The sequence below is a fragment of the Erythrobacter neustonensis genome (assembly GCF_001663175.1).
GTDB lineage: Bacteria > Pseudomonadota > Alphaproteobacteria > Sphingomonadales > Sphingomonadaceae > Erythrobacter > Erythrobacter neustonensis.
Genome location: NZ_CP016033.1, coordinates 1470117 through 1526790, shown reverse-complemented (window position 1 = coordinate 1526790; position 56674 = coordinate 1470117). Strand labels below are relative to the sequence as shown.

Sequence of the window (56674 nt, the reverse complement as noted above, 5' to 3'; positions counted from 1 at the left end):
ACAGCGCAAAATCGATGATCCGCGATTTGCCGCCGAAATAGACCGCGGGCTTGGCTCGCCGGTCGGTCAGCTCCATCAAACGGCTGCCGCGCCCGCCTGCCAGCACATAGGCCATGGCATCGCGCGCCAGCGGCCTGCCCGTCGTCCTCTTGTCCATCCCGCTCTCTCCCGGATCGATATCTTGGTATTCAGCCTGTGAATTGCAGCATGATCGTGGCGAGCGGGGGCAGCAAGACATGCGCCGCTCCGCCGCTTGCACTCACTTTCCCGAGATTGCCCTTCGCGCTGCCACCATAAGTCTCTGCATCCGAATTGATTATCTCGGCCCATGTTCCGTCATGCGGCAGAGGAATACGGTAGCCGGTGTGATAGTTGGGCGTCATGTTGGCGATCACTGCAACCGGCGCCGCGCCGGGTGCCCGCCGCAGCCAGGCGAACACCGAATTGTCGGCATCGTCCGCGATCAGCCATTCGAACCCTTCCGCCTCGCAATCCCGCGCGTGGAGCGCCGGCGTTTCGCGGTAGACGCGGTTGAGATCGCGGATCAGATCGGCAACCCCACGATGCGCCGGCGCGTCGAGCAGTTCCCAGTCGAGCGCGCGGCTTTCACTCCATTCACGGCGCTGGGCGAATTCCTGGCCCATGAAGAGCAGCTTTTTGCCCGGGTATCCCCACATCATCGCGTAATAAGCGCGCAGATTGGCGAATTGCTGCCAGTCATCGCCGCTCATCTTGCCGAGGATCGTGCCCTTCCCGTGCACCACCTCGTCATGGCTCAAAGGCAGGACGAAGTTTTCGGTGAAGGCATAGACCAGCCCGAAGGTGATCTCGTGGTGGTGGTATTTGCGGTGGACCGGATCGCGCGCCATGTATTGCAGCGTGTCGTGCATGAAGCCCATGTTCCACTTGAACCCGAAGCCCAGCGCGGCGCGCGGGCCTTCGGCATAGGCGGGCTGGGAGACGCCGGGCCATGAGGTCGATTCCTCGGCGATCGTCATCACGCCCGCATGCGTGCCATACAGCGCGCGGTTGGTGGCCTGCATGAATTCGACCGCCTCCCAATTCTCGCGCCCGCCTTCGGCATTGGGGATCCATTCGTCGGGCTGCCGCGAGTAATCGCGGTAAAGCATCGAGGCGACCGCATCGACGCGAAGGCCATCGACATGATATTTCTCGGCCCAGAACAGCGCGTTGTTGACGAGGAATGCGCGCACTTCCTGCCGCCCGAAATTGTAGATCGCGGTGTTCCAGTCGGGGTGAAAGCCGAGCCGCGGGTCTTCGTGTTCGTAAAGCGCGGTGCCATCGAACCGGGCAAGCCCGTGATCATCGACCGGAAAGTGCGCGGGCACCCAGTCGATCAGCACGCCGATCCCGGCGCGGTGCGCGCCGTCGACGAAACGCGCGAAACCCTCCACATCGCCAAAGCGCGCCGAGGGAGCGTAGAGCCCGGTGGTCTGGTAGCCCCAGCTGGGATCATAGGGGTGTTCGCTGACCGGCATGAATTCGATATGGGTAAAGCCCATGTCGAGCACATAGGGGATCAGCCGCGCGGCCAATTCATCCCAGCCGAGAAACCAGCCATTGTCGTCGCGCTGCCACGAGCCGGGGTGGACTTCATAGATCGATATCGCCTCGCGCCGGGGATCGACGCTAGCCCAGTGCGCGCGGTGCGCATCATCGCCCCACTCGCGCTTGACGGGGCAGGCGACGATGCTGGCGGTTTTTGGGCGCAGTTCGCTGGCGAAGGCAAAGGGATCGGCCTTCAATGGCTGTACCGTGCCATCCGGCCCGACGATCCGGTATTTGTAGATCGCGCCTTCGCCGATGCCGGGGACGAAGATTTCCCATACCCCGATATCCGCGCGGCGGCGCATCATGTGGGCGGCGCCGTTCCAGCCGTTGAAGTCGCCCACCAGTGTCACGGATCGTGCATTGGGCGCCCACACCGCAAAGTGAACGCCGCTCGCGCCTTCATGGTCGATCACATGCGCGCCGAGCTTGTCGAACAGGCGGTAATGCGTGCCTTCGGCGATCAAGAAATCGTCCATCGGGCCCAGCACGGGGCCAAAGGAATAGGGATCGGTCACCCACCACTGGCTGTCACCGGCGCGGCAGGAATAGCGGATCGGCTGCGGCGGACCGCGCAAAGTGCCTTCGAACAGTGGCCCGTCGATCCGGGTCATCGCGCCGAGGTGCTCGCCTTCGAGCGAAAATGCCTCGGCCTGTTCGGCGCCGTGGAGGATCGCACGGGCAAAGGTGCCCTCCGGCCCTGCATGCGTGCCCAGCAGCGCGAAAGGATCCGCGTGCGAACCATCGAGCAACGCGGCGATGGCTTCGGGCGGCGGCCTCACTTCACGCCCCAGATCTCGCGGGCGTATTCGGAAATCGTGCGATCGGAGGAGAACCATCCGACATTGGCAATGTTCATGATTGCCGACTTGCGCCAGCCGGCGCGGTTTTGCCAGCGTGCATCGACATCGCGCTGGGCGGCGGCATAGGCGTCAAAATCGGCAGCGACCATAAACCAATCCGATTGCATCAGCGCGTCCATCAGCCCGCGGTAGCGATCGGGCTCGTCCGGGCTGAACACGCCATCGGCGATGCATTTGACCGCCTGCGCCAGTTCATGGCTGCTTTCGATCACCTCGCGCGGATTGTAACCCTTGGCGCGGGTCGCGGCGACTTCTTCCGCCGTCAGCCCGAAGATCACGATATTGTCGCGCCCGACACGGTCCATGATCTCGATATTCGCCCCGTCGAGCGTGCCGATGGTCAGCGCGCCGTTGAAGGCGAACTTCATGTTGCCCGTGCCCGACGCTTCCATGCCTGCGGTCGAGATCTGTTCGCTGAGGTCTGCTGCCGGGATGATCTTCTCGGCAAGGCTGACGTTGTAATTGGGAACGAACACCACCTTCAACACCTCGCCCACGCTGGGGTCGGAATTGATCCGCCGGGCGATATCATTGGCGAGTTTGATGATCAGCTTGGCGTTGTGATAGGTCGGCGCCGCCTTGCCGCCGAAGATCTTCACCCGCGGCACCCAGTCGCGTTCGGGATGACTTCGGATTTGGTCATAGAGCGCGACCGTCTCGATCAGGTTGAGAAGCTGCCGCTTGTATTCGTGGATGCGCTTGATCTGCACATCGAACAGGGCGTCGGGATCGAGGCGCAGGCCCGTCAACTCGCGCAAGTGGTTCGACAGATCGACCTTGTTGGCGCGCTTGACCTCGTCCACCCGCTCGCCCAGCGCTGCGTCGCCCGCCATCGCCGCAAGATCAGACAGTCTCTCGGCATCGGCGATGAAACCATCGCCGATCGCTTCGCGGACAAGTCCGGTCAGGCGTGGATTCGACTGATGCAGCCAGCGGCGCGGGGTGACACCATTGGTCTTGTTGTTGATGCGCGTGGGATAGAGTTTGTGGAGATCGGCAAACACCGTCTCCTTCATCAGCCCGGTGTGCAGCGCCGCCACCCCGTTCACCGAATGCGCGCCGACAAAGGCAAGGTTCGCCATCCGCACGCGGCGCTCGCCATGTTCGTCGATCAGCGAGATCGCAGCGATCGCGGCATCGTCGAGCCCTGCACGGCGCGCTTCGCGCAGCACGTTGGCATTGATCGCGTAGATGATCTGCATGTGCCGCGGCAGCATCCGCTCGAACAATGGCAGCGGCCAGCTTTCGAGCGCTTCGGGCAGCAACGTGTGGTTGGTGTAACCGATCGTGGCGCGGGTGATATCCCAGCTTTCCGCGAAGGTGAGGTGATGCTCGTCCATCAGCAAGCGCATCAGCTCGGCGACAGCAACCGAAGGGTGCGTGTCGTTAAGCTGGATCGCCGCCTTGTCGGGCAGCGTGCGGATGTCGCCGTGATATTGCACGTGGCGGCGCACGATGTCCTGAATGCTGGCCGAGGAGAAGAAGAACTCCTGCCGCAGCCGCAACTCCTGCCCCGCCGCGGTCGAATCCGCCGGATAGAGCACGCGCACCAGCGTATCGGCGCGCACCTGCCCTGCCAGCGCGCCCGCGTGATCGCCTGCGTTGAAGGCTGCCAGTTGGATTGGATCGAGCGCGTTGGCGGTCCACAGCCTGAGCGTGTTGACCCGCTTGCCCTGCCAGCCGACCACCGGAGTATCGACCGCGGTTGCTTCGATCTGTTCTGCCGGGGCCCAGCGGATCGCGCCTTGATCACTGGTCACTTCGCCGCCGAACCCGATCAGATAGGCGCTTTCGCGGCGCTCGAACTCCCACGGGTTGCCATGCGCGAGCCAAGTTTCGGGCAGTTCCACCTGCCAGCCTTCGTCGATCCGCTGCCGGAACATACCGTTGATGTAACGGATGCCATAACCAAAGGCGGGAATGTCGAGGCTGGCGAGGCTTTCCATGAAACACGCCGCGAGCCGCCCGAGCCCGCCATTGCCGAGCGCGGCGTCAGGCTCAAGCTCCTCCAGCCGCGCAAGATCGAGCCCGTGCCGTTCGAGCGCCTGCTCCATCACCCGGTTGCACCCGAGGTTCGACAGCGCATCGCGCAGCAGCCGCCCGATCAGGAATTCGAGGCTGAGGTAATAGACCCGTTTGCCCGCCGCTTCATGGGTGCGCGCGGTCGATGCGAACCACTTGTCGATGATATCGTCACGCAGCGCGAGCACGGCGGCGTTGTACCAGTCGTGCGGTTTGGCCGCGCGTTCGTTCTTGCCGACGCGGTGGTGCAGCGCGTCCAGAATCCGCGTCTCGAATTCCTGCACCTTGCCTTGGGGGCTGTTGGTCACGCGCGCCGCACTCCTTGATGATCCGGAAGCGGCATCATGCCGGGCGGCGTTCTCCGCCAGCATGCCTCGCCCCACCGGCAATGGTTTGCATCCTAATCAGGTGCGCCGCATTGCAGCAATCGCAGAAGTGCCGCCACAATCGTATTCATGCGACTATTTTGCTCCCGGAGCGCCGGCGGTGCTTGCCAGACGCGGCGAAGCGCCCGATGCGCATCGGTGACAAGGAGGCGGCGATGGAGCAATTGCACGCGCTGGCGCAGGCCGCAGGGTTGCAGCGCGACTGGATCGATGTCGAAGGCCGTCACCAGCAGGTGAGCGATGAGGCCTTGGCGGCTGCGCTTCACGCGCTGGGCCATGAGGCCTCCGACGAGCGCCAGATCGCGCGCAGCCGCGTGGCGATCGACGATGCCCGGCGTGCCCTTCCCGCGATGCTGGTTGCCGATTGCGGGACGGTGATCGAATTGCCCTTCGCCCCGGCGCGCGCCGAGGTGACCGGAGAGGATGGCGTGACCCGCGCGCTGCAACTCAGCGGCACTCGCATTACCGCGCCCGATGTCCCGGGCTATTACGACCTTGTGCTCGACGACAATGTCACGCGTCTGGCCGCAGCGCCGCACAATTGCCCGCTGCCCGACCAAAGCCGCCGGCGCCCGTGGGGCGTGGGGGTGCAGATCCCGGCGCTGCGCGGCGAACGCCCCTCGCCCTACGGCACCTTCGGCGAACTTGCCGAAGCCGCCCGCGCCTTCGGCGCTGCGGGGGCCGATGCATTGGCGATCAATCCGGTCCACGCCCTGTTTCCCGGGCATGGCAGGCATCACAGCCCCTATTCGCCGTCGAGCCGCCTGTTCCTGAACGGCGCGCTGGCCGATCCTGCGCTGGCGGGGCTTGCGCCGCTGCCAACTGAACCCGGAGGCCCGCTGATCGATTGGGGCGACGCTTTGCCGCGCCGCCAGGCACAACTGCGCGCGATATTCGACGCGCTCGACCCTGCCCGCCGCGCAGCGATGGTCGTGGCCGATGATGAAATGCTGCGCCGCCATGCCTTGTTCGACGCGCTCGATTGCCATTTCCGTGCTGCCACAGGCGCGCATGGCTGGCGCGGCTGGCCGTCCGAATTCCGGGACCCCGAAAGCGAGGATGCGGCGCGCTTTGCCGCGCAGAACGCCGACGAAATCGTCTTCCACCTGTTCGTGCAGAACGTCGCGCGCACCGGGCTGGAGGCCGCCCAATCTTCTGCCAAGGGCGCGGGGATGCAAATCGGGCTGATCGGCGATCTGGCGGTCGGGGTCGATCCTTCGGGCAGCGATGCCTGGTCGCTGCGCCACGCGATGCTCGATGGATTGATGATCGGCGCCCCGCCCGATCCGCTGGGCCCGCTGGGGCAGAACTGGGGTATTACCGGATTTTCGCCGCAGGGGTTGGCCGCGAGCGGTTATGCGCCGTGGATCGCGATGATCCGCGCCGGGCTGGCAGCGGGTGGCGGCCTGAGGATCGATCACGCCTTCGGCCTCGCCCGGCTATGGGTGATCCCCGAAGGCGCAGAGACACAGGACGGGGCGTACCTGACCTATCCGTTCGAGGACCTGATCCGGCTTGCAACCCTCGAAGCGCACCGCGCGGGCGCAGTGATGATCGCCGAGGATCTGGGCACCGCGCCTTATGGCTTTACCGAAGCGGTGACCGACCGGCGGATGCTCGGCATGCGCGTGCTGTGGTTCGAACGCGCCGCCGATCAGGGCTTTATCGGCGCGGGCGATTACGAACCGCTGAGCGCGGCCATGACCGGAACGCATGACACCGTCACCGTCGCCGGGTGGTGGCGCGGGCGCGATCTGTACTGGGCGGATTACCTCGCCCGGCTGCCCGAAGGCATGACCCGCGACGAGGCCGACAGCGTCCGCGACTGGGACCGCGGGCTGTTGTGGTCGACGCTGTCGCACGATCCCGAACGGCCTGCGCCAGACAATCCCGAACCCGTGGTCGATGCCGCAATCGCGCACATCGCCCGCGCGCCTTCGGCGATCGCGCTGGTTTCGCTCGAGGATATGCTGGGGCTGGAGGAACAGCCCAATCTGCCCGGCACGATCGATACCCACCCCAACTGGCGGCGGCGCTGCGATGCGCCGATCGCCGAACTGCTTGCAACCGCCCACGTCGAACGGCGCTGCGGCATATTGTCGGACCTGCGCAAGACGTAACGCGCGGGCGGTTATGCGCGTCAGACGTCGTCGAATTGCGGTTTGCGCCGCTCCATTTCGGCCATCACCGCTTCGACCTGGTTGCGGCTGCGCATGATTGCATGCTGTTCGATGCTTTCCTCCATCAGGATTTCATCGGCGGGGCGCTCCCACATCGCGGCCTGAAGCCGCTTGGCGGCGCGGATCGCGTGCGGGTTCTTGAGCGCGATCTGCCGCGCAATGGCAAAGGCCCGTTCGCGCGGATCGGCATCGAGATAGGTGGCAAGCCCCAGCGCCTGTGCCTCTTGTCCGGAAAATTCGCGGTTGGTGTAGATCAGTTCGCGCAACACATCGTCGCGCACCAGCCCGCGCCACAGGGCATAACCGCCCATGTCGGGAACCAGCCCCCACTTCATCTCCATGATCGCCATCCGCGTTTCGGGATGGACAATGCGGATATCCGCGCCGCTGGCAATCTGCAGCCCGCCGCCGAAACACACGCCGTGGATCGCCGCAATCACCGGCACGGGCAACTTGCGCCATTGCATCGCCACCTGCTGCGGGCGGTTGGCATTGCCATAGGTGCGTTCGGTCAAGGGGGGTTCGTCCTCGGCGGGCTTGCGCGAGAAATTGGACAGGTCGAGCCCGGCGCAGAATGCGCGCCCTTCGCCCGAGAGCACTACCGCGCGCAGGCCCTTCATCCGCTGGAGCGCATGGCCCGCCTCGATCAAGCGTTCGAACATGTCATGGTCGAGCGCGTTCATCTTGTCGCCGCGCACGAAACGGACATCCGCGACCCCGTCGTCGCCGAGCTCGATCACGATCCGGTCATTGGCAAGCGTGGTGGCGGCGGCTGTGGCGGTAGCGGACATGGTGCGGCAATCCTTCGTGATCTGTGCTTGCCGCCAAGATTGGCGGAACGCCTGCGCGCTGTCCAGAGTGACGCTAGCCCCGCATCCAGGCCCGCGCCACGCCGGCAGAGGACTGCGCATCGAGGAACACTCGCCGTTCTCCGTCGGTGCAGATCAGATAGGCCATTCCCACTGTGGCCAGTCGTGCCTTCAACCCGGCAAGACCGCGCACCGCGCTGTCCGGTTCGCGGTCGTCCCCGTTTTGCCTCGTCTCGGCCGACAGTTCATCCGGCGTCAGGCGCTCCCCCGGCACGGCGGCAAGTTGCCACAGCATCGCGAACGCCTCCCGTTCCAGCCCAAGCCAGCAATCATCGACCCGCGCGTCGCAGTGGACGAGATCGAGCGTCAGGTCGCCCGCCGTGCGGAACCGTGCGCCCGGGGCAAGGTTGGCGGCGAAATGGTGGGATGGCGACAGCGCGCTCACAACAGGCCGCCCGCACGCATCGAATAGACCGCATCGTCGGTGAAGATCAGGTGATCCACCAGCCGGATCTCGAGTGCCTGCGCGATTTCGTGCAAGCGCCGGGTGGCGGCGATATCGCAATCGCTCGGACGGCAATGGCCCGACGGGTGGCTATGCGCCAGAATGATGCCGGCCGCATCGCGGCGCAACGCCTCGCCCAGCAGCGTGCGCATGCGGATTGCGAGAGTGGTCATCGTGCCGATCCCGCACGCGGCCTCTCCCAGAAAGCCGCTTTCACGGTTCAGAAAGATTGCATGACCGCGTTCGAAACGGGTCGGCGGGGCAAGCACGATATCGCGCAGATAGGCGATCATCGCACCGGCCCGCTGTTCGCTTGCCTGCGCGCCCCCGCCAAACAGGCGCGGCGGTTCGGACCGTGCAGCTGGTAAAGCGGGCGCGGAAACAGGGAAGGTGGGCTGCAACCGGGCCTGCGTCAGCATGGCGCATGGCCTGCGGCGAAACCGCGATCAGCGGCTGCTTTTGTCATAAGGCATATCCGCCTGAGACAGGCGCCGTCATGCGCCATTCGCGATATCGCCCGTAACGGCGTTCGCGAAAAGCATGGCGCACGAACCCTGCGTTCAGCAGGAGCAGCTGGCAATAGGACGGACCGGTGATCAGGATCACCAGGGCAAGCGGCGAGGCCCCGTCCCAGACGATCGTCATCAGCTGCGTTCCCAGCGCGACCAGTTGGAAACCTGCAACCCACAGCGGGTAATTGCGGTTGGCCCTGAGCGCGATGGCAAGGAACAGCACAAAGGCAATCACGTCCAGCACCAGATGCGCCATCATGAATGGAGCCGCTCCGGAACGGTCGGGCAACAGCCAGCGAATGGCATAGACCGGCACCACCATCGTGGCCAGAAATACGCCGATCAACCATTTCTCCGGCCCCCTGCCCCAGCGCCAGATCGCGCCTGCAAGCAGGACGGCGATCAGATGCTGGGCAGGGACCCGGTAGGCATTGAGGAAATTTATCAGGTCTTCCATGTGATCAGGCAGGAAGCCGTTCCGTCTGTCGCAGCAGATTTGCCGGCAGTGCGTTAAGATCGCTGGGCGGAAGTTTGGTGGGGTCGCCCATGTCGCCAGCGGCATGGACAAGTGCAACCTTGCTCAGTTCGTCATGCACCCGCAAAAGGTTGGTCGACATCGCCAGCGCCTGGCTTTCGGCTTCGGTGAGGCGCAGCAAGGCCCGCTGCCCCGTGTTGACTTCGATCATCGGGTTCTGCCGGGCCGACAGCATCGCCTGCTTCAGCCGCGCCATTGCGATGATCGCTTCGTCTGCAAGGCCTTCGGCTTCGCGGATCAGTTTCTTCAGATTGCGTGCATCGGCAACAATTCGGTTTTCCATCGCGCATCTCCAGCGCAACCGGCGCTCAACCGGTCGCCCCCTTTGACTGAACGGAGAGATAAGCCTTGCCTTCCGTTGCTTCACTGAGGGTAGAGGCGGCGGTAAACACGAGGATCACCGAAGCCAGAATACCTGCGGCGATCCCCACAATCGCGCCCAGTCGCATCAGAACGGCATGCTCACCGTCGAGCACTCCGGGAACCACCCTGGGCTCTCCCGGTCTCAGCCACGGTGCCTGTTCGAAAAGGGGCATCGCATCGCCGAGAACCAGTTGGCCCGGATCGTTCCGGGGCCCCAATTCGGCCAGATGCGGCGCGGGATTAAGCTGCGAATTTGTGTATGCAGATTCGCTGTAGGGCTGCAGCAAGGCTGTATCCGCAAAAGCCCCGAGGTCATCTGAAGGGTTACCTTCCGAAGGATCAGCGATGATCGTGGCGCGGTAATTCTCGACCAGCTCGCCAAGACTGGCTGCGGCGTACACATCCTTGAGCGCGCGGATGTGCTGATTGATGCGGGTTTCGGACACGCCGAGCTCCGCCGCAATCACCTTGATCGGGACGCGGCGGTCGATCCGCTCCATCACGGCGCGTTGCCTGTCGGTTATCCGCCGCTCGGCGCCGGAACCCATTGCAATCTCCATTGGTCGCTTATGCCACGCGTTTGCAAACAAAGGCAATTACGGGCAATAACCCTTGTTAAAGCCTCCGATGCAAGGACACCTAGGGGTGAACCCCTAAGCGGCCGAACTGTTAACTCCCACCGATTGCAAATAGCGCTTGATGTTGCGAGCCGCCTGTCGCAGCCGCTGTTCGTTTTCCACCATCGCGATGCGGACAAAGCCTTCGCCGTTTTCGCCGTAACCCACGCCCGGAGCAACCGCGACCTGCGCCTGGGTGAGCAGCTGCTTGGAAAATTCGAGGCTGCCCATCGATTTCAGCGCCGGCGGCAGGGGAGCCCAGGCGAACATCGAGGCGGGCGGCGGCGGAATGTCCCAGCCAGCCCGGCCAAACGCCTCGACCATCACGTCGCGGCGCTTGTGGTAAAGCTGACGGTTGCTTTCGATAATGTCCTGCGGCCCGTTCAGCGCGGCGCAGGCCGCTGCCTGAATCGGCGTGAAGGCACCGTAATCGAGATAGGACTTCACGCGCGTCAACGCCGCGATCAGCTTGGGATTGCCGACCGCAAACCCCATCCGCCAGCCGGCCATCGAATAGGTCTTGGACATCGAGGTGAACTCGATGGCGACATCCTTGGCACCCGGCACCTCCATGATCGAACGCGTCGGCTTGCCGTCGAAATAGAGTTCGGAATAGGCCAGATCGCTGACGATCCAGACCTGATTTTCCTTCGCCCAAGCCACCAGCCGCTCGTAGAACGGCAGGTCGACGGTTTCCGCGGTGGGGTTGGACGGATAGCTGACCACGAGCACGCTGGGGCGCGGAACGGTGTAGTTCATCGCCCGCTCGAGCGATTCCCAGTAATGCTCGTCCGGCGTGGTCGGCACCGACCGGATCGTTGCGCCGGCAATGATGAAGCCGAAGGTATGGATCGGGTAGCTGGGATTGGGAGCCAGCACCACATCGCCCGGCGCGATGATCGCAGTCGCGAGGCTCGACAGCCCTTCCTTCGATCCCATCGTCACCACCACTTCGGTATCGGGATCAAGTTCGACCCCGAACCGGCGCGCGTAATAGCCCGCCTTGGCGCGGCGCAGGCCCGGAATGCCCTTGGACTGCGAATAGCCGTGCGCATCGGGCTTCGCCGCCACTTCGCACAGCTTGTCGATGACATGGCTCGGCGGCGGCTGGTCGGGGTTGCCCATACCCAGATCGATGATATCGCGCCCTTCAAGCCGCGCTGCATGACGCATGGCATTGACCTCCGCGATCACATACGGGGGCATCCGCTTCATGCGATAGAACTGGTCATTCATGGTATGTCATACCCTTGTCTTGCGGGCGGTTGATGCGTTTGCGCGACACTTCCCTTGGCGAATATTGCGCTGACTGGGAAGCGGGTTTCGGTGAGTTGCAGCACAAGCCGATTGACGGCACTATCACGCCCCACGCGGCGATAAAGGGACGAATCTGGCGGCTATGGCACACGACAACGACCCGCTGGAGGCGGCGGGCGAGAGCCTCAAAGGGTTCTTCGACATGCAGAACGCGGCGATCCGGCAAATGATGGGGGCCGCATCGCCCGATGCCGCGCCCGCGCCTTTTGCCGGACCCGCAGACATGGCTGAATGGGCGGCAAGCGCATCGTCGTTGCAGGCGCTCTGGCTAGATTACGCCGCGCACCAGACCGAAGCGGCCGCCGCCAAGGCTGCCAAGGGGGCGACCGGCGCGATGGTGCCCGACCCTGCGCAGTGGCTGGTGATGTCGCAGGCGATGCTGGGGCAATGGCCCAAAGCGATGTTCGAAACCTCGGCCAAGCTCGCGCAGGACCAGATGCAGCTGTGGGCCGGGATGATGCAGAGTTTCAGCGGCACGGCGGGCGCGGGCGCACCGCCCGAGGCTGCGAGCCTGCCGCGTTCCGACCGGCGGTTTGCCGATCCTGCGTGGCGGGAGCATCCCGCCTTCGTGCTGCTGCACCAGACCTATCTGATGCTGACCGAGCATATGCGGCAGATGGTAAGGAGCATGGACGGGATCGACCGCGCCAAGCGCCAGCAGCTTGAATTTGCCATGACCGCACTGGCCGAGGCGATGAGCCCGGACAATTTCATCGCGCTCAATCCGGTGGTGCTCAAACGCACGATGGACACCAAGGGCGCCAATCTGGTGCGCGGGATGCAGCACCTGATCAACGATCTCAAACGCGGCCAGTTGACGCATACCGATCCGAACGCCTTCCGGTTGGGTGACAACCTTGCCGCCAGCCCTGGCAAGGTGGTGCACGAAACGCCGCTGTATCAGTTGATCCAGTATGCGCCCTCGACGCCGGACGTGCTCGCGGTGCCGCTGGTGATCTTCCCGCCGTGGATCAACCGCTTCTACATCCTCGACCTGACGCCGAAGAAAAGCTTCATCAAATGGGCGGTCGATCAGGGCATTTCGGTGTTCGTGGTCAGCTGGAAATCGGCCGACGAAAGCATGGCCGACGTCGTGTGGGACGATTACATCCGCGCGCAGATCGATGCGATCGATCACGTCCGCGCGCGGCTCGATGTGCCTGCGGTCCACACCATCGGCTATTGCGTTGCCGGAACGACGCTCGCAGCGACGCTGGCGGTGCTGCACCGCCGGAATGAGGCGGACAAGGTCAAAAGCGCAACCTTCTTCACCGCGCAGGTCGATTTCGAGAAGAGCGGCGATCTCAAGAATTTCATCGACGACGGCCAGCTCGAGATGATCGGCAAGCTGTCGCCCAACGGCTATCTCGACGGGCGTTACCTTGCCGCCGCGTTCAATGCGCTGCGCGGGCGCGATCTGATCTGGAATTACGTCGTCAACAACTACCTGCTGGGCGAGGATTACCCCGCCTTCGACCTGCTCCACTGGAACGGCGACGTCACCAATCTGCCGTCCAAATGGCACGATTCCTACCTGCGCGATCTCTATCGCGACAACAAGCTGGTGGTGCCCGATGCGCTCAAGGCGGATGGCACCCCGATCGATCTGACCCGCGTTGGCACACCGACTTTCGTGCAGGCCGGGCGCGAGGATCACATTGCGCCGGCCGAAAGCGTCTGGCGGATCACCCGCCATTTCAGCGGCCCGATGGAGTTTCTGCTAGCCGGATCGGGGCATATCGCGGGCGTGGTCAACCCGCCTTCTGCGGGCAAATACCAATATTGGGTCGGCGACAGCGCCGCGCCCAGCCTCAAGGAATTCGTCGCCGGTGCGACCGAGCATCCGGGCAGCTGGTGGCCGCACTGGCTCGAATGGCTGCACCGCCAATCCGACGCCCGCGTAGCCGCGGATGGCAAGCGCACACCCGGCGGCAAGGATGACCCCGTGATCGAGGACGCCCCGGGCCGCTATGTGAAGACGCGCTAGCCCGGAGACGCACTTCATCCTGTTTTTGTGCACTGCACAAAAATGCTTGACTTCGGTTGCACGCAGCCTATTTTGTGCAGTGCAACATGAAGCGAGGCCGCAATGTCCGACGTTGAAAAAAGTGCCGAAACGAAGTCGCAGGTCGCCAAGATCGATGCGGCAGCGCAAAAGGCGAAGGGTGACGCGGCTGCGAAGGCCGATGACGCGACAAGCATCAACCTTGATGCGATCGCCGAGGCTGTTGCGGCGCCGGATGCTGCCGCTCCTCAGCCCGCCAAGAAGGCCTCGACCAAGACTGTGCCTGCCCGCAAGCCGGCGCCCGTCAAGATCGCCAAGACTGAAACCAGCGAGCCCGCGACCGAGGCGACAGCGCCCGCCGCGACCAACCCCGCTACCAAGATCAAGGACACCATCATGGCCACCGTCAACACCGCAAACATCACCGAAACCGCCAAGGAAGTCTTCTCGGACGTCCATACCCGCGCCAAGACCGCAGCGGCCAAGGGCACCGTGCTCGCCAGCGAAGCGACCGAGTTCACCAAGGCGAACGTCGAAGCCGTCGTCGAAAGCGGCAAGATCTTCTTTGCCGGCGCGCAGGAACTGCTCAAGGACAACGTCGAAACCGGCAAGACCGTGATCGAAACCGTCACGCAGGACGTCAAGAAGGTCGCCGCGGTCAAGTCGCCGACCGAACTGTTCCAGCTGCAGGGCGAAATCGCCCGCCGCAACTTCGATGCGATGGTTTCCTACGGCTCGAAGCGCACCGAAGCCTGGGTCAAGCTCTACAACGACGCATTCGCCCCGATTTCGAACCGCGTCAGCGTCGCGGTCGAAAAGGTGAAGACCGCCGCATAAGGCAAACGAATTTCTCCGGCCGGGCCTCTCTCCTCTCTCCCAACCCGGTCAATGAGAACGCGCCGCAAGGCGCTGGCCGGCCAGACCCTCGCGTCTGGCCGGCCTTAATTTTGGCAAAAGCCGCCCGAAGCGCGCCAAAACAATTCCTACCTATCGCTTGCACCCGGGCACGCGAATCCCATAATGGAGGCTCATGTCGATCCGCGCCCTTCCCGCCCTTGCCGATCTGGCCTCGCTGCCGCTCGTGCAGCGTGCCGCCATCCGCTCCGAGGATGATGATGGCGACAAGAACGGTGACGGGCAAAACCACGTCGGCATCGCCACCAAGACCCGCGCCAAGCCCAAAAAGCCGAGCCAGTACAAGGTGCTGATGCTCAACGACGATTACACGCCGATGGAATTCGTCGTGCTCGTGCTCAAACGCTTTTTCAGCATGGATCTGGAACAGGCGACCCGCGTTATGCTTCACGTCCACCAGCGCGGCGTCGGCGTGTGCGGCATCTTCACCTATGAAGTAGCCGAAACCAAGGTCAATCAGGTGATGGATTTTGCCAAGCAGAACCAGCACCCGCTGCAATGCACGCTCGAAAAAGCATGAGCGGCGCGGCGCTGTGAAGCAGCCGCACTACCCCCAGCCCGATCCGCCGCGCGCTGGGCAGGAAAGCGTCTGGGACTATCCCCGCCCCGCGATTGCCGAGCCCACTGCGCGTCATATCCGCATCGTGCACAGGAGCGTGATCCTCGCCGACACGCGCGAAGCCTGGCGCACGCTCGAAACCTCCCACCCGCCCACCTATTATATCCCGCAGGCCGACATCGCGATGGCGCATCTGGCGCCGAACCCGGCGCGCTCGATCTGCGAATGGAAGGGGCAGGCAGTCTACTGGGACGTGCTGATCGCAGGCGAACGCTTCGCCGGGGCCGGCTGGTCCTACCCGGCGCCGACGCCTGCCTTTGCGGGGATTGCCGGACATATCGCGTTTTACGCTGCGCCGTTCGATGAAGTGACGGTTGATGGCGAGCAGGTTACACCCCAACCCGGCGGCTTTTACGGCGGCTGGATCACCAGCCGCGAGGCGGGGCCGTTCAAGGGCATTCCGGGAAGCCGCTTCTGGTAGTGCTGCGGCGCTGCCTGATGGAACCCGTTCGGTCGCGACGCAATTGGGGGCATGACGCGCGCGCGCGAAGGCGCTAGGGCTTTGCTGCACGCGCGAATACCGACGGACGGACCGGAACAGCCTTTTGCTCAACTTCTTTCCCAGCATCGATCGCTACATCCTGCGACTGACCATCGTGCCGATGCTGGGCGTCTTCGCGCTTGCCGCGTCCTTGCTGATGCTCGACAAGATGCTGCGCCTGTTCGATTTCGTCGCGGTCGAAGGCGGGCCGGTGGGCGTCGTGTTCAAGATGCTGGGCGCGCTGATCCCCGAATATGCCAGCCTCGCCATTCCGCTCGGACTGCTGCTCGGCGTGCTGCTCGCGTTCCGCAAGCTCGCGACATCTTCCGAACTCGACACGATGCGCGCCGTGGGCCTGTCGTATAACCGCCTGCTGCGGATGCCCTATCTGATCACGCTCATACTGACCGCGATCAACATCGCGCTGGTGTTCTATGTCCAGCCGGTAAGCCGCTACTATTACGAACAGCTCAATTACGATCTGCGGTCGGGCGCGCTGGGCGCATCGATCAAGGTGGGCGAGTTTACCACGCTGGCCGACCGCATGGCCCTCAGGATCGAAGAAAGCGAGGATGACGGGCGCCGCCTGATCGGCATCTTCGCTCGCGTCGCCAACCAGAAGGGGCAGGTGCTCTCGATCAGCGCGCGCGAGGGCGCATTCCTTGCCACGCGCGACAATCCCGATACGATCATCCTGCGTCTGACCGAAGGCACGATCATCCAGGACACCGGGATGCGCGGCCAGACACCCCGCGTGCTCAGCTTCAGCCGCCACGATCTGCCGATCGACTTGCCAGCGATCGAGAAATTCCGTTCGCGCGGGGACGATACGCGCGAGTTTATTTTGCCCGAACTGCTCAAGATCGGCTGGAACCGCGATGTAGCATCCGATCAGCGCGATGCCAGCGTGGCGAGCTTCAACTTCCGCCTCGTCGAAATCGTGATGATGCTGCTGATGCCGCTCCTCGCAGTCGCGCTCGCGATCCCGCCCAAGCGGTCGACCAGTGCGCTGGGCGTGTTCGTGTCGATCGTGATGGTGGTGGCCTATCACAAGATCAACCAATACGGCGAAGATGTCGCCTCGATCGGGCTGCTCGATCCGGTGCTCGCCTTCTGGGTGCCCTTCGTGCTGTTCGCGGGATTGATCCTGTGGATGTATTACCGCGTCGCCTATGTGCCGGGCGGTCAGGCCATCGGTGCGCTGGAGATGGCGTTTGCCAAGGCGGGCAAGCGGATCGGCAAGTTGTTCCGGCGGCGCCGGCCAAAAGGCTATCCGGCCGACCCCGACGATACCGAAGCGCAGCAGGCGTAATCATGCAGATGGATTTCTTCCCCTCGCGCACGCTGACGGTCTATCTGGCGAAGCTGTTCGTTGTCCGCATCCTTGCGGTGCTGGTGATGCTGGTGCTGGTGCTGCTCGCGCTCGACCTGCTGTCGCAGACGGGCGACATTCTGGCGGTGCCGGGCAACGGACAGGCCGAGGTGCTGCAATATGCCTCGCTGCGCGCGCCGCAGCTTGTCAGCCGCTTCCTGCCCTATTCGGTATTGCTGGCGACGCTGATCACGCTGGTGACATTGAACCAGAATTCCGAGGTGGTGGCGATGAAGGCCGCAGGGCTCTCGGCGCATCAGGTGCTTGCGCCGCTGCTGCTGACGGCCGCGATCATCGCCGCTGCCTCATTCGCCTTCAACGAACGCATCGTCACCCGCGCCAATGCCACGCTGTCGGCGTGGGAGGCGGCGGAATATGGCCCGATCCCGCAAAGCGATGAAAGCGGCAACGCGCCGCGGGCGAATATCTACCTCACCGATGGCGACAATATCCTCGCTGCGGCCGGACTGACCGGGTCGGGCGAGAATATCGTGCTGACCGGCGTGACCTGGTATGTACGCGCGCCGGGCGGGATCATCCGCGAACAGATCCGCAGCCCGCGCGCCACCTTTGCCGCGCCCGGCTGGCGGCTGGAACAACCCGTGCGGTTCGACGTGGCCGGCGCAATCACCGAGCGCCCCGCATCGCTGGTGGTGGGTCAGGGCCTGCTGCCCGAACGGATCATGCTGCAATCGGTCAATGTCGATGCGTTGAGCTTCTGGGAGCTTGGCCGATCGATCGACGCCTATGAAACGGCGGGACGCAACACCGACGAGATGCGTGCCAAGTGGTGGCACCGCCTGTCCGGCCCGCTCTCGGCACTGCTGATGCCGCTGCTCGGATCGATCGCCGCCTTCGGGCTCGCCCGGTCGGGCCAATTGTTCGTGCGCGCGATCATCGGGATGGCGCTGGGCTTTGCCTATTTCGTGGTGGACAATGCCGCGCTCGCGATGGGCAGTTTCGGTGGCTATCCGCCCTTCCTGGCCGCATGGGCGCCGTTCTTCCTGTTCCTGCTGCTGGGCGAAACCGTTCTGGTGCGGACCGAGGAATGACCTGGTCGCTGCGGCTCGCCCGGCCCGAGGATGCAGCTGCAATGGCGGCGATCGAGCGCGCGGCAGCGGTCGCCTTTGCCGCCGAGCCTTCGATCGATCCCGGCAGGGCTCGCGCAGAGGCGGACTATGCCCGGCTTGTCCGCCGCGGACACAGCCTGATTGCGCATGTGGACGATGTGCCGGCAGGGTTCCTGGCGGCGCAGCCCTTCAGCCGCGAACTCCATATCTGGGAAATGAATGTCGTCCCCGCCTTCCAGCGCCGCGGCATCGGATCGGGGCTGGTGCGCGCAGCCATGATCGACGCGCGCAACACCGGTTTCAAGGCGCTGACCCTCACCACCTTTCGCGATCTGGCGTGGAACGCGCCGTTCTACGCGCGTCTCGGCTTCGAGGAGGTCACCGCGCTCGATGCCCATCCGCGTCTAGCCGGCGAGTTGGCGAACGAAGTCGACGATGGCCTGCCTGCCGACCGCCGCTGCGCGATGATCCGCTTTCTGGACTAGGCCAAGGCGCAGCCGTCAGGCCGCGCGCTTACCCATAGTGCTCTTGGCGATCCGGCCGACCAACACTGCCATCCCGGGATGGTTCGCGCCGTCATAGGTCGAACCCGTGCCCAATTCGCGCGCCAAACGGCGGTGCGCTTCGGGCAGGTCGTGATAGGGCATCGACGGCATCAGATGGTGCAGCGCGTGATAGCGCAGACCCACCGGCGCCCAGATTTCCGCAGCCACGCCCGGCGGGGGCACGTTGACGCTGTCGAGGAACTGCGCGGTGACGGTCATCGCCTCGCCCTCGTTCTCCCACAGGTGCGCGACCAGCGTGCGCAACTGATTGAGCAGCGCAGTCAGCGACAGGATCACCAGCGCGGTCGCCAGCGGCTGCCAGCCGATCACCTGGGTGGAGCCGATCAGCAGCCACGACCACACGAACACACCCGCTTCCTGCCAGCGCACGCGCCCGATGAATTCGCCTTCGGGCGGGCGGCGGCGGAATTCGGGGTTGATCGACAGCGCCGAGAACCTTTCCCACGTGAAGGTACGCACGGCCGGGATCACGGCCCCAAGGGGCACCAGCACCGCCGCGCGCACGATCAGCGCCACCGGCGCAAGGATCGCGACGATCACGAACAGCGGCAGGCTCCACGGCTTCATCAGCGCCAGCGGCAGGTATTCGGGGTCCTCCACCGTGCCGTATTGCGTGCGCTTGTGGTGGATCGTGTGCACGCCTTCATACATGAAGGACGGGGTGAGCAGCGGAATGCCGACAAGCAGGTTCCAGCCCGTGCGGAAACCGGGCAGCGCAGCGCGGTGAATATGCGTGAGCTCGTGAATGAACATCAGCGCGCGGTAAAGCGCCAGCGCGGCGACCAATCCGGCAACGATCTTCACCACAAGGCTGCCTGAAAGGATTGCAATCGCAATCCCGGCGTAGCCCACCCCTGCCGACAGCAGCATGTCGGGCCAGTAAATGCCGGGCTTGGCCTCGCCCAGACCCTTGGTCAGATCGCGCACCGCGCGCAGCATCGCCTTGTCGTCCTCGGCCATGAACTGGACGCGGGTCGCCTTGGGCGGGGCCGTCAGAGGCATCGGGGAAAGGGTCTGGTGCATGGTCATTTCAGTCAATTCCTGAAGCGCGCTCTACCGGAAATCGGCGTTCGCTCCAAACGCGGGATGTTGGTCAATGTGATCGATAGCCTTGCGCGAATGAACACGAGACGACACAGGACGCCTTGATCAATCGCAAATACGCAAGACACAGCAGGACGGATGGGACGGCGCGGATGGATCAGATAGTAATCGAACCGGTCAGCGACAAGCGCGGGCGCGCCGCCTTCGTCGATCTGGGGCGCGCCTTTTCGGATCGCCTGCCCCATTTCGTGCCCCAGCTTCGTTCGGAGCAGATGGAACTGGTCGATCCCGTCAAGAACCCGTTCTTTGCCCACGCCTGCGTCCAGCTGTTCATCGCGTATCTGGGCGGCAAGCCTGTCGGGCGGATTTCGGCGCACATCGATGAACTTGCGCTCGCCATGCCGGCCGAACAGGGGTTCGGCCCCGGCACCGGCTTTTTCGGTTATTTCGATGCCGAGAACGAGGCCGTGGCCCATGCGTTGCTGGACAGCGCGCAAGCCTGGCTCAAGCGCGAAGGAATGACCCGTGTGCTTGGCCCGATCTCGCTGTCGATCTGGGAAGAGCCGGGCCTGCTGATCCGCGGTCAGGATCACGCGCCGATGATCATGATGGGCCACCATCCGGCGCATTACGCGGCGTGGATCGAGGCAGCCGGCTTTACCCGCGCCAAGACGCTCTACACCTATGATCTCGACATCACGAAACCTTTCTCGCCGCTGATCCGGCGGATCATCCAGTCGGGCCGCAAGAATGAACGGATCAATGTCCGCCGCGTGCGCAAGGAGGACTGGGACGCCGAGGTGGCGATCATTCTGGGCATCCTCAACGATGCCTGGTCGGACAATTGGGGCTTTGTCCCTTTCACTCCGGCCGAGGTTGCGCATGCCGGCAAGAAGCTGCGCCCGATCATCAAGGAAGAGTTGAACATGATCGCCGAAGTCGACGGGCGGCCGGTGGCGTTCATGCTGACCTTCCCCGACGTCAATGACGCGCTGGCGAAGATCAAGGGCAAGCTGTTCCCGTTCGGCTGGGTTCACATGCTGCGTTGGCTGCGCCATCCCAGGCATGCAGGGATGCGGGTGCCGTTGATGGGCGTGCTGAAGGAACTCCACAACAGCCGCATGGCGAGCCAGCTTGCCTTCATGATGATCGACACGATCCGGATCGAGGCGACCGGGAAATATGGTTCGACCCGCGGCGAACTTGGCTGGGTGCTCGAAGACAATCAGGGCATGGTCGCGATCGCGGAAAATATCGACAGCACGATCAACCGCGAATACGCGATCTTCGAAAGGATGATCGGCTGATCCTGCCCGTGTCGGGAGAACGTGCCCGCACCTGTGGCAAGGCATGACAAAAAAGGCCTCCGTTGCAGAACAACGGAGGCCTTTCGGGATCGTATCACCAGCCGCTTGGACGGGAGGGGGGTCTCGGCGGTGACAAAAGCATAATGATTTGGACTGTGCACGGTTCCCGGCAATCCGCCGATTTTTTGCAGCCCAGGGTTACTACGCAGGATGCGCTGCGCAAAATTGCCAGCCTGTCGGATAGGCGCGACGGCGCGGCACGGAGCCGCTATGGCGGTGGAATCGCATTCGACCGGAAAGGCAACCAATGTCCCTTGCAAGCCAGATCGCCCCCCATCTGCCTTTCCTGCGCCGCTATGCCCGCGCCTTGACCGGGTCGCAGGCGGCAGGCGATGCGATGGTGCGCGCGATGCTCGAACGCGTGATGACCGACGCCGATCTGCAGGCCAGCCTGACCGGGGGCCGCGTGCCACTGTACCGCGCGTTCGGCACGGTCTGGGCCGATGCCTACCGCGAAACCGTCAACGCGGCGCCGGCCAGCGAACACGAAGCCGGTGCCCAGGCGCGGCTGGGCGCGATTACCCCGCCCGCGCGTCAGGCACTGCTGCTTACCACGCTTGAGGACTTCACCGTCGCCGAAACCGCTGCCGTGCTCGGCCGGACGCCCGACGAGGTCCGGACACTGGTGGCCGAGGCAATCGCCGAAATCGAGCGCGAGCAGGCCACCAGCGTGCTGATCATCGAGGACGAACCGCTGATCGCGATGCAGCTCGAAGACCTTGTGACCAGCCTCGGCCACACGGTCAGCGGCACTGCGGCAACGCGCACGCAGGCGCGCGCTGCAATCGGCGAGGCGATGCCCGGACTGGTGCTCGCCGATATCCAGTTGGCCGATGGCTCGTCGGGTCTGGATGCGGTCGACGACATTCTGGCGGTTGGATCGATGCCGGTGATCTTCATCACCGCCTATCCCGAACGCTTGCTGACGGGTGATAGGCCCGAACCGACCTATCTTGTGACCAAGCCGTTTCAGGAGGCGAGCGTGCGCGCCGCGATCAGCCAGGCGCTGTTCTTCGGCTCCACCCGCCCACTCTGACAGGCGCATCCCCCGCCGCCGCGCGGTCAGGGTTTGCGCACGCGGCGGTCGACTTCTTTTTCGCGCATTCTGAAATCGGCCGGGCGGCGCACGGGCACTCTCAGCACGCAGCGGACACCTGCCGGCGCGAATTCGAGCGTGACCGGCTGGCGCAACTCGTGCGCGACCACCTTCTCGATCAGTTCGGTCCCGAAGCCGCAACGGCGCTGGGGCGCGACCGCAGGCCCGCCCGATTCCTGCCATTCGACTTCGGCCCAAGGGGTGTCGGACGCGGGGTCCTCGCCGCGCTGCCAGCGGATTGTCACGCGCCCACCCGGCACGCTGAGCGCGCCGTATTTCGCCGCATTGGTCGCAAGTTCATGCACCGCCAGCCCGAAGGACAGCGCATCATTGGGCGCCAGTTCGAGCGCCGGCCCGTCGAGCAGGATCGAATCGCCGAACATTTCACGAAAATGCTTCAGCTCGGCCTCGATCACCGCGCGGATCGGCGTGATGCCCCAGTCGGTGACGGTCAGCAGATCGTGCGTCGCCGAGAGCGCGCGGATGCGCCCTTCGAGCGAATCGGCGAAGTCGTCGAGCCCGCTTGCCCGGCGCCGGGTGAGCGCGAGAATCGACAGGACATTGGCCAGCGTGTTCTTGACCCGATGATTGAGCTCGCGGGTGAGCGAATTGCGGATCGAATGCTGTTCCTCAAAGAATGCCAGCCGCGCCTGATCCTCGAACGCCTGCTGCGTCAACAGCCGCGCCAGCAGCATCAGCAGGCTCGCCAGCGCCAGCCCGAAGATCAGCGTCACCATCGACAGCGATGACAACACGCGGTGGTCGGCGTGTTCGATCACCAGCATCAACTGCCGATCGGCGATCGTCACCGCCTGCTGCACCCGTTCGCGCGCCGGATCGTCGATTGCGTGCGCGACCAGCAGATGATCGCGCGCGATCTCGCCGTCATACAGGCGCACGCCGAAGCGGCCCTGGCGGTTGCGATCAATCGCCGAATCCAGAAATTCGCGCGCCCGGAACGGGGTATAGACAAATCCGGCCAGCCGTCGGTCGCGGCCATCGTCGCCCCGGAAAACGGGCATGTAGATCGCAAAGGCGGGCGCGGTGCCGCTGGTTTCCCGCAGCAAGGTAATCCGCCCCGAGGCGGCGGGGCGCAGCGTCAGTTCGGCCTCGGCCATCGCGGCGGCGCGGGCGGGATCGGAATACATGTCGTAGCCCAGCGCGCGGCGGTTGAGCGCAGTGACCGGCGCGAACATCGCCACCGGTGCGATCCGCCCGGTGCTGCCCGCGGCAGGCTGCGGGGTGATCGCCGGATAGGCAGGCTGGCCGATCCGCGTGCGCACCAGAAATGCGGGCAGATCGCGCGCCTCTATCACGGGCACCCAGCCGATGCCTTCCGCGCCCGACAATTCGGTATCGAGCCTGAGCGCGCGCACGAAGCTGTCGAACGTTTCCGGGCTGACCTCGCCCATGCTCGAAAACAGCGCCGCGCCCGCGCGCAGGTAGGAAATATATTCGCCCCCGCTGCGATCCAGCGCGGCGGCAACACCTTGCGCATATTCGCGCATCTGTGCGCGTTCGCTGGCGCGTGCGTTGCTTTCGATCGCGAACACGCTGAGAGCGGTGATCGCGGCCAGCGCGAGGAAGATCGCCAGCGGGATCGCGCGCGGAAACAGCACCAGCCAGCGCCGCGCCCGCCATGACGAGGAGTGCGCCGCCGCAGCCGCTGGGTCAGTCTCGGGGCCGGGTCGAAGCGGATCGATGGCGGAAATTCCTGTCGGGCCGGAGGCAAAGCAACCCGGCAAGGTCTGATGCGGAACCAAAGTGGTAGCGCATCGTTGCCATTTCGTCCAAACCCACCGCATACGAGCGTGATCCGGCGGCGTGCATACCGCGGTTTCAGGCAGGCGGGTTCGATGGCGACGATGCAGCCGGGACAACGGGATCAGGGACAACCACCAGATATGGCCTCCAATCAGGATCATGAAGGCAAGAAGGCGCGCAGCGGCGATGATGCGCCGCGCCGCGCGCCCGAATGGGCCGACGGGTTGAAGCAGTTGTATGATTCGGTGGTCGAAGAGGCGCTGCCCGATGCCTTCAAGGATCTGCTCGAGAGGCTCGACGAGATCGATCCGGGACGCGACGCGGAGCGGCATGATCGCAAGGCGCCCGGCCGATGAGCGATGATCGCCCCTCTGGCGACAGGCGCTCGGCTGCCGAAAAATCCGATTTCAAGCGCGAGCTTGCGACCGTCGTTCCGCATCTGCGTGCGTTCGCGCGCGGGCTGTGCGGACGGCCCGATCTGGCCGACGATCTGGTGCAGGAAACGCTGCTGAAGGCGTGGGCCGCGCAGGACCGGTTCGAACCGGGCACCTCGATGCGCGCATGGACCTTCGTGATCCTGCGCAATGCCTACCTCACCGACATGCGCCGCAACCGCTTTCGCGGCGAGTATGACGAAGGCGTGGCCGAACGCATTCTGACCGCGCCTGCCGGACAGGAGGAACCGATCCACCTTTCCGATCTGCACCGTGCGCTGCTGACATTGCCCGCCGAACGGCGCGAGGCGCTGCTTTTGGTGGGCGCGGGCGGATTTTCCTACGAGGAAGCCGCCGCGATCTGCGGCTGCGCGGTGGGCACGATCAAGAGCCGCGTGGGCCGCGCGCGCGCCGCGCTGTCGGAGATGCTGTCGAGCGGCAACATCCCGCGCCGCTCGACCGACGATGCGGTGGCGCACCGCGCGATCCTCGAGGAACTCGACGCGGTATCCACCGGTAACGGCGTCACCACGCGGCAATGACACGAAAAAGGCCCGGGGAGGATCGCTCCTGCCCGGGCCTTTTTATCTTCACACCGGATCAGGCGTTTTCGTAGGTCCACACCGTCCCGCGCGCGAGGTTCTCGGATGCGAAGGCCCAGTTGAGCTTCTTTTCGACGACCGCATCGAGATAGGCCGGGCGCTTGTTCTGGTGATCGAGATAATAGGCGTGCTCCCACACGTCGATCAGCAGCAGCGGATTGAAGTCGCCATCCGCCAGCGTGTCGGCATCGTGGGTTTCCTCGATCGACAGCTTGCCGCCCTTTTCAGCGAGCCACACCCAGCCCGATGCGAAGTGGCCGGCGCCGCGATCCTTGAGCTTCTGCTTGAGGTCTTCGACCGAACCGAAAGCCTCGTCGATCTTGGCGGCCAGATCGTCCGATGCCTCGGTCGTTTCGGGTGCCATCGAATGCCAGTAGAACGCATGGTTCCAGGTCTGTGCCGAGTTGTTGAAAAGGCCCTTGTCGCTCCCGCGCGCAGCGGCAATGATCTCTTCCAGCGACTTGTCGGCGTGATCGGTGCCTTCGATCGCGGCGTTGGTCTTGTCGACATAGGTCTGATGATGCTTGCCGTGGTGATACGACAGGGTTTCGGCCGAAATCGCGGGCTCGAGCGCGGTGTCGGGATAGGGCAGCGGGGCGAGTTTGAAAGCCATGGTGTTCTCCAAGGTCGATGGTTGATGGTCTTGTATCGGTAACGCAGATGCGGCCGAATTGTTCACTCTTCAAGTCGGGTCGTGTGCACCGTCTGCCGAACGGTCGACCGCGCTGGTGACCGCGACGTTCATCGTGACATTGCCCAGCGTGCGCATCAGGTCGGGCAGCATCTCGACCGCGACCAGCAGCGCCAGCGGTTCGACCGGCACACCCATGGCGAGCGCAATCGGCCCGATCGAGACGACGAAGCTGATCGATCCGGGCAGGCTGACTGCGGAAAGGCTGATGACGCTGGCGATCAGGATGCCCGCGATCGCGACCGTGAGCGGCACTTCGACCCCGGCCAGCGCGGCGATGTAATAGACCACGGCAAGGTTCATCGCCGCGCTGGTCGCGCGGAAGATCACCACCGCCAGCGGCAACACGAATTCGGCGGTCGAGGGGCGTAGGCCCAGCCGGCCGGCGGAATCGAGCATCGCAGGCAGGCTGGCGAGCGAGGACTGGGTCGACAACGCCACCGCCTGCGCAGGCAGCATCGCCGAGGCGAACCGCCCGCCCGTGCGGCCCAGTGCGATCGCGATGGCATAGGCCAGCATGAAGATGAAGGTGCCCATCGCGCTGACGCTGAGCACATAGTGACCGAGCGCGGCAAAGGCCCCGCCCCCGCTTTGCACGCCCACGCCGTAGGCCAGAGCGAACACCCCGACGGGCGCTGCGGCGAGCACCCACCCGATGATCAGCAGCATCGCATTGCCCAGCGCATGGAAAAAGCCGAGCAGCCGCTCGCCTTGTTCCTGCGGCAGCCGCGTGATCGCGACCGCGAACATCACGAAGAACAGTGTCAGCGGCAGCATTGCGGTTTCGGCTGCGGCGGCGACGATGTTGGGGCTGACGAGGCTGGCAAGAAAATCGAGCACGCGCGGCACTTCGCCCACGGTCTCGGGTGTCTGCGCCAGAAACGCTTCGGCTCCGGCGGGCACTGGAAAGGCGCGCAGCAGCGGCGGCATCACGATCGAGGTGAACGCCCCGCCCGCCAGTTGCACGAACACCATCAGCGCGATCATCCGCCGGGCGACCGTGCCGACCCGCGCGGCAAAGATCATCTGGACGAGGCCCAGCACAAGCAATGCTGCGACCAGCGGGATGATCGTCATCTGCAACGCGCGCAGCCACAAGCCGCCCACCAGCGCGGCGATCTCGCCCACCAGCACCGGCGCGCCCGCCATCGCCGCCGCGATCCCCACCAGCAGCCCGCCGACCAGCGCGGCAAAGGTCAGCTTGACCGGCAGCCGGATCGACACCAGCGCGAATTTCCCCTGCCCGGCCGCGCCGGGTTTGCCGTGATCTTCCAATGCAAGTGTCCTCAAGCGGGCGCAGCGCCCTTCCCTTTGCGCGATAACCGCGCCAGAAGCGCGAGACAACACAGCCAGCAGGACAGGCAGGAAATTCATGGCACGTAAGCTGTTCGGAACCGACGGGATCAGGGGCCGCACTAATGCCGGCGTGATGACCGCGGCGACTGCGATGAAGGTCGGGCAGGCCGCGGGCCGCCATTTCGTGCGCGGCGGCCACCGCCACCGCGTCGTGATCGGCAAGGACACACGCCTGTCGGGTTACATGATGGAAAGCGCGCTGGTGGCCGGTTTCACCAGCGTCGGGATCGACGTGATCATGACGGGGCCCCTGCCCACCCCTGCAATCGCGTTGCTCACCCGCGAAATGCGCGCCGATCTGGGCGTGATGATTTCCGCCAGCCACAATCCTTTTGCCGACAACGGGATCAAGCTGTTCGGCCCCGATGGCTTCAAGCTGTCCGACGCGGCCGAGGCCGAGATCGAGCGGTTGATGGAATCCGACATCCCGCTGGTTCCGGCCGAAAAGATCGGCCGCGCGCGCCGGATCGACGATGCGCGCGGGCGCTATATCCATGCGGTCAAGGATTCGGTATCGTCCGAAATCCGCTTCGATGGCCTCAAGGTCGTGGTCGATTGCGCCAATGGCGCGGCCTATCAGGTGGCGCCCTCTGCAATTTGGGAACTGGGCGCGGAGGTCGTCGCGCTGGGCGTCACCCCCAACGGGATCAACATCAACGACGGGGTCGGCTCGACCGCGATTGCCGCGCTGCAGGCCAAGGTGGTCGAGGAAGGCGCGGATATCGGCATTGCATTGGACGGCGATGCCGACCGGCTGATCGTGGTCGATGAAAAGGGGCGCGCGGTCGATGGCGACCAGATCATGGCGCTGATCGCCGGGCGGATGCAGGATCGCGGAAGCCTGAAGGGTGGCGGGATCGTGGCGACGGTAATGAGCAACCTCGGGCTCGAACGCTATCTTGCAGGCCGCGGGCTCGATCTCGTGCGCGCCAAGGTGGGCGACCGCTATGTCTTGGAAGCGATGAAGGCGGGCGGATACAATGTCGGCGGCGAGCAATCGGGCCACATGATCCTGCTCGACCATGCCACCACCGGCGACGGCACGGTCGCCGCGCTGCGCGTGCTCGCCAGCTTGGTGCGCAGCGGCAAGCCGGCAAGCGAGCTGCTCCACGTCTTCGACCCCGTGCCGCAGCTGCTCAAGAACGTGCGCTATGAAAGCGGGCAGCCGCTGGAGAACGCGCAGGTCAAGGCCGCGATCGCCGAGGCGGAAAGCCAGCTTGCGGGCAAGGGCCGCCTCGTCATCCGCGCCTCGGGCACCGAACCGCTGATCCGCGTGATGGCCGAAGGCGACGACAAGACGCAGGTCGAACAGGTGGTCGACACCATCTGCGAAGCCGTGCGCGCGGCGGTTTAAGGGAGCGCCGCGATGCTCGAAATGCGCCCCGATTGCGAAATATGCGGCGCGGGCCTCCCCGCCGAAGCGCCCGGCGCCTTCATCTGCTCGTTCGAGTGCACTTACTGCGCCGAATGCGCCGAGGATCTCGACGATGCTTGCCCCAATTGCGGCGGCGAATTGATGGACCGCCCGACGCGGGCAAAGGCGCTCCACGCCAAGTTCCCGCCAAGCACGGAGCGCCGGCACAAGGGTTGAGCGGAAGGCTGGGGCGTATGTCTGCTTTGCGGCGTTGGCGGACAGGAGCTGCCGTTCGGTTTCAACCCGTTGCTGCCATCCGCGTTCTGTCAGATAGAAAGATATGGACAACAACGACCTCGACTGGCTTGCGAACTGGTATGTTCGAGAGTGCAACAATGACTGGGAGCACTCCTATGGCATCAAGATCGATACCCTAGACAACCCGGGATGGACGATAGAGATCGACTTACGTGAGACATCGCTAGAGGGTCGCCCATTCGAAGCCAAGCATGGTGAGCCTGCCAGAGACTTGGATGAATGGCGCGAGCTCGGTAGCTGGTGGGCCGCAAAGGCCGATGGGGTTCGGTTCAAAGCAGCGTGCGGTCCGACTGACCTGTCTTCCGTAATCGGTGTCTTCAGGCAGTGGGTTGAAAGCCAGAAGACCTAGGTCCGTTTTCCACCCAACTTCTGCCATAAGCGGGGCCGAAGCACGATGCCGAAAGCCGCTCGGCGGCTTTGCCCCCGCTCGCGGAAATATTGCTTCCCATCAGCAAACGACCTCGCACCAGACAAGCCTGTGCGGTGGCCCGGCGAGCGAAGGCGCTTCGACTGAGATGGCTCTCCGATTTCCTGAATTTTGCTCGTGGTATGTCAAAACGCCGGGAGCGACTGCGCAGCAAAGCCCCAGCCTTGCAACGCGGGAGACTTGGCCCGGTGAAGCAACGCTTCGGCATCGCCGATCGCAAAGGGATGGGCGTCCTCGAATTTCGCGAGCTCGTCCCATGCGATCGGAACCGCGACGGGCGCGCCGGCGCGGGCACGGGCGGAAAATGGTATCACCGCGGTCGCGCCGCGTTGATTGCGCAGCCAGTCGATGAAGATTTTTCCGCTGCGCCTGGCCTTGCTCATGGTGGCGGTGAAACGATCCGGCGCGGCGAGCGACAAGGCTTCGGCAAACCGCCGCGCGAAGTCCTTGTGCGTGTCCCAGTCATGTCCGGGCGTAAGCGGGATGACCACATGAACGCCCTTCCCTCCTGACAGCATGGCAAAGCTGATCAGACCGAGATCGGCGAGATGCGCGCGAATCTCGGTTGCGGCGCGCTTGACGGCCTCGAAGTCCAGCCCCTCGTCGGGATCGAGGTCGAAGATCATGCGCTCGGGCTGATCGACCGCGTCAACCCGCGATCCCCAGGCGTGGAACTCGATCGTTCCCATTTGCACGCATTGCAGGATGCCGCGCTGGTCGGTGACGAACAGATAGTCCTCGCTTCCGCCGTCCTTTTGCCGGATCGGGACGTGTCGCACTGCATCGCCGAGCGCACCGCTGTCGTGTTTCTGAAAAAAGCATTTGCGCGCACGGCCTTGGGGACAACGCACCAGGCTGACCGGTCGCTCGGCAACGAAGGGCAGCATGGCCGGCGCTATCGCCGCATAATAGTCCGCCAGTTCGCCCTTGGTCTGGCCTGTATCGGGAAAGATCACGCGATCGCGATTGGTGATGTCGACGTCGCTTGCCGTAACTGGCGGCGGCGCGGGTGTCTCGGAGGCGACCTCGCGCGCGGGCTTGTCGGCGCGCAGCCCGGCGAAACTGGCGTGACGCACCCGCCCTTGCGCCGTGAATTCGGCAAAGGCGATTTCGGCGACCAATGCCGGCTTTACCCAGGTGACGCCTCGCGCGGCTGCGCGGTCGACGTCGAGCGGCGGCGTTTTGCGCTCCAGCCGTCTCAGCCGCGCTGCCATGCGGCCCAGTTCCTCGTCGCCGAAACCGGTGCCGACATTGCCCTTGTATGCCAGCGAACCGTCTTCGTGCTGGGCCAGCAGCAGCGAGGCAAAGGGGCGCGCATTCGTGGTGGAGGCCTTCCATCCGACAATCACGAATTCCTGCCGCCGGATGCACTTGACCTTCACCCAGCTATGGCTGCGTTTGTGGAGGTAAGGCGCATCGATCGCCTTGGAGATGATGCCTTCCTGCCCGGCACCGCACATGGCGCGGAGGAGTTGTTCACCTGCGCCGATGACATGATCGGCGACATGGATCGGAGGTTCCGCGGCGGCGAGCAGCGCTTCGAGCCTTTCCTTGCGCTCGATATTGGCAAGTGCGGTCAGATCCACACCGTCCGCTTCGAGCAGATCGAAGGCGTAGAAAGCCAGGGAGTCGTCCGGCCCCTGCGCGCCGCGACCGCGTTTGAGGAGCGCTTGCAATGCCGAAAAATCGGGATTGCCGACGGCATCATGCGCGACGATCTCGCCATCGATCAGTGCCGCCGGGAGATCGAGCGCGGCGATTGCCGCCACCAGCGGGCCAAACTTGGCGGTCCAGTCCTGGCCCGAACGGGTGAAGACCCTCACATCTTCGCCCCTGGCTGCGATCAGCGCGCGGTATCCATCGAACTTGATCTCGTGCATCCAGCCATTGCCGGTCGGCACCGCGTCGACCAGCGTCGCCAGCTGCGGCGCCCGGAACCCGGGCAGTTTGGCGGCAAGGCGCCGACGGGGGCGTTTCGCGCCGGGCTTGGTAGCCTTTGCCATGCCCGCAGCAACGTCTTTTTGATCGGCGCGGGCAGAGGCGGCGCTGCCTCGTGTGCCTGCGGCAATTTCGGCCATCGATCGGCCTGTCGAAACACTCGTCAGGTGATGCTCGACCAGCGCTTCGTCAGGCGCAGCGTGGTCGTCGCCGATCTTGCGGAGCAACCAGTTCTCGCGCTTTTCGCCGGGCCTGGGCTTCAACCGGATCAGCAGCCATTCCCCCTTCATCCGCTCGCCGTCGAGCGTGAAGTGAAGGTGCCCGTCTTCGAGATCGGCTGCGCTCTTGCCCGCGATCGGTGCCCATGTGCCGCGGTCCCACAACATCACCGTCCCGCCGCCATATTCTCTGGCCGGAATCGTGCCCTCGAACTGCGCATAGGAAAGCGGATGATCCTCGGTGCGAACCGCCAGGCGTTTGACGGCAGGATCGCGGCTTGGCCCCTTGGTGACGGCCCAGCTCTTGAGGACACCGTCGATTTCGAGCCGCAGGTCCCAGTGCAGCCGTGAGGCGGCGTGTTTCTGGACGATGAAACGCCTCCCGCCTGCGCCACCATTGGCAGGCACCTCGCCCTTCGGTTCGGCGGTCTTGGTGAAATCGCGCTTGGCGTTGTAGGATGCGAGCGGATCGGAACGCTTGCCCATACCGGAAATTCAGGCCCGCTTGCGCGGTGCGCCCGACGTTTTCGATTTTGCCGCAGCCTTGCCGGACGTTTTGGCCGACGACTTGGCGGGCCGCTTGGACTTCGCCGATCCGGCGCCTTTCGCGCCCACCGATTTCTTCAGCGCGGCCATCAGGTCGACCACATTGCTCCCGGCCGACGCGGGTTCACCTGCGTCTTCGATGATTGCCCGTCCGGTTTTGGACTTTGCCTTCTTGTCGATCAGCTCGCGCAAAGCGTCGACATAGCGGTTCTTGAATTCGCTGGCGTCGAATGGCGCCGTGCGCTTGTCGATGAGCGTGGTAGCAAGATCGAGCAGCTCGGCATCGGGCATGGTGTCGTCGATGTCGCTGAAGAACGATCGGCCCTGCCGCACCTCGTCGGCATAGCGCAGAGTCTCCAGCAGCAGACCCTTACCGCACGGCTTCAACGCCACCAGCTTCTCGCTGCCGCGGACCGAAAGCTGGCCCAGCGCGACCTTGCGCGCCTTGCGCAGCGCCTCGCGCAGCACCACGAAGGCTTCTTCGGCCAGTTCGTCCTTGGGGGCGACGTAATAGGGCTTCTCGAAATAGAGCGGATCGATCTCGTCCGCATCCACGAACTGGACAAGTTCGAGCGTGCGTTTGCTTTCGATCTTTACCGCTTCGATCTCGCGATCATCCAGAAGGACATAACTGCCTTTCTCGACCTCGAAGCCCTTGATGATCTCGTCGCGGTCAATCGCGCCGATGCCGGGAACCACCTTTTCATAGGCGATGCGTTTGCCACTGGGTTTGTGGATCTGGTTGAACCGGATCTGTGCGCCGGATTTCGTGGCCGGGAAGACCTCTACCGGGATCGAAACCAGCGCCAGCCGTATCTGGCCGGACCAATAGGCGCGTGCTGCCATGCTCACTCCCCTTCAAGCGCCGCCCGTGCAACGGCGAGCCCAGCGCAAGGCTGGGTAAAATTAGATCAACTTCATCCCACCATCCATAGGTCCACACGGAAGCAGTTTTTCGTTGCGCGCGTGGCATGGCCGTATTGTGCCATCCGGGGCGCAGCAGGAACCGCCCGTTTTCGTGCGCCTGCGAATTTTCGGTCGCACGCCCGGGATGCGCCGATTGCGGAGCTGTGGCCGCAGTGCCGGGGCCTGACGCTATGGCCATTCAGTCTGCTGGCCCACCGCACAGGTCTATCGCGCTGACAATTACAAGGCCTCGACCCTCACCGGCACGGATTTAGAGGCCGGTGTCTTCGATGTCTCGTCGTGGTGCGTGATCGGCACCAGCACGTTGCATTCGGGATAGTAACCCGCAACCGTGCCGCGCGGCAGATTGTACGCGATGAGCGTCAGCCCGCCCAGAACGCGCTCGACATTATCGCCATCGTAGTCCGAAACCAGTTTCACCTTGTCCCCATCAGCGAGCCCCGCCTCGGCAATGTCCGCAGGGTTCATCAGGACGACATCACGGGTACCCTCGATCCCGCGGAAGCGGTCGGAATACCCGTAGACGGTCGTGTTGAACTGATCGTTTGAGCGCATCGTCAGCAAGCGATAGCGCCCCGGCTTGTCGGCAAAACCATGCGCGCTCAGCCGGGAGGGGGTGGTGATGACCGCCTTGCCGCTGTCGGTGTTCCACACGCGCCGGGCCGCGTCATTCACGCGCCAGAACCCGCCGGGCTGGAACATCCGTCTGTTGAAGTCGCGAAAATCGTCGGGATAGGTGGCTTCGATCAGATCGCGCACGCGCGAATAGTCGCCCGTCCACTCGTCCCATTTCAGCTTGGGATTGGGCGCCAGCGTCGCCTTGGCGATGCCTGCCACGATCGCAAGTTCGCTTTTCAGGTGCTCCGATGCAGGCGGACGATGGCCGACCGATCCGCTGATCATCGAGAAGCTGTCTTCACTGGTCACGGCCTGATGGCCGCTGGCCTGCGCGTCGACCTCGGCCCGGCCAAGACATGGCAGGATATAGGCCGCCTTGCCCGGATAGAGGTGGCTGCGGTTGAGCTTGGTGGAGACCATCACGACCAGATCCTGCGCGGCCCAGCCTTCCTCCATGCGTTGCTGGTCGGGCACAGCGCGCACCAGATTTCCGCCGAGCGAGATAATGCCGCGAACCTTGCGGTCGATCAGGCCCTGCACCGCGTCGACCACATGCATGCCGTCCTTGGTCGGCGGGTCGAAATCGAACAGCGCCTTCAGCCGGTCCAAGGGGACCAGATGCGCCTTTTCCGCAACCCCGACGGTTCGCTGACCCTGCACGTTCGAATGGCCGCGCACGGGGCAGCAGCCGGTGCCGGGCCGCCCGATGTTCCCTCTGAGCAGCAGCAAATTGACGAGCATCGCGATGTTAAGGGCGCCATGCGCATGCTGGGTGAAGCCCATGCCGTAGACGCCGATGACCTTTTCGGCCTGAATGTAGACCATCGCCGCATCGCGCAGGGCAGCCTCGGTCAACCCGCTCGCCTGTTCGATGTCGGCCCACGCGGTTGCCCGGCAGCAGGCAACGAATTCGTCGAAACCGGTGGTGTGTTCGGCAATGAAAGCATGATCGATGATCGCGTCCCAACCGGCCGCGCGCGCGCGATCGTCGACCTCGACCACGACCTTGCACAGGCCGAGGATCGCCGCGACGTCGCCGCCCGATTGGACCTGATGATACTGGTCGGAGATGATCGTCTCCTTGCCCGTCATCATCGCCAGCGGATCCTGGGGATCGACGAAGGACACCAGCCCCTGCTCGATCACCGGATTGAAGGTGACGATCTTGCCGCCGCGGTCTTTCAGATCTTTCAGATTGTGCAGAAAACGCGGACTGTTGGTTCCGGGGTTCTGCCCGAAGAAAAAGTAGCAATCGGTCTCGTCCAGATCGGCGAACGTTACCGTGCCGACTGGCGATCCGATCACCTTCTTCAACCCGACCGAGGTGGTCTCGTGACACATGTTCGAGCTTTGCGGCAGATTGTTGTTGCCATAGGCTCGCGCCAGCAGGGCATAGAGATAGCTCGCTTCCAGCCCTGCATGGCCGGATGCGTAGAACACTACATCCTCGCGCGGCAGATCGCGCAAGGTCGCACCGATCTGGGCAAAGGCATCGTCCCATCCGATCGCGACATAGCGGTCCGATGCGGCGTCATATTTCATCGGATGCGTCAGCCGGCCCGACTTTTCGAGTTCGTGATCCGACCAGTCGCGAAGGGCCGTGACGGTGTGGGAACTTTCGGCAAAAAACGCCGGGGTGCAGCGGTCGCTCGTCAATTCCCACAGCGTGGCCTTGGCGCCGTTCTCGCAGAATTCGAAGGCCGAGTAATTTTCCGGCTTGGGCCACGCGCACGATACGCACATCACGCCCTTGGGCTTGTTCAGTCTGCGCAAACTGTCCAGCGCGCCGGGTGATGCCGATGCCTCGGCATAGATGCGCGCGATGCCCTTCATCGAGCCCCAGCCACCCGCCGGCCCGGGCGAATGCGGCAGGTCATCGGTGTCTTTTGTCGCGTTGTCCGTCACGAGACGCTCCCTAGCTAAGCCTGGTCAGGCGCTTGGACATGCCAACCACACATGGCTTCGGCAGACCGGTTCGGCAGCGTAGAACGTGCCCGCACATCTTCACTTGGGCGGACGATGCCCCTGTCCCGGCCAATTTGCAATTCGCAACAATGGTCCGCAGCCGCTACGCCGCAATCAACCGCAATTGCCGCTCAGGAGCATGGAACGTGACGCCTCCCCCATCACGACTACTCGGCGCTGTCCTGGCAGGCGGCCGCAGCGTCCGTTTCGGGTCGGACAAGAGCGCGGCGCTCTTGCAAGGGCGGAGCCTGCTCGACCACGCGTGCACGGCGCTCGCCGCCCAGTGCGACGACATCGTGGTGTGCGCGGGAGAAAACCGGACGCCGGACACCGCGGCCCGGGTGCTGTCCGATCAGCCCGAACCCGGCCTTGGTCCCTTGGGCGGATTGTGTGCGGCCTTGCTTCATGCGCGCAGCAATGGTTTCGATGCCGTGCTGAGTGTTCCCGTCGACGCGCATCCCGTGCCGGACAATCTGGCGGATTTGCTTGCCGGAGACGGTGCAGCGGTGGCCGCGTCCCACTGGCTTTTCGGTCTGTGGCCCAGCGATCTGGCGCAACCGCTCGCAGCCCATTTGCGTTCGGGCAAACGATCCGTTCTGTCCTTTGTCGAGGCCTGCGGTGCGCGGCAGGTCGATCTTCCGGGCGCGCCGCCGTTGAACGTCAACACACCCCCGGCTCTGGCGGCCCTTGAGCAGGGCTCGGCATTGGGCAAAGCGGTCGAGGTTCATGCGCTGCGCGAACTCGATTTCGCGACGCAGGCCGTGCGGGAAATCGCCCGGATCGTGCCGGTGGAAGCCCCCGTGGCGATCGAATTCAACGGCATCGGATATGCCGTGATGATGGCCACCCCGACCGATCTTGACGACTTCGTGGCCGGCTTTGCGCTTTCGGAAGGATTGGCAAAGCCCGATGAGATCGAGGCGGTGAACCTGCATCAAACCGGTGGCGGCTGGGTCGCACGCGCCAACCTGCCGGCGCGCAGTCTGCCGCGCCTGCTCGAACGCGCCAGAACGCGGGTATCGGAAAGCAGTTGCGGCATCTGCGGCATCGACTCAATCGCCGCGGCACTCGCACCGCTCGATCCGGTAAAGGGCAAGCCACTGCCACTTGCCCCTGCTGCCATCCAAAAGGCGCTGGCTGTGTTGCGCGATCACCAGCGGATCGGAACCGCGACAGGCGCCGCCCATGCCGCCGCGTTCTGCTCGCCCGACGGGGACGTTGTCCTGCTGCGCGAAGATGTCGGGCGGCACAATGCGCTCGACAAACTGGTCGGTGCTCTGGGCCGGCAAGATATCGACCGGTGCGCCGGGTTTGCTCTGCTATCGGCGCGTTGCAGCCAGGAACTGGTGGAAAAGACGGTGCGCGCCGGCATCCCCGTTCTGATCACGATCAGCGCGCCGTCCAGCCTCGCAATTGCACGGGCCCGGGAAGGCCGGCTGACCCTGCTGACGCTGGCGCGGGATGACACCGTCCTGATTGTCACCGATCCGCACAGGATGTTCGGCTAGGCGGCACGCTTTGCGGCCGGCCGATTGGCCTGCGCACGTGACCCTTCATTCATCTGCATCGTTCGATCGGGCGAACCATGCGGCATAAGGGGAATTGCGCACCAGGCGGCGATTATGGTCCGGCGCTCCGTCCGTCCACCACGGGGGACCACGTTCGCCTAGCGCGACCTTGGCGGATTGGACGTCGCTGCGCGCTGCGGCAAGCGAAGCCTCGTCTCCGTTTTGCAAAGCCGTTCTGACGCCGCGGCGTGCCGCCATGAGCTGCTTGACCAATCGCGCGCGGTCGGGCGCCGATAACGCCGGATCGGAGCAGCGCCACAATCTCCCACGCACCACGAAATAGCGCCCATCTGGTGTCACCGGGTGGTTCATGGATGGATTACATCGGAGGCAGGCGGAGCGTTTTCAAGCCGTTCAAGCCGCACAGCAATTGCATTGCGATCGGCTGCCCGTCGGAGGCGGCAAGCGCTATGGTCGGTATCGCCGGCGCGCGGGGCGATATCGGTTTGCGATTGGCGGCGTGATGGAGCTGACCGACCATGATGCTTGCGGGATGTTCTATCACTTGTGACTGTCCCGCCCCGGCCGGGCGGGGCACGCGCAAACAGCCGGTCAGAAATCCGGTGTCGGCATGGCGATCATCACTACCCCATCACCCGCTTCCACCGGCGGGCCGGTGATGCCGTAGAGCGCATAACCATCGACCGGCGAATAGAGCTTTTCGACGTCCTTGCCGGTGTAATCCCTGATCGTCCCGATCAACTCGCCTTTTGCCAGCTGGCGCGGACCGGGCTTGGCCGGATGGAACAACCCGGCCTGTGACGCCGCGACACCGACCGTGCCTTCGAACAGGCGCGCAGGCGCGGGAACGTCCCGCACCCGTCCTTCGGTCATGCCCAGCAGGTGAAGCGCATTATCCACCCCGGCGACGATCGCGGCGACGTGCGCCTCCTCGCGGCTGCCGTTCTGGCCGATCTCGACGAGGATCGTGGGCTTGCCCATCGCCACGCCCTGACGATTGAGCGAGCGTCCGCTGTCGATCTGCTGCTGGGTGTCCATGCTGTAGCGCACGATATTGGGGAAACCGAAGCCCCGTGCGACCTTCAACGCAAGCGGGAAGTCGGTCGCCAGCGGCCCGCCATACACGCCGATGAACGCGTCGAGGAACTCCGCCCCGTCGCCGCTGTGGACGTCCATCAGGAAGTCGCTGCGCGCGACCACCTCGCGCGCGATCAGGTCGGCGATGCGCTCGGTCTGGGTGCCATCGGCCTTGCCGGGAAAGACGCGGTTGAGGTTCTTGCGATCGACCGGATTGACGTTGGGCGAGCGCCCTTCGAAGCCGGGGATGTTGGCAACCCGCACCAGCACCAGCGTGCCTTTCAATTGCGCGGGATCGACCCGCTCTGCCAATCGCTCGGCGGCGAGGATCGATGCGAACTCGAACCCGTGCACTCCGGCGACGACGGCCAGCACCGGGCCGGGCTTCGCACCGTGAACAATCGTAACGGGGATGAAGGTCGCACCGTCATCCCCTTCGGGCACGATGATGCGGAAATCGTCGCGCGAGCCGGGGGCGAAGGTCTGGCCCGCGATGGCAAAGCTGCGATCTTGCGCAGCTGCCGGAACCGCGGCCAGCAGCAGCGCCAGGCAGAGGGATCTGAGGATCATCATGGTTTGGCCTCGTAGCGCGGCAATTCGGCAAACACCGCCGGATCATAGGGCGGATCGCGGAACAGCGGCGGATAATGGAACGCGCGCAACTTGGCATGATAGCCGCGCACGGCGTCTTCGTAGGCGATCATCGCGGCGGTATCGGTGCCGGCCAGCCGTTCAAACCCGCGCTCGACCAGTGAGGCAGGCGACAGGTAAGCGGCAATCCCCGCGGCCCGGTCACGCGCGATGCGGCCTTCGCGATAGGCTTTGACCAGCGGCGCGGCTTTGTGGTCGCCGACCTGCTGGAACGCGAAAAACCATTTCCATTCGAACGGCTTGGCCACGTCGCCGTGCGATTGCCATTCGGGATGCATGGCGAGGAACGGGCGCATCGTCGCCTCCTTGGGCAGATCCCATGCATCATTCACCGCCTCGCGTTGAAGCATCAGGATTTGCGCGCCATCGGGCACCGGATGACGTGCCTCGATCGCGGTGCGGGCGATGGCCGGCACCAGCAGGGCCAAGGCGAGCCAGATGCCGACCAGCGTCGCCAGCAGCACCGGCGGTGGGGCTTGGCGGCGGCCGACCAGTTCGGTGATGAGCCACCAGACCAGCATGCCGCCCAGCACCAGCGCGGTTGCACCCACCACTTTGGGAAACGCTGCCCCTTCGATGCCCGCACCGATCCAGAACGGCAGCAGTAGCGCAAGGCAAAGCCCTGCAAAGCGCACGCTCGCGCGTGGCAGCCATAACCGCGCAGGTCTGCCGGCGGTCGCCACCAGCAGATCATGCCGTCCCCCCACGCGCTCTGCGCCGCGCAGATCGTGCAGCAACAGGATCAGCAGCAACGGCGCGACCGCGGCGGCGAGGAAGGCGAAATCGAATCGCCCGATCAGCCCGAAATCGGCATTCTTCGTGTCGGCTTCGTGGATTTGCCCTTCGAGCGCGAGGATCCTGACCCGGTGCAGCCACGGCGCGGTGTCCCGCTGGCCGAGCGCGGCAAAGGCAAAATCGGACGGCGGGGCGTAGGTGAGGTGGAAGGCGGCATAGGCCGCGCCGCCCCAATCCTCCTGACCGGCCAAGGCGTTTTCGCGGTCCCTGGCATCCTCGACGCGCAGTTCGGCAATGGTCGCACGCTGCTCGCGCACCTCGGCAATGCCGAACCCCGTCGCCGCGATCGACAACAGGAAGGCCAGCCCGATCCACAGCAACGCCCCCCGGTCGCGCAGCAGGAAACGCGCCTCGCGCAGCACCGCGCTCATGGCTTGAGCCTGTGCGCACCGGCAGCGATGATGAAGGTCAAGGCCACCAGCCAGCCCAGCATCAAGGCCAGCGGCAGGCTCGCGCGGGCCAGCCGCGCGGTCGCCGGATCGGGCATGAAGCGGAAGGTATCGAGCAGTTGCCAGGCCTCGGCGTTGACGCGGGTGCGGGCCTCGGCTGCGGGATCGGCGCTGCGCTGCGCATCATCGGCGTAGGACAGCGCGGTGGCGTGCAGATGGTTGAGCCCCTGCACGAAATCGAACCGCAGCGCCTCGGTTTCGCGCAGGAAGCGGTGATGCGTGGCAAGATCCGTGCCCGCCAGCGTGCGCGATGCGGCGCCCACGGCGAGGGTTGGCGAGGCGAGGCCGAAAAGCGTCACGATCCGTGATTGCGCCGCTTCCTGCCGCATCCGGTCCGTGGCAAAGCGGTTCATCAGTTCGGTGAGCCGGGCTTCCGAATGGCCGGCGACGACGCCGCGCCAGTTCATCGGCAGTTCTTCGATGCTCGCGGCGTTGTATTGTTCGAGCACTTGCTTCTGCAAGGAGTCGAAAGCCGGATCGGCGGCATTGTGCCCGTCGCCCAGTGCGCGCTGCTGTGCCAGCATCACCAGATCGCTTTCGATCTTGCCCGGCGCATCGACGGCCGCGCTGCCCGCGTTGATGGCAAGCCGCGGGACGATCAACGCAACCAATAGCCACGCGAACACCAGCACGCCCAGCGCCGCGCTGCGTTGCCGCACCAGCAGTGAAACCGCCAGCACCAGCGCAGCCCACACGGCGAGGTAAAGCGCATAGCTCGCAACCAGCATCGCTGCCGCCAGCGGTGCCTCACCCGCTGCCACGGAATAGATCGCCAGCGCCGCGACCGGCAGCAGGAACAGGCCCGCCACGCCCGCCAGTGCCAAGGCCTTGCCGCCCGCGATTGCCAGCCCCGATTGCCCTTGCGCCAGCATCACGGCCAGCGTTCCGCTTTCGTGCTCGCGCAGCACAATGCCATGCCCGATGATGATCAGCAGCAACGGCAGCAGCAGCTGGTAGAGATTGGCCGGATTAAGCGTGGCAAACCCGCCGAGATCGGCGGCCGAGCGGGTATCGGCGAACATTGCAGTGTTCTGGCGGTGGCCTTCGAGAAAGATCGACTGCCCCGTGACGGCGTCCACGCCCGTATCGAAAGCCGCCAAGGGCGGCGGAGCGCGGAAGGCATAATGGCCGTAATGCACCATCCGATGCGGGTGACGATCGGGCTGAGCGAAGAATGTGGCCTCCGCGCTTTGCTGTTGAGCGATGCGCTTCGCTCCCTCCTCGCCGACACGCATCACGGTCAGCACGCTGGTGACTGCCAGCAGAACCGCGACGATCAAGCTGGCGACCAGCACCACCCGCGAGCGGGCCCACAACCGCCATTCCTCGCGGGCGATGCGCAGCACGATATTCATGGCGCGGAACGTTCGGCAAATGCGGCATGAACGGTCTCGGTGTCGATCCGCGACCCCTCTGCCGCCTCGAAACTACCGACCAGGCGCCCTGCGCGCAGCAGTCCGACGCGGTCTGAGACCTGGCACGCACCGTAAACGTCATGGGTCACCATCAGCACCGTGCGCCCCGCAGCGGCCAGCGCCTTCACCATGTCGTGAAATTCATCGATGGCGACCGGATCGAGGCCCGAGGTCGGTTCGTCAACCAGCAGGATCGGCGCATCGCGCAGCACTGCCAAAGCGATCGCGGTTTTCTGACGCATCCCCTTGGAATAGGATTGCATCCGCCGCTTCCGCGCCTCGGGCGGCAGGGCCACCTGATCGAGCGCCGCATCAAGGTCTGCCCGCGTCACCTTGCGGCCCGCCAGATCGAGGAAATAGCCGAGGTTCTCGTAAGCATCGAGATGGCCGTAGAGCGACGCCGCTTCCGGCAAGTAGGCGATCTGCGCGCGGGCGGCTTCGACATCGCTCGCAACTGTCCGGCCGTTGACCAGCACCTCGCCGCCTGATGGTTGGAGAAAGCCCAGCAGGGTCAGCAGCGTGGTCGATTTGCCCGCGCCGTTGCCGCCAAGCAGGGCATAGACTTCGCCCGGTGCGACGATGAAGGACACGTCGGTCAGAACCACTGCGCCGTCACGCGTGAGCGAGAGTGAGCGAGCTTCGAGGGATGGAGTCATGATGTCTCTCTTGGCGTCGGTCAAAACTGGCCGCGAAGCCCGATAGACGCGGTGCGCGGCGCGCCCGGTTGCACCCACAGGGGCGCATAGCTGTTGGCATACCAGCGCGCGTCGAACAGGTTCTGCACCGCCGCGAACACCGTGATGCCCGTGACCGGCTCGAACTCCCCGAACAATCGCACCAGCGTGTGCGCGGGCAGGGTGAAGGCCGTGCCGGTTTCGCCGGACCGTTCACCGACATACCGGATGCCCGCGCCCAGCATCGCGTCGGCACCGGCCACGGCAAACCGCTTGCTCGCCTGCGCGTTGAAGCTGTGATCGGGGATGTTGATCAGGGGATCGCCCGGGCGGATCTGGAAATTGAAATTGGGTTCGAGCAAGGTCGATCGCGCTTCGGCATCGAGGTAGGCATAGCTGACCAGCACATCTACATCGCCGGGAAGCTGGCCGGCGAGATCGAATTCCACACCGCGGCTGCGGGCCTTGCCGATCGCGACCGAAAAGCCCGGATTGCCGGTGTCGCTGGCCAGCACGTTGTCCTTGTTCAACTGGAACACCGCCAGCGTTCCGTTGAGCCGCCCGCCAAGCGCCGACACCTTCACCCCTACCTCGGTGGAAGTGCTCGTCTCGGGGTCGAAGATCGCGCCATTGACGTCCGTGCCGATATTCGCGCGAAAGCCCTCGCCATAAGCGGCATAGAGCGTCAGCGGCGCGCTGATCTCATAGACGATCCCGGCTTGCGGACTGAACCGCCCGGCGCTGCGCCGGCTATCGATGCCGGTCAGGCGGTTAAGCGTGCGCAGGCTGACATCATCGTAGCGGCCACCGATGCGGACCTGCAGCCGGTCCGTCAGGCTGATCTGGTCCTGCACGAAGAACCCGCTGGATCGCTGCACATCGAGCCGGTCGTTCTGCGGTCCGGGGGTCGGCAGCGGGAAGCGGCCATAGACCGGATCGAGAATGTCGATGATGTTGCCGGCCTGCTCCGAAGGATTGGCGCTCAGCGGGGGCGGGCGGAAGCGGCCGAACTGCTGGTCGTTGTCGAATTGGTCATGGTCGGCGCCGATCAGAACGCGGTGACGCAGGGCACCCGTTTCGAACGCGCCGGACAATTCCGCGCGGACGACCCATTGCTGCGAATCATAGCGGCGCGAACGGCGCTGGCGCGACAGCGAGCGCCCGTCCCGGAACAATTGCTGGCGCGAGGGCACCAGTTCCGCATCGGACGAAAAGCCCGTCAGCAAGGTATCGCGCAGACTTGCGCCGACCAGCACGCTCCAGTCATTGCCGAGATCGTGCTGCACGCGCAGCTGGTGCCCGGTCGCGCGGGCCATGTGGTCGCCATCGCCCGGCTCGCCCAGAAAGCGGGTGAACGGCACCGTGTCGAAATCGCCGTTCAGCACCACCACACCGCGATCGAACGGGGTTTCGACGCGCGAATATTCGAAGTCATAGGTCAGGCGTGTGCGGTCTCCCATCGCAAGACCGACCGAGGGCAGGAAACCCCAGCGGCGTTGATCGACAAAGTCGCGGAACGTGTCCCCGCTTTCGCCATAACCGATGAGGCGCGCGGTAAGGCCATCAGCCAGCGCAAGATTGAGGTCGGCCTCGGCGCGAAAGCGGCCGAAACTGCCATATTGCACCGCCGCGCTGCCGAAAGAGCGTCCGAGTTCTGCCTGCTTGGTCACCAGATTGACCGTGCCGCCCGGCTCGCCGCGGCCCAGCACCGCAGCGGCCGGCCCCTTGAGCACTTCGATCCGCTCGATCCCGGCGACATCGCGTGGACCGCCGAAGCCGCGCCCGCCGTTGAAGCCGTTGACGAGGTATCCGGTCGGGATGTTCTCGTCCCCGGTAAAGCCGCGCACGGCGAAGCTGTCGAACAACCCGCCCAGCGAATTCTGCCGCGAAACCGATGCGTTGAGATCGAGCGCATCGGCGAGGCGCAGGAAGTTGTTCTGCGCGATCGCGGTATCTTCGATCGCGGCAATCGCTTGCGGGATTTCGCGCAAGGCAAAGTCGCCGCGATAGGCCTGCCGCACGCCCGTGATCAGGATTTCGTTCGATGCCGTCCCGGCGTCGGCGGCACCGCCGGTGGCAGCGCCGTCCCTCATGGCAAGGTCACTCGCGGTTTGCGCCCTGGCCGAAGGAGCCGAAGCGATGGCGGAAGCGCCGAGTAACGAGGCCAGCAAGCTGGCGCGAGAAAAGTTCATTGATGGTTCCGACGAGAAGGCATGGATATTGCGCTGTCACGCAAGCACCTGTGCTTGTGTTATGTGACAACGTAACATCGCTTATGAGCGCGCATCCGCCCTGTCAATCCAGCACTCGGCAGGCTGGCTGGCCAAACCAGCCTTCGCGTTTTCCATCCACCACCCTTCATCCACTGCTGCGAAACGCTTTCCAGACAGGTGCCGGCCGGGACACGCGCAAAAACCGTCCCACCCGCCGCACCAGCCTGCTATGCCGCCCGGATGACCGTTGCCACCCCTCCCCGCATCCTCAGCATCGCCGGTTCCGATTCCTCGGGCGGTGCGGGCATCCAGGCCGATATCAAGACGATCGCGATGCTCGGCGGTTATGCGATGACCGCGATCACCGCGATCACCGCGCAGAACACCACTGGCGTGCAGGGGGTCGCGGCCATCGCGCCCGATATGGTCGCGCAGCAGATCGCCTCGTGCGTCGGAGATATCGGGGTCGATGCAATCAAGATCGGGATGCTGGCCAGCCCCGAGGTGATCGCGGTTGTTGCCGACGCGCTTGGCGCGGTCGAAGCGCCCGTCGTGCTCGATCCGGTGATGATCGCAACCAGCGGCGCGGTGCTGGTGGGGCCGGACGCGGTGGAACGCTTGCGCCGCGACCTGTTCCCGCGCGCGACCCTTCTCACCCCCAACCTCCCCGAACTGGCGCATCTGGCCGGACGCGATCTGCCCGACCACGCGGCAATGGTAGAGGCGGCGCGCGAACTGGCCGATGCAAGCGGCGCAGCGGTGCTGGCCAAGGGCGGGCACGCGCAGGGCGACCGGATCACCGACGTGCTGATCGTGGCCGGAGGCGCGCCGCTCGCCTTCGATCATGCGCGGATCGATACTGCGCATACGCACGGCACGGGCTGCACGCTATCCAGCGCGATCGCCACCTTGCTGGGGCGCGGCGAGAGCCTCGCCGAAGCGGTCAGGCTGGCGCGCGAATTCGTGTTTGCCGCGATCGCCGCCGCGCCCGGTTTTGGCGCTGGCCACGGGCCGCTGGGGCATCAGGCGGTGCGCTGAACGCAGGCCCGACGCCCTTCCCCGCGTCTCAATCGTCGCTGGTGGGGTCCTTGATTTCGTAGAAATCGCAGATGCAATCCCACGCTTCCTCGGCGGTTTCGACCCAGGTGAACAGGTCGAGATCGCCCTTGGAGATCACGCCTTCCTCGGCCAGCGCCTCGAAATTGACGACGCGTTCCCAGAAAGCCTTGCCGAACAGGATGATCGGCATCGGCTTCATCTTGCCGGTCTGGATCAGCGTGACGAGTTCGAAGAATTCGTCGAAGGTCCCGAACCCGCCCGGGAACACCGCCACTGCGCGCGCGCGCAGGAGGAAGTGCATCTTGCGCAGCGCGAAATAGTGGAACTGGAAGCTGAGATAGGGCGTCACGTAAGGGTTGGGCGCCTGTTCGTGCGGGAGCACGATGTTGAGCCCGATCGATTCGGAGCCGGCATCCGACGCGCCGCGATTGCCCGCTTCCATGATCGACGGCCCGCCGCCAGTGGTGACGACGAACTGGCGCAGGCCGTTTTCGATGATGCCCTTCTCGCTGACGAGACGCGCGAGCTTGTAGGCTTCGTCGTAATACTTGGCCTTTTCGGCCAGCCGCTCGGCCACCTTCTGGTCGTATTCGTCGGCGTTCTTGGCCGCCTCGATCCGCGCCTCGGCCTGCGCAGGCGAAGGAATGCGGGCCGAACCATACATCACCAGCGTCGAACCCACGCGCGCTTCGTCGAGCAGCATTTCGGGTTTCAGCAGTTCGAGCTGGAAGCGCACCGGGCGCAATTCGTCGCGCAGCAGGAAATCGGTGTCGCGGAAGGCGAGCTTGTATGCCGGGTGCGCGGTTTGCGGGGTGCGTTCGGGGCCGCCCTCGGCAAAACGGGTTTCCTCGCCGGCGCGGTAGAACTTGCGGTTGGTCAGATCATGGTCAGTCATGTCCAGACCCCTGCCAGACCCCGGTTAGACCCGCAATAGGCGAGGCTTGCCCCCGGCCAGTGGCGGTGTTTCACGTGAAACATTGCGATGAAGAGTGGTGTCGCTGGATGCCCCGCAAGGATTCGAACCTTGATTGACGGAGTCAGAGTCCGCTCTCTTACCATTAGAGGACGGGGCATCATCGGGCCGCCTGAAAGAATCCGGCGGCGTCGGCGAGCGCGCTCCCTAGTTTCGCGCGGCGCGAAGGTCAAGCGCTCGCTTTGCCCGTGATGCTTGCTCTGGCGGAATGCTTGGAGTAGCTTGGCCCCAAGTGCCGCACACACCACGGGTTCGCGTGCGGTGATATGAAAGTAATGCGATCATGGCGGAAACACTCCCGCCGGACAGAAACAAGAATGCTGGGAAAAAACGGGGCGGCAAGTCCGGTAAGGTAGCCGATTTCCGCTACAAACGCCCTCCCCAGTCCGATTCGCGCAATCCCGGCGGGCGGGAGCCTCGCGCCAAAGGTGCAGGCGGCGACCCGCGGCGCGGTGCGCGTGTGGCCAACAAGGCCGCGGTCACCCGCGCGCAGCCCGACCTTGCCGACATCACCGCCTTCAAGGGCCCGGCCAATGGCGAGGCCTATGCCGCGCTCGATCTGGGCACCAACAATTGCCGCCTGCTGATCGCGCGCCCGTCGGGGCGAGACTTCACCGTGATCGATGCCTTCAGCCGCGTGGTGAAGCTGGGCGAGGGACTGGCGACCAGCGGGCGCCTGTCCGATGCGGCGATGGAGCGCACGCTGGGCGCGCTGACGATCTGCGCCGACAAGCTGCAACGCCGCAATGTCCGCCTTGCGCGCAGCGTCGCGACCGAGGCGTGTCGCAGGGCCAGCAATGGCCATGAATTCATCGAACGGGTGCGCCGCGAAACCGGGATCGCGCTCGATATCATCAGCGCCGAGGAAGAGGCGCGGCTGGCGGTGCTGGGCTGCCATATCCTGCTCGAATCGGGCAACGGCCCTGCGGTGATCTTCGATATCGGCGGCGGATCGACCGAACTGGTGCTGGTCGAACCCGATGCCCGCAGCCGCGTGCCGCGCATTCTCGACTGGCAGAGCGTGCCGTGGGGCGTGGTGTCGCTGACCGACACGGTGGGCCGCGGCGAAGACAGCGAGGCGGCGCGGATCGCCCGCTTTGCCCGGATGCGCAAACTCGTTGCCGACAGTTTCGCGCCCTTTGCCGCGCGAGTCGCAGACACCGCCCGCCATCCCGATATCCGCCTGCTCGGCACCAGCGGCACGGTGACAACGCTCGCCAGCCTCTACCTCGAATTGCCGAGCTATGACCGCAAGGCGGTCGACGGGCTGATCGTCCCTGCAAGCGAGATGCGCGGGATCAGCGAAAGGTTGAGCGTGATGACCCCGTTCGAACGCGCGACGCTGCCCTGCATCGGGCAGGACCGCGCGGATCTGGTGGTCGCCGGTTGCGCGATCCTCGAAGCGATTCTCGACCTGTGGCCCGCGCGCCGTCTCGGCGTCGCCGATCGCGGTATCCGCGAGGGCATCCTCAGAAGCATCATGGCCGCAGAGCGCCAGTCGGAGCAGACATTGAAAGCCTTAATCAGACAGCGCAGCACCAAGCCCACCGGAGGGTTGGTGCGATGACGCGCGGGGCCAAGGAACCGGGCAAGCGGGTCAAGACCGCCAAGGGCCGCACCGCGAGCCAGGTGCGCTGGCTCGAACGCCAGCTCAACGATCCTTACGTCAGGCAGGCCAAGGCCGACGGCTATCGCAGCCGCGCGGCCTACAAGCTGATCGAGCTCGACGAGAAATTCGGGCTGCTGAAAAGCGCGACCCGCGTGGTCGATCTGGGGATCGCACCGGGCGGGTGGAGCCAGGTCGTGCGCGCCAGGAAGCCCAAGGCCGAGGTGGTAGGGATCGACCTCCTGCCGGTGGAGCCGCTCGAAGGGGTGACGATCTTCCAGATGGATTTCATGGCCGACGAAGCGCCTGCGGCGCTCGCCGATGCGCTGGGCGGGCCGCCCGATCTCGTCATGTCCGACATGGCGGCGAACACCGTCGGCCACAAGCAGACCGATCACTTGCGCACGATGGGACTGGTCGAGGCGGCCGTGTGGTTCGCGACCGAGAACCTTGCGCCCGGCGGCGCCTTCGTTGCCAAGGTGCTGGCAGGCGGGACCGATGCCGATCTGCTCGCGCTGCTCAAGCGCAATTTCGCCACGGTCAAACACGCAAAACCCCCGGCGAGCCGCAAGGGCTCGTCGGAGTGGTATGTGATCGCGCAAGGATTCAAGGGGGGGGCGTGACGCCCCTTCCCCTTCCCCTATCCGGCAGGCTTACTGCGCTGCCGGGGTCGCGTCGGCAGCGGGCGTTTCGCCGGCTGCAGGGGTTTCGCCGGCTGCAGGGGTGGCTTCACCCTCGGGTGCGGCGGCGGGCGCGGAAGCTGCCGGGAACGGCAGGTTCGAACCCTGCGCATTCAGATAGGCCGCGATCGCGGCGCGATCTTCAACCTTCGACAGGCCGGCAAAGCTCATCTTGGTGCCGGGGACATAGGCCTTGGGGTTCTTGAGCCAGGCGTTCATAGCCTCCCAATCCCAGGTGCCGCCCTTGGCCTTCAGCTCCGCGCTGTAAGCGAAGCCTGCGTGGCTGCCGAGCGCCTTGCCCATGGTGCCGTAAAGGTTGGGGCCGATGCCGTTCGCACCGCCCGCATTGATCGTGTGGCAGCTCTGGCACTTGGCAAAGGCCTTTTCGCCTGCGGCAACCAGATCGGCGGCGGGCATCGCGTTGAGCGCATCGGCGATCGACACTTCGGCAGCGCCGCCGGTGTCCTCGACCGCGCCTTCGATCACATAGCCGAGCTTCTCGGGCCGTTCCGGCTTGTCGCCGTGGAAATACTTGCCCGACAGGATCGAAAGACCCAAGCCAAGACCGGCTGCGAACAGCACCCAGCCTGCGGCGGTGTTGAACAGATCGCCGCCACCATTCCGGCTGCCAGCGTTTTCCTGCGAAGAGTTGTCCTGTGTCATCCCGCGCGGTCTTTAGTGACGGCCAGCGGGCTGCGCAAGACTGATCGTGGCAGGAAATCTTGCGGCTTTTGCAAGCAGGCTTGCCGCCGGGGGCACAGGCCTATAGGCGGCGGGGATCATGCGCGCATTTCCCGGCCCTGCCCTTGCTATCGTCGACCGGATGCGGGAGGTCGCCGCAGCCGATCCGGCGCGCGCGATCGCGTTTCAGGGCTCGCCGGGGGCCAATTCGCACCGCGCCGCGACCGAAGCATGTCCCGATCTTGCCCCCCTGCCCTGCTTCAGCTTCGAGGATGCGCTCGATGCGGTGAAGGACGGGCGCAGCGGCGCGGCGATCATCCCGATCGAAAATTCGCAGCATGGCCGCGTGGCAGATATCCACTTTCTGCTGCCCGAAAGCGGGCTGCACATCGTCGGCGAATATTTCATGCCGATCCACCATGCGCTGATGGCGCTGGGCGAGGCGGCACCGGGTCGCAGCTTCGAGGCGGCCTATTCGCACCCCCAGGCGCTGGGCCAGTCGCGCCATTATCTGCGTGAGCGCGGGATCGTGCCCCTGAGCCATGCCGACACCGCGGGCGCGGCTGCCTACGTCGCCGAGCGCGGCGACCTGTCAGTGGCGGCGATCGCGCCCGCATTGGCCGCCGAGCTTTACGGGCTGACCATCATCGAGAACAATGTCGAGGACAGCGCCGACAACATGACGCGGTTCGTCGTGCTCGCGCGCGATTCGCTGGCGCCGGGCGCGCTGGCTGGGCGGCCGGTGATGACGACCTTCATCTTCGAGGTGAAGAACATCCCTGCCGCGCTTTACAAGGCGCTAGGCGGGTTCGCTACCAACGGCGTCAACATGACCAAGCTGGAAAGTTACCAGCAGGGCACCAGCTTTGCCGCGACCACCTTCTATGCCGACATCATCGGCGCGCCGGGCGATCCGGCGGTCGACCGCGCGCTCGAAGAATGTGCGTTCCATTCCAAGGAATTGCGCATTCTGGGCAGTTACGAACAGGGCCGCGCGCGCGGGTGACGCGGGTTGCAGCAGCGGGCTTCGGGCTTTCGGGTTGCGCAGGCAGGTCCGCCATGCCACCACCTTGCCTGCGATGATAAAAACGGCCGCACCCAACCTGTCCCGGCCGCCTGCCGAATCGGTGGGCACGCAGCCGCCGGCAGGATGGGAAGCATTGCGCGCCGACAGCGATATCCAGTTCGCTCCCGTCACCGCTCCCCCACCGCCGCCGCCGCCCGAGCCGGGCTGGTTTGCGCAGTTGCTCGACCGGCTGCTGGGCTGGCTTGGCGATCTGCTCGGCCCGGTGGGCACGATGCTGGGGCAATCGTGGTGGTGGCTGCAATGGGCGCTCGCAGGTGCGGCCGCGCTGTTTGCGCTGGCGTTGCTGGTGAAGCTGGTCGACCCGGCGTGGTTCGGGCGGCGCAGGAATGCGGCGGGCGATGGCCCGAGCGAAAGCGTCTGGGAGCCCGATACCGCCGCCGCGGCAGCGCTGCTCGAAGATGCCGACCGGCTCGCCGCCGAAGGCCGGTATGATGCCGCGGTGCACCTGTTGCTTCGCCGCAGCATCGCGCAGATCCGCGATGTGCGGCCCGATTGGGTCGAGCCGTCGACCACCGCGCGCGAGCTTGCCGCGCTGTCCGCATTGCCCGACGCCGCGCGCACCGCGTTCCGGGTGATCGCAGGCCGCGTCGAAGCCTCGCTGTTTGCCCTGCGCACGCTCGAACGCGGTGACTGGGAGGCAGCGCGCAGCGCCTATGCCGAATTCGCGCTCGCCCGGATCGAAGCACGCGCCGCGGCAACGGGGATGCGCCCCGCATGAACGCCGCTGCGATAACGCCCGCACGCCCTGCGGCATTCTCCAAGGCCGGAGCCCTGGCTCTGGTGGGTGGCGGGTTCCTGCTGTTTCTGGCGATGCTGTGGCTGATCGGCTCGGGCGCCGAGCTTGGCGGAAGCGGCAACCGCGGCGAGGGGCACGCCGCAGCCAACGGGCTCAACGGCTATTCGGGCCTCGTGCGGCTGGTCGAGGCGCAGGGCTATGCGGTCGAACGTTCGCGCAGCCGCGCGGGCCTTGCCACCAATGGCCTGCTGGTGCTCGCCCCGCCGCACGCAGCCGATGCCGACGCCGTGGCCGACATCCTCACCAGCCGCGTCTATCAGGGGCCGACCCTGCTGATCGTGCCCAAGTGGCAGGCAAGCGCGCCGGGGCAGAATATGTCGCCCGAGGCGCGGGGCGCATTCAAGCGCGGCTGGGTAACGCTCGAGGGCACACTGCCGGCGCGGTGGGCCGAGGATCTGCCCGCGCCATACACCTTCACGCACACACCTTACCCGAAAGACGCGGTCGAGGTCGCCCAGGGCGCGATCAGCGCGCCGCTTGTGCCGGCGCCGCCGCAATCGCGCTGGCGCGGGATGGGCCGGGCGGGCAAGTTGCCGACCCCGGCAATGACGTTCGCGGTGCGAGACCCCGGACAAGCGCAGCAACCGCTCATCACCGATCCCGATGGCCGGGTGCTGGCGTTCTCGGTGACACCGCAGCAAGGGGGCAAGGCCGATCCCGATGCCTATCCGGTGATCGTGCTCGCCGAACCCGATCTTGCCAACAATTACGGGCTTGCCGACCCTGCCCGCGCGGCGGCCGCAATCGCATTGGTCGATGCGCTGACCGACGATGGCGAGATCGAGGAGGTAACCTTCGACATGACGATGAACGGCTTCGGGGCGAGCGAGAACCTGTTGACGCTGGCCTTTCGCCCGCCGTTCCTTGCCGCCACGCTGAGCCTGCTGGCCGCGCTGCTGATCGTGGGCTGGCGCGCCTTCCTGCGCTTCGGGCCGGCGGCAGCGCCCGCGGGGCCGGACATCGCCTTTGGCAAGCGCCAGCTGATCACCAATGGCGCGGGCCTGATCCTGCGCGCGCGCCGGTTCGGACTGCTGGGCAGGCCCTATGCCGCGCTGGCCGCGCGCCGCATTGCCGATCGCCTCGGGCTGGCGCGCGCCGAAGCGGCCGCGATCGATAGCGCGCTCGCCCGCCGCCTTCCGCAAGAAGAACCCTTCACGGCGCGCGCCGCGCGGTTGGAGGCGGCACGCACCCCCGCCGATCTTGTCGCCGCCGCCCGCAACCTCGACGATCTTGCCACCCGGCTTACCGAAAGACCCCGATGACGATGACCCTTGACGATGTCCGCAGCCTTGCCGGCGCCATCCGCAGCCAGATCGCCAAGGCGATCGTCGGGCAGGAGGCGATGGTCGACATGCTGCTGACCGCGATGCTCGCCGAAGGCCACGTGCTGCTCGAAGGGCCGCCGGGCACCGCCAAGACCTTTCTCGCGCAGAGTTTTGCGACAACGCTCGGCCTCGATTTCGGACGGATCCAGTTCACCCCCGATCTTCTGCCGGGCGATATTCTGGGATCGAACCTGTTCAACTTCCAGACCAGCCAATTCACGCTGACGCGCGGGCCGGTGTTCTGCGACCTGTTGCTGGCGGATGAAATCAACCGCACCCCGCCCAAGACACAGGCCGCGCTGCTCGAAGCGATGCAGGAGCGCCGCGTCACGCTCGACGGGGAAACGCACGCGCTGCCCGCAAGGTTCATGGTGGTCGCAACCCAGAACCCGATCGAGAACCAGGGCGTCTATCCGCTTCCCGAAGCGCAGCTTGACCGGTTCCTGTTCAAGCTGCTCGTCCCCTATCCGGCAGAGGACGAAGAGGCGCGGATCGTGGCGACCTATGGCAAGCGTTCGGGCCCGCAGCGGCCCGCCGATCTCGGCGTCACCGCGGTGACCGATGCCGCCGGACTTGCCGCGGCCAGCGCGGCGCTCGATCAGGTGACGGTCGCGGACGAGATCACGCGCTATGTCGTGCGCCTGATCCGTGCGACCCGCGAACATGGCGAACTCATCGTCGGCGCCTCGCCGCGCGCCGCAGTGCTCCTTGCCGGTGCGGCCCGCGCGCGCGCCGCGCTGGAGGGGCGCGAATATGTGATCCCCGATGATGTGAAGGCGCTTGCCGTGCCCGTGCTGCGCCACCGCCTCACGCTCTCGCCCGCGGCCGAAATCGAAGGGCGCGACATGGAAGCACTGGTCGCCGATCTGGTCGAAGCAACCGAGGCCCCGCGCTGAGGTGAGCCGCGCGCTGCGCCTTGTCCGGTCGCTTGCGGCGCGCCTGCGCTCTCTGCTGATCGTCGCGCCGACCGAGCGTGCGGCGTGGGCCGCGGCGGCGCTTGCCCCGGTGGCGGTGGTGATCGCCGCCACTGCGCCCGGCGCATGGGTCGCGGCCCCGCTGCTGGCGCTGGCGTTGCTCGCGCTGATAATCGCGGACGGATTGGCGAGCGGGCGGCTGGCCGATTGGGACATCCGCATCGCCGACGATATCGAGGTCGGCCAGCCCGCCACGCTGGCGGTCGCCGCGCGCTTTGCGGGCCGCCAGCCGCGCCGCGCCGAAGCCGCGCTCGCCTGCGATCCGCGCCTTGCCGCTGATGGCCGCATAGCGCTTGCGCTCGCGCCGGATCCCCTCGGCGATGACTGGAAGGCGCAGACCACCCTCACCCCCACCCGCCGCGGCACCGCGCTGGTCGAACGGGTGTGGGTGCGCTGGGAAGGCCCGCTGGGTCTGGGCGCGCGGCAGGCGGACTTTGCGCTCGATCGCCGCGTGCGGATCTGGCCCGATCTATCGCCGGTGCGTTCGCCCGACATGCAGACCTTCCTGCGCAACGCCCAGATCGGCCTCATCAACCGCCGGATCCGGGGCGAAGGCACGCAGTTCGAGGCCCTGAGCGAATACGAGCCTGGGATGGACCGCCGCCGGATCGACTGGAAGGCCAGCGCGCGCCACACCCGTCTGTTCGCGCGCGAGAACGAGAGCGAGCGCAACAACCAGATCGTGTTCGCCTTCGATTGCGGGCAGGCGATGTGCGAGCCGGTCGACGGGCTGCCGCGAATCGACCGCGCGGTTTCCGCGGCATTGGCCTGCGCCTATGTCGCATTGAAGGGCGGCGACCGGGTGGCGCTGTTCGGCTTTGCCCGCCGCCCGCAGATCATGACCCCCTTCATCACTGATGCGCGCGCCTTTCACCGCCTGCAAAGCGCCGCGGGGGGCCTCGATTACGAGCCAGCCGAGGCCAATTTCACGCTCGCGCTCGCCACCCTGACCGCAAAGCTCAAACGCCGCTCGCTGGTGGTGGTGTTTTCGGACTTCACTGATCCGACCGCGGCCGAACTGATGGTCGAGAGCCTCGGGCGGCTGGTGGGCAAGCATCTCGTCCTGTTCGTCACCATGGCCGACAGCGAGGTCGAGGCGCTGGTCGCCGCCCCGCCCGCCGATATCGCCACGCTGGCGCGCAGCGTCACCGCTGACAGCCTCGCGCAGCAACGAAAGCTGGTGCTCACCCGGCTGCGGCGGCTCGGCATCGATGTGCTCGAAGCGCCGTGGCAAAGCATCGGCCCGCAGCTGATCGACCGCTACCTTGCCGTGCGCAGCAGCGAGGCAATCGGATGAAGGCGCCCGTGATTGCCTCGTGGTTCGGCCGCACCGCGGTCGAGGCGCCGCCCGATATCGCCAGCGCCAGCCTTCGTTCCGACCGCTTCCGGCTCGAACGCGAGGGCGACTGGAAACGGCTCGGGGCAATCCTCGACCGGATCGAAAAGCGCGGGCTGCGGCGCATCGCGGACGAGGATCTGGTGGCGCTGCCGGTGCTCTATCGCACAGCCGTCTCCTCACTGTCGGTTGCGCGCGAAACCTCGCTCGATGCCGATACCCTTGCCTATCTGGAAGCGCTGGTGCAGCGCGCATGGTTTCAGGTTTACGGGCCAAGCCAGGGCTTCGTGCGCTGGCTGCGCGGCTTTATCCTGGGCGGGTGGAGCCGCGCGGTGCGCGAATTGTGGCTCGATATCGCGATCGCGCTGTTCGTGATGGTTGCGGGCACCGTGGTCGGCTGGCTGCTGGTCGCGCGGGACGAGGCCTGGTTCTACCGCCTGTTCCCCGGCAGCATGGGCGATCCGCGCCAGCCGGGGGCGAGCCGCGAACAATTGCTCGCCAGTCTGGGGCACGAAGAGGGCGCGGCGGGGCTGGCCGGATTTGCCGCGCAATTGTTCAGCAACAATTCGGGTGTGTGCATCCTCGCCTTTGCGCTGGGCTTTGCCTTCGGTATCCCGTCGTTGCTGCTGCTGGTGCACAACATGGCGCTGCTCGGCGTGCTCTTGTGGCTGTTCCACGGGCAGGGCCTGGTGGTCGAGCTTGCGGCATGGCTTTCGGTTCACGGCACGACCGAACTGTTCGGCATCCTGCTCGCGGGCGCCGCGGGGCTGCATATCGGGCGGGCGATGGCCTTTCCGGGCAGGCTTGCGGTGCTCGATGCCGCCGCTGCCGCCGGGCGGCGCAGCGCGGTGGTGATGGTGGGGGTGGTGATCATGATGGTGGTCGCCGCGCTGCTCGAAGCCTTTCCGCGCCAGCTGGTCGAGGACACCGGCAGCCGCTTTGTCATCGGAGGCACGATGCTGGTGTTCTGGCTCGCCTATTTCGTTCTTTACCGGCCCGCCGCGCCGAACGCCGGCCTTGCCGGGGAGGCGCGCACATGACCGCCTCTCCCGCACCGAGCGACGCGCACCGCACCCGCACGCTGGTCACACCCGAGGGGCTCGCGCTGGGAATCGCGCGCGCCTCGCGCGGGGCGCGTGCGGTGGCCTTGATGATCGATGTCGCGATCATCGTCTTCGGCCTGATCGCCTTCCAGCTCGCGATTTACGCACTTGCCGACGGGGCCGCCGAGGGCACGCGGTTCGATCCCGACGCGATGCCCGGCGCGGCGCTCGAATTTCTCGGCATCCTTTCGGTGCTGTTCGCATTTGCGACATGGTATGGCTATTTTCTGGTGCAGGAACTGGGCCCGCGCGGCGCGACGCTGGGCAAGCGCATGGTCGGCATCCGGATCGCCGCGCGCAGCGGCACGCGGCTTACCCCCGAGGCGGTGATCGCGCGCAATCTGTTGCGCGATATCGAGATCTTCTATCCGCTGGTCACGCTGCTGGTGCTCACCTTCACCAGCCGGCAGGGCGAAAACGTGGGGGCGCTGGGCTGGGTGGTGACCGGGTGGTTCGCGCTGTTCGCGCTGTTCCCGTTCTTCAACCGCGATGCCTTGCGCGCAGGCGACATCGTTGCGGGCACCTGGGTTGTGGAACGCCCGCGCACGCGGCTGTCCAAGGTGCTTTCGGCGCAAGGCGCTGCCGCCGCGCAAGGGGCAAGCGCGGTGACCGGGGTGCGCTACGATTTCGGCGAGGCGGCGCTTTCGGTCTATGGCGAAAAGGAGCTGCAGACGCTCGAACGGATGCTGCGCACCGCGCCCGAGGATGCGCTGATCGCCGCCCACGCCGCGATCTGCCGCAAGATCGGCTGGGAGCCGGGCGCAGGCGACGAGCGGGCGTTTCTCGAAGCCTTCTATGCGCAGTTGCGCGCCAAGCTCGAAACGGACATGCGATTCGGCAAACGCAAGGCGGACAAGTTCTCATGACGATCGACAGACGA

The 56674-nt window shown here is 65.3% G+C and carries 52 protein-coding genes and 1 tRNA gene (2 of these 53 only partly in view); 27 read left to right on the top strand and 26 right to left on the bottom strand.

Annotation, left to right across the window (positions count from 1 at the left end; translation table 11 throughout):
• The 3 genes in view from glgC to A9D12_RS07140 are tightly spaced (at most 31 nt apart) and all read right to left on the bottom strand, a layout consistent with a single transcriptional unit that may run on beyond the window.
• Positions 1–157, bottom strand: partial view of a glucose-1-phosphate adenylyltransferase gene (gene glgC / locus A9D12_RS07150; protein WP_068350667.1) — the start only. Its footprint begins 1109 nt before the window's first position; 157 of the gene's 1266 nt are visible here — the first part of the coding sequence; the start codon lies at positions 155–157; its stop codon lies beyond the left edge, outside the window.
• A 31-nt stretch (positions 158–188) separates the two neighbouring features.
• A complete protein-coding gene (gene glgB / locus A9D12_RS07145; RefSeq protein WP_068350666.1) occupies positions 189–2351 on the bottom strand; it encodes a 1,4-alpha-glucan branching protein GlgB in 2163 nt (720 codons plus the stop codon).
• Complete coding sequence (locus tag A9D12_RS07140) at positions 2348–4762, bottom strand: glycogen/starch/alpha-glucan phosphorylase (RefSeq protein ID WP_231889726.1); 2415 nt, start codon at positions 4760–4762, stop codon at positions 2348–2350. The genes glgB and A9D12_RS07140 overlap by 4 nt, the downstream gene beginning before the upstream one ends.
• 206 nt (positions 4763–4968) lie before the next feature.
• Here A9D12_RS07140 and malQ point away from each other — a divergent pair, with 206 nt between their 5' ends.
• Positions 4969–6960: a 4-alpha-glucanotransferase gene (gene malQ / locus A9D12_RS07135; protein WP_197489893.1), complete on the top strand. Its 1992-nt coding sequence runs from the start codon at positions 4969–4971 to the stop codon at positions 6958–6960.
• Positions 6961–6980: 20 nt separating this feature from the next.
• Here malQ and A9D12_RS07130 read toward each other — a convergent pair whose 3' ends face one another.
• The 7 genes from A9D12_RS07130 to A9D12_RS07100 all read right to left on the bottom strand — a co-directional run bounded on the left by A9D12_RS07130 (position 6981) and on the right by A9D12_RS07100 (position 11597).
• Positions 6981–7811, bottom strand: a complete 831-nt coding sequence (locus A9D12_RS07130) for a crotonase/enoyl-CoA hydratase family protein (protein ID WP_068350664.1) — start codon at positions 7809–7811, stop codon at positions 6981–6983.
• Between the two features lie 73 nt (positions 7812–7884).
• The gene (locus A9D12_RS07125; RefSeq protein WP_068350663.1) at positions 7885–8274 is read right to left on the bottom strand and encodes a response regulator transcription factor; all 390 of its coding nucleotides are present in this window, start codon (positions 8272–8274) and stop codon (positions 7885–7887) included.
• On the bottom strand, positions 8271–8753 hold the full coding sequence (locus A9D12_RS07120; protein WP_082925448.1) for a JAB domain-containing protein: 483 nt from the start codon (positions 8751–8753) through the stop codon (positions 8271–8273). Before A9D12_RS07120 ends, A9D12_RS07125 begins: the two co-directional genes overlap by 4 nt.
• Positions 8754–8796: 43 nt before the next feature.
• Positions 8797–9303: a hypothetical protein gene (locus tag A9D12_RS07115; RefSeq protein WP_068350662.1), complete on the bottom strand. Its 507-nt coding sequence runs from the start codon at positions 9301–9303 to the stop codon at positions 8797–8799.
• A 4-nt stretch (positions 9304–9307) separates the two neighbouring features.
• Positions 9308–9664 (bottom strand): hypothetical protein, encoded by a 357-nt coding sequence (locus A9D12_RS07110; protein WP_068350661.1) that lies wholly within the window; start codon positions 9662–9664, stop codon positions 9308–9310.
• Positions 9665–9689: 25 nt separating this feature from the next.
• A complete protein-coding gene (locus A9D12_RS07105) occupies positions 9690–10292 on the bottom strand; it encodes a helix-turn-helix domain-containing protein (protein ID WP_068353939.1) in 603 nt (200 codons plus the stop codon).
• Positions 10293–10397: 105 nt separating this feature from the next.
• Entirely contained in the window at positions 10398–11597 is a 1200-nt protein-coding gene (locus A9D12_RS07100) for an LL-diaminopimelate aminotransferase (protein WP_068350660.1), read from the bottom strand.
• Between the two features lie 163 nt (positions 11598–11760).
• Here A9D12_RS07100 and A9D12_RS07095 point away from each other — a divergent pair, with 163 nt between their 5' ends.
• From A9D12_RS07095 to A9D12_RS07065, 7 genes are all read left to right on the top strand, one after another.
• Positions 11761–13665 (top strand): PHA/PHB synthase family protein, encoded by a 1905-nt coding sequence (locus tag A9D12_RS07095; RefSeq protein ID WP_068350659.1) that lies wholly within the window; start codon positions 11761–11763, stop codon positions 13663–13665.
• 102 nt (positions 13666–13767) lie between these two features.
• Complete coding sequence (locus A9D12_RS07090) at positions 13768–14520, top strand: phasin family protein (RefSeq protein WP_068350658.1); 753 nt, start codon at positions 13768–13770, stop codon at positions 14518–14520.
• A gap of 193 nt (positions 14521–14713) precedes the next feature.
• Positions 14714–15118, top strand: a complete 405-nt coding sequence (gene clpS, locus A9D12_RS07085; RefSeq protein ID WP_231889725.1) for an ATP-dependent Clp protease adapter ClpS — start codon at positions 14714–14716, stop codon at positions 15116–15118.
• 13 nt (positions 15119–15131) lie between these two features.
• Positions 15132–15638, top strand: a complete 507-nt coding sequence (locus A9D12_RS07080) for a DUF427 domain-containing protein (RefSeq protein ID WP_068350657.1) — start codon at positions 15132–15134, stop codon at positions 15636–15638.
• Positions 15639–15762: 124 nt separating this feature from the next.
• Positions 15763–17010, top strand: coding sequence for an LptF/LptG family permease (locus tag A9D12_RS07075; RefSeq protein ID WP_082925447.1), 1248 nt, complete (start codon positions 15763–15765; stop codon positions 17008–17010).
• A 2-nt stretch (positions 17011–17012) separates the two neighbouring features.
• Complete coding sequence (gene lptG, locus A9D12_RS07070) at positions 17013–18122, top strand: LPS export ABC transporter permease LptG (protein WP_068350656.1); 1110 nt, start codon at positions 17013–17015, stop codon at positions 18120–18122.
• Complete coding sequence (locus A9D12_RS07065; RefSeq protein WP_068350655.1) at positions 18119–18625, top strand: GNAT family N-acetyltransferase; 507 nt, start codon at positions 18119–18121, stop codon at positions 18623–18625. The genes lptG and A9D12_RS07065 overlap by 4 nt, the downstream gene beginning before the upstream one ends.
• 15 nt (positions 18626–18640) lie before the next feature.
• Here A9D12_RS07065 and A9D12_RS07060 read toward each other — a convergent pair whose 3' ends face one another.
• Positions 18641–19735 (bottom strand): fatty acid desaturase family protein, encoded by a 1095-nt coding sequence (locus A9D12_RS07060; protein WP_068350654.1) that lies wholly within the window; start codon positions 19733–19735, stop codon positions 18641–18643.
• A 167-nt stretch (positions 19736–19902) separates the two neighbouring features.
• On the opposite strand from A9D12_RS07060, the gene A9D12_RS07055 reads away from it, so the two are divergent.
• A complete protein-coding gene (locus A9D12_RS07055) occupies positions 19903–21057 on the top strand; it encodes a hypothetical protein (protein WP_068350653.1) in 1155 nt (384 codons plus the stop codon).
• A 307-nt stretch (positions 21058–21364) separates the two neighbouring features.
• Positions 21365–22153, top strand: coding sequence for a response regulator (locus tag A9D12_RS07050; protein WP_068350652.1), 789 nt, complete (start codon positions 21365–21367; stop codon positions 22151–22153).
• 26 nt (positions 22154–22179) lie between these two features.
• On the opposite strand, the gene A9D12_RS07045 is transcribed toward A9D12_RS07050, so the two are convergent.
• Positions 22180–23832: a CHASE domain-containing protein gene (locus A9D12_RS07045; RefSeq protein WP_068350651.1), complete on the bottom strand. Its 1653-nt coding sequence runs from the start codon at positions 23830–23832 to the stop codon at positions 22180–22182.
• A 285-nt stretch (positions 23833–24117) separates the two neighbouring features.
• Here A9D12_RS07045 and A9D12_RS07040 point away from each other — a divergent pair, with 285 nt between their 5' ends.
• Together A9D12_RS07040 and A9D12_RS07035 are read left to right on the top strand one after the other, a co-directional pair.
• A complete protein-coding gene (locus A9D12_RS07040; protein WP_068350650.1) occupies positions 24118–24333 on the top strand; it encodes a NepR family anti-sigma factor in 216 nt (71 codons plus the stop codon).
• A complete protein-coding gene (locus A9D12_RS07035; RefSeq protein ID WP_068350649.1) occupies positions 24330–24953 on the top strand; it encodes a sigma-70 family RNA polymerase sigma factor in 624 nt (207 codons plus the stop codon). The genes A9D12_RS07040 and A9D12_RS07035 overlap by 4 nt, the downstream gene beginning before the upstream one ends.
• A gap of 58 nt (positions 24954–25011) precedes the next feature.
• On the opposite strand, the gene A9D12_RS07030 is transcribed toward A9D12_RS07035, so the two are convergent.
• Both A9D12_RS07030 and A9D12_RS07025 read right to left on the bottom strand, forming a co-directional pair.
• Positions 25012–25626 carry a superoxide dismutase gene (locus tag A9D12_RS07030; RefSeq protein WP_068350648.1) on the bottom strand — a complete coding sequence of 205 codons (615 nt, stop codon included), beginning with the start codon at positions 25624–25626 and terminating at the stop codon, positions 25012–25014.
• Positions 25627–25695: 69 nt separating this feature from the next.
• Complete coding sequence (locus A9D12_RS07025) at positions 25696–26994, bottom strand: dicarboxylate/amino acid:cation symporter (protein ID WP_231889724.1); 1299 nt, start codon at positions 26992–26994, stop codon at positions 25696–25698.
• An 82-nt stretch (positions 26995–27076) separates the two neighbouring features.
• Between A9D12_RS07025 and glmM the strand changes: the two genes are divergently transcribed.
• From glmM to A9D12_RS07010, 3 genes are all read left to right on the top strand, one after another.
• On the top strand, positions 27077–28414 hold the full coding sequence (gene glmM, locus A9D12_RS07020) for a phosphoglucosamine mutase (RefSeq protein WP_068350647.1): 1338 nt from the start codon (positions 27077–27079) through the stop codon (positions 28412–28414).
• Positions 28415–28426: 12 nt separating this feature from the next.
• Entirely contained in the window at positions 28427–28651 is a 225-nt protein-coding gene (locus A9D12_RS07015; RefSeq protein ID WP_068350646.1) for a DUF1272 domain-containing protein, read from the top strand.
• 103 nt (positions 28652–28754) lie between these two features.
• On the top strand, positions 28755–29081 hold the full coding sequence (locus A9D12_RS07010) for an immunity 53 family protein (protein ID WP_068350645.1): 327 nt from the start codon (positions 28755–28757) through the stop codon (positions 29079–29081).
• Between the two features lie 203 nt (positions 29082–29284).
• Here the strand turns inward: A9D12_RS07010 and ligD are convergent, their stop codons facing one another.
• From ligD to A9D12_RS06995, 3 genes are all read right to left on the bottom strand, one after another.
• Complete coding sequence (ligD, locus tag A9D12_RS07005) at positions 29285–31801, bottom strand: DNA ligase D (RefSeq protein WP_068350644.1); 2517 nt, start codon at positions 31799–31801, stop codon at positions 29285–29287.
• Between the two features lie 9 nt (positions 31802–31810).
• Positions 31811–32707, bottom strand: coding sequence for a non-homologous end joining protein Ku (gene ku, locus A9D12_RS07000; protein WP_068350643.1), 897 nt, complete (start codon positions 32705–32707; stop codon positions 31811–31813).
• A gap of 300 nt (positions 32708–33007) precedes the next feature.
• Complete coding sequence (locus tag A9D12_RS06995; protein ID WP_082925444.1) at positions 33008–35239, bottom strand: FdhF/YdeP family oxidoreductase; 2232 nt, start codon at positions 35237–35239, stop codon at positions 33008–33010.
• Positions 35240–35460: 221 nt separating this feature from the next.
• Here A9D12_RS06995 and fdhD point away from each other — a divergent pair, with 221 nt between their 5' ends.
• Positions 35461–36879: a formate dehydrogenase accessory sulfurtransferase FdhD gene (gene fdhD / locus A9D12_RS15020; protein WP_231889723.1), complete on the top strand. Its 1419-nt coding sequence runs from the start codon at positions 35461–35463 to the stop codon at positions 36877–36879.
• 45 nt (positions 36880–36924) lie between these two features.
• On the opposite strand, the gene A9D12_RS14465 is transcribed toward fdhD, so the two are convergent.
• The 6 genes from A9D12_RS14465 to A9D12_RS06965 form a co-directional block, all read right to left on the bottom strand.
• Positions 36925–37251, bottom strand: coding sequence for a hypothetical protein (locus A9D12_RS14465; RefSeq protein ID WP_082925442.1), 327 nt, complete (start codon positions 37249–37251; stop codon positions 36925–36927).
• 240 nt (positions 37252–37491) lie between these two features.
• Positions 37492–38547 (bottom strand): M14 family metallopeptidase, encoded by a 1056-nt coding sequence (locus A9D12_RS06985; protein WP_197489892.1) that lies wholly within the window; start codon positions 38545–38547, stop codon positions 37492–37494.
• Positions 38547–39794: a DUF3526 domain-containing protein gene (locus A9D12_RS06980; RefSeq protein ID WP_068350640.1), complete on the bottom strand. Its 1248-nt coding sequence runs from the start codon at positions 39792–39794 to the stop codon at positions 38547–38549. Before A9D12_RS06980 ends, A9D12_RS06985 begins: the two co-directional genes overlap by 1 nt.
• Positions 39791–41227 (bottom strand): DUF3526 domain-containing protein, encoded by a 1437-nt coding sequence (locus tag A9D12_RS06975; protein WP_068350639.1) that lies wholly within the window; start codon positions 41225–41227, stop codon positions 39791–39793. Before A9D12_RS06975 ends, A9D12_RS06980 begins: the two co-directional genes overlap by 4 nt.
• The gene (locus A9D12_RS06970; protein WP_068350638.1) at positions 41224–41943 is read right to left on the bottom strand and encodes an ABC transporter ATP-binding protein; all 720 of its coding nucleotides are present in this window, start codon (positions 41941–41943) and stop codon (positions 41224–41226) included. The genes A9D12_RS06975 and A9D12_RS06970 overlap by 4 nt, the downstream gene beginning before the upstream one ends.
• Positions 41944–41963: 20 nt before the next feature.
• Positions 41964–44054: a TonB-dependent siderophore receptor gene (locus A9D12_RS06965; protein WP_231889722.1), complete on the bottom strand. Its 2091-nt coding sequence runs from the start codon at positions 44052–44054 to the stop codon at positions 41964–41966.
• 360 nt (positions 44055–44414) lie between these two features.
• On the opposite strand from A9D12_RS06965, the gene thiD reads away from it, so the two are divergent.
• The gene (gene thiD, locus A9D12_RS06960) at positions 44415–45212 is read left to right on the top strand and encodes a bifunctional hydroxymethylpyrimidine kinase/phosphomethylpyrimidine kinase (protein ID WP_068350636.1); all 798 of its coding nucleotides are present in this window, start codon (positions 44415–44417) and stop codon (positions 45210–45212) included.
• Positions 45213–45240: 28 nt separating this feature from the next.
• Here thiD and A9D12_RS06955 read toward each other — a convergent pair whose 3' ends face one another.
• Both A9D12_RS06955 and A9D12_RS06950 read right to left on the bottom strand, forming a co-directional pair.
• Entirely contained in the window at positions 45241–46128 is an 888-nt protein-coding gene (locus A9D12_RS06955; RefSeq protein ID WP_068350635.1) for an LOG family protein, read from the bottom strand.
• Positions 46129–46232: 104 nt separating this feature from the next.
• Positions 46233–46306, bottom strand: a tRNA-Gln gene (locus A9D12_RS06950).
• Positions 46307–46489: 183 nt separating this feature from the next.
• Between A9D12_RS06950 and A9D12_RS06945 the strand changes: the two genes are divergently transcribed.
• A complete protein-coding gene (locus A9D12_RS06945; protein ID WP_068350634.1) occupies positions 46490–47773 on the top strand; it encodes a Ppx/GppA phosphatase family protein in 1284 nt (427 codons plus the stop codon).
• Positions 47770–48435, top strand: coding sequence for an RlmE family RNA methyltransferase (locus A9D12_RS06940; RefSeq protein WP_068350633.1), 666 nt, complete (start codon positions 47770–47772; stop codon positions 48433–48435). Before A9D12_RS06945 ends, A9D12_RS06940 begins: the two co-directional genes overlap by 4 nt.
• Before the next feature lie 30 nt (positions 48436–48465).
• On the opposite strand, the gene A9D12_RS06935 is transcribed toward A9D12_RS06940, so the two are convergent.
• Positions 48466–49155 carry a c-type cytochrome gene (locus tag A9D12_RS06935; protein WP_068350632.1) on the bottom strand — a complete coding sequence of 230 codons (690 nt, stop codon included), beginning with the start codon at positions 49153–49155 and terminating at the stop codon, positions 48466–48468.
• Positions 49156–49273: 118 nt separating this feature from the next.
• Here A9D12_RS06935 and A9D12_RS06930 point away from each other — a divergent pair, with 118 nt between their 5' ends.
• From A9D12_RS06930 to bla, 8 genes are all read left to right on the top strand, one after another.
• Complete coding sequence (locus A9D12_RS06930) at positions 49274–50179, top strand: prephenate dehydratase (protein WP_068350631.1); 906 nt, start codon at positions 49274–49276, stop codon at positions 50177–50179.
• Between the two features lie 73 nt (positions 50180–50252).
• Positions 50253–50978 (top strand): hypothetical protein, encoded by a 726-nt coding sequence (locus A9D12_RS06925; protein WP_082925628.1) that lies wholly within the window; start codon positions 50253–50255, stop codon positions 50976–50978.
• A complete protein-coding gene (locus A9D12_RS06920) occupies positions 50975–52318 on the top strand; it encodes a DUF4350 domain-containing protein (protein WP_068350630.1) in 1344 nt (447 codons plus the stop codon). The genes A9D12_RS06925 and A9D12_RS06920 overlap by 4 nt, the downstream gene beginning before the upstream one ends.
• Positions 52315–53277, top strand: a complete 963-nt coding sequence (locus A9D12_RS06915) for an AAA family ATPase (RefSeq protein WP_197489891.1) — start codon at positions 52315–52317, stop codon at positions 53275–53277. Before A9D12_RS06920 ends, A9D12_RS06915 begins: the two co-directional genes overlap by 4 nt.
• 1 nt (position 53278) lies before the next feature.
• Positions 53279–54652: a DUF58 domain-containing protein gene (locus tag A9D12_RS06910; RefSeq protein WP_082925440.1), complete on the top strand. Its 1374-nt coding sequence runs from the start codon at positions 53279–53281 to the stop codon at positions 54650–54652.
• A complete protein-coding gene (locus A9D12_RS06905; RefSeq protein ID WP_068350628.1) occupies positions 54649–55731 on the top strand; it encodes a stage II sporulation protein M in 1083 nt (360 codons plus the stop codon). The genes A9D12_RS06910 and A9D12_RS06905 overlap by 4 nt, the downstream gene beginning before the upstream one ends.
• Positions 55728–56660 carry an RDD family protein gene (locus tag A9D12_RS06900; protein ID WP_068350627.1) on the top strand — a complete coding sequence of 311 codons (933 nt, stop codon included), beginning with the start codon at positions 55728–55730 and terminating at the stop codon, positions 56658–56660. Before A9D12_RS06905 ends, A9D12_RS06900 begins: the two co-directional genes overlap by 4 nt.
• Positions 56657–56674, top strand: the 5' portion of a protein-coding gene (bla, locus tag A9D12_RS06895) for a class A beta-lactamase (RefSeq protein ID WP_068350626.1). Its footprint extends 918 nt past the window's final position; the window shows 18 of its 936 coding nt (coding positions 1–18); it begins with the start codon at positions 56657–56659; its stop codon lies off the right edge, out of view. The genes A9D12_RS06900 and bla overlap by 4 nt, the downstream gene beginning before the upstream one ends.

What these genes read in the sequence shown, in the direction of transcription:
- A9D12_RS07100 (WP_068350660.1), bottom strand. Translation starts at nt 11,597, where the DNA reads ATGAATGACCAGTTCTATCGCATGAAGCGGATGCCCCCGTATGTGATC.
- A9D12_RS07035 (WP_068350649.1), top strand. Translation starts at nt 24,330, where the DNA reads ATGAGCGATGATCGCCCCTCTGGCGACAGGCGCTCGGCTGCCGAAAAA.
- A9D12_RS06955 (WP_068350635.1), bottom strand. Translation starts at nt 46,128, where the DNA reads ATGACTGACCATGATCTGACCAACCGCAAGTTCTACCGCGCCGGCGAG.
- A9D12_RS07115 (WP_068350662.1), bottom strand. Translation starts at nt 9,303, where the DNA reads ATGGAAGACCTGATAAATTTCCTCAATGCCTACCGGGTCCCTGCCCAG.
- lptG (WP_068350656.1), top strand. Translation starts at nt 17,013, where the DNA reads ATGCAGATGGATTTCTTCCCCTCGCGCACGCTGACGGTCTATCTGGCG.
- A9D12_RS06975 (WP_068350639.1), bottom strand. Translation starts at nt 41,227, where the DNA reads ATGAATATCGTGCTGCGCATCGCCCGCGAGGAATGGCGGTTGTGGGCC.
- A9D12_RS07015 (WP_068350646.1), top strand. Translation starts at nt 28,427, where the DNA reads ATGCTCGAAATGCGCCCCGATTGCGAAATATGCGGCGCGGGCCTCCCC.
- malQ (WP_197489893.1), top strand. Translation starts at nt 4,969, where the DNA reads ATGCGCATCGGTGACAAGGAGGCGGCGATGGAGCAATTGCACGCGCTG.
- A9D12_RS06985 (WP_197489892.1), bottom strand. Translation starts at nt 38,547, where the DNA reads ATGATCCTCAGATCCCTCTGCCTGGCGCTGCTGCTGGCCGCGGTTCCG.
- A9D12_RS07105 (WP_068353939.1), bottom strand. Translation starts at nt 10,292, where the DNA reads ATGGGTTCCGGCGCCGAGCGGCGGATAACCGACAGGCAACGCGCCGTG.
- A9D12_RS06940 (WP_068350633.1), top strand. Translation starts at nt 47,770, where the DNA reads ATGACGCGCGGGGCCAAGGAACCGGGCAAGCGGGTCAAGACCGCCAAG.
- ku (WP_068350643.1), bottom strand. Translation starts at nt 32,707, where the DNA reads ATGGCAGCACGCGCCTATTGGTCCGGCCAGATACGGCTGGCGCTGGTT.
- A9D12_RS06980 (WP_068350640.1), bottom strand. Translation starts at nt 39,794, where the DNA reads ATGAGCGCGGTGCTGCGCGAGGCGCGTTTCCTGCTGCGCGACCGGGGG.
- A9D12_RS07010 (WP_068350645.1), top strand. Translation starts at nt 28,755, where the DNA reads ATGGACAACAACGACCTCGACTGGCTTGCGAACTGGTATGTTCGAGAG.
- A9D12_RS06935 (WP_068350632.1), bottom strand. Translation starts at nt 49,155, where the DNA reads ATGACACAGGACAACTCTTCGCAGGAAAACGCTGGCAGCCGGAATGGT.
- A9D12_RS14465 (WP_082925442.1), bottom strand. Translation starts at nt 37,251, where the DNA reads ATGAACCACCCGGTGACACCAGATGGGCGCTATTTCGTGGTGCGTGGG.
- A9D12_RS06945 (WP_068350634.1), top strand. Translation starts at nt 46,490, where the DNA reads ATGGCGGAAACACTCCCGCCGGACAGAAACAAGAATGCTGGGAAAAAA.
- A9D12_RS07055 (WP_068350653.1), top strand. Translation starts at nt 19,903, where the DNA reads ATGGATCAGATAGTAATCGAACCGGTCAGCGACAAGCGCGGGCGCGCC.
- fdhD (WP_231889723.1), top strand. Translation starts at nt 35,461, where the DNA reads ATGGTCCGCAGCCGCTACGCCGCAATCAACCGCAATTGCCGCTCAGGA.
- A9D12_RS06965 (WP_231889722.1), bottom strand. Translation starts at nt 44,054, where the DNA reads ATGAGGGACGGCGCTGCCACCGGCGGTGCCGCCGACGCCGGGACGGCA.
- A9D12_RS06925 (WP_082925628.1), top strand. Translation starts at nt 50,253, where the DNA reads ATGATAAAAACGGCCGCACCCAACCTGTCCCGGCCGCCTGCCGAATCG.
- A9D12_RS06915 (WP_197489891.1), top strand. Translation starts at nt 52,315, where the DNA reads ATGACGATGACCCTTGACGATGTCCGCAGCCTTGCCGGCGCCATCCGC.
- A9D12_RS07110 (WP_068350661.1), bottom strand. Translation starts at nt 9,664, where the DNA reads ATGGAAAACCGAATTGTTGCCGATGCACGCAATCTGAAGAAACTGATC.
- A9D12_RS07060 (WP_068350654.1), bottom strand. Translation starts at nt 19,735, where the DNA reads ATGACCATGCACCAGACCCTTTCCCCGATGCCTCTGACGGCCCCGCCC.
- A9D12_RS07065 (WP_068350655.1), top strand. Translation starts at nt 18,119, where the DNA reads ATGACCTGGTCGCTGCGGCTCGCCCGGCCCGAGGATGCAGCTGCAATG.
- A9D12_RS07120 (WP_082925448.1), bottom strand. Translation starts at nt 8,753, where the DNA reads ATGCTGACGCAGGCCCGGTTGCAGCCCACCTTCCCTGTTTCCGCGCCC.
- glmM (WP_068350647.1), top strand. Translation starts at nt 27,077, where the DNA reads ATGGCACGTAAGCTGTTCGGAACCGACGGGATCAGGGGCCGCACTAAT.
- A9D12_RS06905 (WP_068350628.1), top strand. Translation starts at nt 54,649, where the DNA reads ATGAAGGCGCCCGTGATTGCCTCGTGGTTCGGCCGCACCGCGGTCGAG.
- clpS (WP_231889725.1), top strand. Translation starts at nt 14,714, where the DNA reads ATGTCGATCCGCGCCCTTCCCGCCCTTGCCGATCTGGCCTCGCTGCCG.
- A9D12_RS06930 (WP_068350631.1), top strand. Translation starts at nt 49,274, where the DNA reads ATGCGCGCATTTCCCGGCCCTGCCCTTGCTATCGTCGACCGGATGCGG.
- A9D12_RS07040 (WP_068350650.1), top strand. Translation starts at nt 24,118, where the DNA reads ATGGCCTCCAATCAGGATCATGAAGGCAAGAAGGCGCGCAGCGGCGAT.
- A9D12_RS06970 (WP_068350638.1), bottom strand. Translation starts at nt 41,943, where the DNA reads ATGACTCCATCCCTCGAAGCTCGCTCACTCTCGCTCACGCGTGACGGC.
- A9D12_RS07090 (WP_068350658.1), top strand. Translation starts at nt 13,768, where the DNA reads ATGTCCGACGTTGAAAAAAGTGCCGAAACGAAGTCGCAGGTCGCCAAG.
- A9D12_RS06995 (WP_082925444.1), bottom strand. Translation starts at nt 35,239, where the DNA reads ATGAAGGGCATCGCGCGCATCTATGCCGAGGCATCGGCATCACCCGGC.
- A9D12_RS06920 (WP_068350630.1), top strand. Translation starts at nt 50,975, where the DNA reads ATGAACGCCGCTGCGATAACGCCCGCACGCCCTGCGGCATTCTCCAAG.
- thiD (WP_068350636.1), top strand. Translation starts at nt 44,415, where the DNA reads ATGACCGTTGCCACCCCTCCCCGCATCCTCAGCATCGCCGGTTCCGAT.
- ligD (WP_068350644.1), bottom strand. Translation starts at nt 31,801, where the DNA reads ATGGGCAAGCGTTCCGATCCGCTCGCATCCTACAACGCCAAGCGCGAT.
- A9D12_RS07030 (WP_068350648.1), bottom strand. Translation starts at nt 25,626, where the DNA reads ATGGCTTTCAAACTCGCCCCGCTGCCCTATCCCGACACCGCGCTCGAG.
- A9D12_RS06900 (WP_068350627.1), top strand. Translation starts at nt 55,728, where the DNA reads ATGACCGCCTCTCCCGCACCGAGCGACGCGCACCGCACCCGCACGCTG.
- A9D12_RS07095 (WP_068350659.1), top strand. Translation starts at nt 11,761, where the DNA reads ATGGCACACGACAACGACCCGCTGGAGGCGGCGGGCGAGAGCCTCAAA.
- A9D12_RS07130 (WP_068350664.1), bottom strand. Translation starts at nt 7,811, where the DNA reads ATGTCCGCTACCGCCACAGCCGCCGCCACCACGCTTGCCAATGACCGG.
- A9D12_RS07050 (WP_068350652.1), top strand. Translation starts at nt 21,365, where the DNA reads ATGTCCCTTGCAAGCCAGATCGCCCCCCATCTGCCTTTCCTGCGCCGC.